The organism is Streptomyces sp. NPDC028722, from assembly GCF_040637655.1.
GTDB lineage: Bacteria > Actinomycetota > Actinomycetes > Streptomycetales > Streptomycetaceae > Streptomyces.
This window is the reverse complement of the sequence record NZ_JBEZWU010000007.1, coordinates 1-55,162: the sequence shown is the minus strand read 5'-3', so window position 1 is coordinate 55,162 and position 55,162 is coordinate 1. Positions and strand designations below refer to the sequence as shown.

The following is a 55,162-nucleotide window of genomic DNA, read 5'->3' as shown; positions in this document are numbered from 1 at the left end:
GGTGCCGGAGTCGATCACGGGCAGGCACAGTAACGGTGGGCCGCTGTCAGAGCGCCCCGGTACCGTCGGATCATGTCCAACCAGGCGGGGAACCCCACGGGTGAGCGGCGTCTCGCCGTGCTCGAAGGCGTGCTGGAGCGTGTCACGTACGCCAACGAGGAGAACGGCTACACGGTCGCCCGGGTCGACACCGGCAGAGGCGCCGGGGACCTGCTCACCGTGGTCGGCGCGCTGCTCGGGGCACAGGTGGGGGAGTCCCTGCGCATGGAGGGGCGCTGGGGGTCGCATCCGCAGTACGGCAAGCAGTTCCATGTGGAGAACTACACGACCGTGCTGCCCGCCACCGTCCAGGGCATCCGGCGGTATCTGGGCTCGGGGCTGGTGAAGGGGATCGGGCCGGTGTTCGCCGACCGGATCACCCAGCACTTCGGGGTGGACACGCTGCGGGTCATCGAGGAGGAGCCGAAGCGGCTGATCGAGGTGCCGGGGCTCGGGCCCAAGCGGACCGGGAAGATCGCCGACGCCTGGGAGGAGCAGAAGGCGATCAAGGAGGTCATGCTCTTCCTCCAGACCGTGGAGGTGTCGACCTCGATCGCCGTGCGGATCTACAAGAAGTACGGCGACGGGTCGATCTCCGTGGTGAAGGAGCACCCCTACCGGCTCGCCTCCGACGTGTGGGGCATCGGCTTCCTCACCGCAGACAAGATCGCTCAGTCCGTCGGTATCCCGCACGACAGCCCGGAGCGGGTCAAGGCCGGTTTGCAGTACGCGCTGTCGCAGTCCGCCGACCAGGGGCACTGCTTCCTGCCGGAGGAGCGGCTGATCGCCGACGCGGTGAAGCTCCTCCAGGTCGACACGGGGCTGGTCATCGAGTGCCTCGCGGAGCTGGGCCGCGCGCCGGAGGACGGCGCCGACCCGGGGGTCGTACGGGAGCGGGTGCCCGGGCCCGACGGCGACCCGGAGCCCGTCAGCGCGGTCTATCTGGTGCCCTTCCACCGGGCGGAGCTGTCCCTGTCCTCGCAGCTGCTGCGGCTGCTGCGGACGGACGAGGACCGGATGCCCGCCTTCCGGGACGTCGAGTGGGACAAGGCCCTGGGCTGGCTGGCGTCGCGCACCGGCGCCGATCTGGCGCCCGAGCAGCAGGCCGCCGTCCGGCTCGCGCTGACCGAGAAGGTGGCCGTGCTGACCGGCGGGCCCGGCTGCGGCAAGTCGTTCACCGTCCGCTCGATCGTGGAGCTGGCCCGGGCCAAGCGCGCCAAGGTGCTGCTGGCCGCCCCGACCGGCCGGGCGGCCAAGCGGCTGGCCGAGCTGACCGGCGCGGAGGCCTCGACCGTGCACCGGCTGCTGGAGCTGAGGCCGGGGGGCGACGCGGCCTATGACCGGGACCGGCCGCTGGACGCCGACCTGGTCGTCGTGGACGAGGCGTCGATGCTGGACCTGCTGCTCGCGAACAAGCTGGTGAAGGCCGTACCGCCGGGCGCGCATCTGCTGTTCGTCGGGGACGTGGACCAGTTGCCGAGCGTGGGTGCCGGGGAGGTCCTGCGTGATCTCCTCGCCGACGGCAGCCCGGTTCCGTCCGTCCGGGTCACCCGGGTCTTCCGGCAGGCCCAGCAGTCCGGCGTGGTCACCAACGCGCACCGGATCAACGCGGGGCAGCAGCCGCTCACCGACGGGCTGAAGGACTTCTTCCTCTTCGTCGAGGACGACACCGAGGCCGCCGGCCGGCTCACCGTGGACGTGGCGGCGCGCCAGATTCCGGCCAAGTTCGGGCTGGACCCGCGCCGGGACGTGCAGGTGCTCGCGCCGATGCACCGGGGGCCGGCGGGCGCGGGGGCGCTGAACGGGCTGCTGCAGCAGGCCATCACGCCGGGACGCCCCGACCTGGCGGAGAAGCGGTTCGGCGGCCGGGTCTTCCGCGTCGGCGACAAGGTCACCCAGGTCCGCAACAATTACGAGAAGGGGAAGAACGGCGTCTTCAACGGCACCGTGGGCGTCGTCACCTCCCTCGACCCGGTCGACCAGCGTCTGACGGTGCTGACGGACGAGGACGAGGAGGTGCCGTACGAGTTCGACGAACTGGACGAACTGGCCCACGCGTACGCGGTGACCATCCACCGTTCGCAGGGGAGCGAATATCCCGCCGTGGTGATTCCCGTCACCACCGGGGCATGGATGATGCTCCAGCGCAATCTCCTCTACACCGCGGTCACCCGGGCGAAACGGCTGGTCGTTCTCGTCGGTTCGCGCCGGGCGATCGGCCAGGCGGTGCGCACGGTGTCGGCCGGACGGCGCTGGACGGCCCTGGACCACCGACTCCTCGGAAAAAATGATCGATCAAATGAGTCATGAAGGTCACAGAGCACTACCGGATGCCCCGTGGAGGGGGCAGGATGAGCAGGTTGACGGCACTGAGTGCCGCCAATAGGCCCAATGGTCGACCCCGAGTGCACTCTCCTGAGCCAAATGGGGGATGGTAGAGACAGTCAGGGCACCTCGAAGATGAGGCACTACGTCGGTGAGGGAAGACGTGAGCGACAACTCTGTAGTACTGCGGTACGGCGACGGCGAATACACCTACCCGGTGGTCGGCAGCACCGTCGGCGACAAGGGCTTCGACATCGGGAAGCTCCGCGCCCAGACCGGTCTGGTGACTCTGGACAGCGGTTACGGCAACACGGCCGCCTATAAATCCGCCATCACCTACCTCGACGGCGAGGCGGGCATCCTCCGCTACCGCGGCTACCCCATCGAGCAGCTGGCCGAGCGCTCCACCTTCCTCGAGGTGGCGTACCTGCTGATCAACGGCGAGCTGCCCACCGTCGACGAGCTGACGACGTTCAAGAACGACATCACGCGGCACACCCTGCTGCACGAGGACGTCAAGAACTTCTACAAGGGCTTCCCGCGGGACGCCCACCCGATGGCGATGCTGTCCTCGGTCGTCTCGGCGCTGTCCACCTTCTACCAGGACAGCCACAACCCGTTCGACGAGAAGCAGCGCGACCTCTCCACGATCCGGCTGCTCGCGAAGCTCCCGACGATCGCGGCGTACGCGTACAAGAAGTCGATCGGCCACCCGTTCGTCTACCCGCGCAACGACCTCGGCTACGTCGAGAACTTCCTGCGCATGACCTTCTCGGTGCCGGCGGACGACTACGAGCTGGACCCGGTCGTGGTCTCCGCGCTGGACAAGCTGCTCATCCTGCACGCCGACCACGAGCAGAACTGTTCGACCTCCACGGTCCGCCTCGTCGGTTCGTCGCAGGCCAACATGTTCGCCTCGATCTCGGCGGGCATCAGCGCCCTGTGGGGTCCGCTGCACGGCGGCGCCAACCAGTCCGTGCTGGAGATGCTGGAGGGCATCCGCGACTCCGGCTCCGACGTCGACACCTTCATCCGCAAGGTGAAGAACAAGGAGGACGGCGTCCGCCTGATGGGCTTCGGCCACCGGGTGTACAAGAAATTCGACCCGCGCGCCCGCATCATCAAGGCCGCCGCCCACGACGTGCTCTCCGCGCTGGGCAAGGACGACGAGCTGCTCGACATCGCCCTGAAGCTGGAGGAGCACGCGCTGTCCGACGACTACTTCGTCGAGCGCAAGCTGTACCCGAACGTCGACTTCTACACCGGTCTGATCTACCGGGCCATGGGCTTCCCGACCGAGATGTTCACGGTCCTGTTCGCCCTCGGCCGCCTGCCGGGCTGGATCGCCCAGTGGACCGAGATGATCAAGGAGCCGGGTTCCCGCATCGGCCGCCCGCGCCAGATCTACACGGGTGTCGTCGAGCGCGACTTCGTGCCGGTCGAGGAGCGCTGAACCGACCGGACGGGCGGGGCCTGCCGTGACCGGCGGGCCCCGCGTCACCGGCGTGCGAGAACAGCCGTGAGACAGACGGAAGGCGCCCCAGGACGCCGGTCCCCCCACGGGCCGACGACCAGGGCGCCTTCCCATGTCCCGGTGCGGATTCCCCCCACGGGATCCGGCCGGGCGCTCGGAGAGGACAGCGCCTGAATCGCTGTCTGTGAGCAGGACGGGCACAGCCCGTCCTGCTCCGGTGATGCGGTGCGGTCTGCCGGGACAACGCACGCTGGGAGGGCCGCTCAAAGCTCCCCGGTGTACGTGCCCCGGCAACGCAACTCTGAGGACGTCCCCCAAGACATCCCCAGATGCCGGTCAGCGCCCCCCAAGACGCTGGTCCGACATCGCCAACTTAGACCTTCGAAGCCCTTCGAGGGTTACGTTCGCATCACTGTGATGTGCGTCTCTTGCATATGTCCTTTAGGTGCGCAAGAGGCCCGATACGTCGATCGGGTCCCAAGCGTAAGGAAGATGCGCGAGCCTTGTGAAGAGCTTATGTGAGGTGCGCGCCGGACTCCAGGGGCATGTCCGTTTCGGTCACAGGCAAATCGGTGCCGGTTTCTCCGCCCCGGTTCACCGGAAGGTCCGCAGCCGCAGGCTGTTGGTCACCACGAACACCGAGGAGAAGGCCATCGCGGCACCCGCGATCATCGGGTTGAGCAGTCCCGCGGCGGCCAGCGGCAGCGCGGCGACGTTGTAGCCGAAGGCCCATACCAGGTTGCCCTTGATGGTGGCCAGTGTCCTGCGCGAGAGCCGGATCGCGTCGGCGGCCACGCGCAGGTCCCCGCGCACCAGGGTCAGGTCGCCGGCCTCGATCGCCGCGTCGGTGCCGGTGCCCATGGCGAGGCCCAGGTCGGCGGTGGCGAGCGCCGCCGCGTCGTTCACGCCGTCACCGACCATCGCCACGGACCGGCCCTCGCGCTGGAGCCGCCGTACGACGTCCACCTTGTCCTCGGGCAGCACCTCGGCGTAGACGTCCGCGGAGTCGATGCCGACGCTCCGGGCGACGGCCTCGGCGACCGTCCGGTTGTCGCCGGTGAGCAGCACCGGCGTGAGCCCCAGTCCGCGCAGCGCGCGCACCGCCTCGGCGCTGGTCTCCTTGACCGTGTCGGCCACCGCGAGGACTCCGCGGGCCCGCCCGTCCCAGCCGGCCACGACGGCCGTACGGCCTTCCCGCTCGGCTTCGCGGGCCGCGCGGGCCAGCTCCTCGGGAAGGTCGTCGTAGAGGCGGCCCACGGCCACCTCGCGGCCGTCCACGCGCCCGCGTACGCCCCGGCCGGGCACGTTCTCGAAATGCTCGGCCGCCGGGAGCTCGCCGGCGCGTTCCTCGGCGCCCGCGGCGATCGCGCGCGCGACCGGGTGCTCGGAGGCGTGCTCCAGGGCGCCCGCGAGCCGCAGCAGCTCCTTCTCGTCCTCGCCGTCGGCGACGTACACCGCCTGGAGGCTCATCCGGCCGGTGGTGACCGTACCGGTCTTGTCGAGGACGACCGTGTCGACGCGGCGCGTGGACTCCAGCACCTCGGGGCCCTTGATCAGGATGCCGAGCTGGGCGCCGCGGCCGGTGCCGACCATCAGCGCGGTCGGGGTGGCCAGGCCCAGCGCGCACGGGCAGGCGATGATCAGGACGGCGACGGCGGCCGTGAACGCGGCGACCGTGTCCCCGGTGACGCCGAGCCACACGCCGAACGTGCCGAGCGCGAGGAGGATGACCACGGGCACGAAGACCGCGGAGATCCGGTCGGCGAGCCGCTGCACCTCGGCCTTGCCGTTCTGCGCGTCCTCCACCAGCTTCGCCATCCGGGCGAGCTGGGTGTCCGCGCCGACCCGGGTGGCCTCGACGACGAGCCGCCCACCCGCGTTGACCGTGGCGCCGGTGACCCGGTCGCCGGGGCCGACGTCCACCGGCACCGACTCACCGGTCAGCATGGAGGCGTCCACCGCGGAGACGCCCTCCGCCACCGTGCCGTCGGTGGCGATCTTCTCGCCGGGCCGGACGACGAACCGGTCGCCGACGGCCAGGGAGGACACCGGGACGCGCACTTCGCGGCCGTCCCGCAGGACCGCCACCTCCTTGGCGCCCAGCTCCATCAGGGCCCGCAGGGCGGCACCGGCGCGCCGCTTGGAGCGGGCCTCCAGGTAGCGGCCGAGCAGGATCAGCGCGACGACCCCGGCGGCGACCTCCAGATAGATGGTGGAGGCGCCGTCCGTGCGGGAGACGGTGAGGCGGAACGCGTCGTGCATCCCGGGCATGCCCGCGTCGCCGAGGAACAGGGCCCACAGCGACCAGCCGAACGCGGCCAGCGTGCCGACCGAGACGAGGGTGTCCATGGTGGCGGCGCCGTGCCGGGCGTTGGTCCACGCGGCCCGGTGGAAGGGGGCGGCGCCCCAGACGACCACGGGCGCGGCGAGCGTCAGCGACAGCCACTGCCAGTTGTCGAACTGGAGTGCCGGGATCATCGCGAGCAGGACGACGGGGGCCGCGAGCAGCGCGGAGACGAGCAGGCGGTGCCGCAGGGCGCCGAGTTCGGGGTCCGGGCCGGGCGTCCCGGGCCCGTCCGCGGCCTCGGGTGCGGGGTCCGGCGGCGGGGGCTCCTCGGCGGTGTAGCCGGTCTTCTCCACGGTGGCGATCAGGTCGGCGACCTCGACGCCGTCGGCGTAGGCGACCCTGGCCTTCTCGGTGGCGAAGTTGACGGTGGCGCTGACGCCGTCCATCCGGTTGAGCTTCTTCTCCACCCGGGCGGCACAGGAAGCGCAGGTCATGCCGCCGATGAGCAGCTCGACCCGGTGGGCCGCGTCCACGGTTATGGCTGTCTCTGCGGTGGTGCTGGTCATGTCCGGACTCCAGACATCGGACCGGACCGTACGGATCCAGTATCAGCTGGTCGGCGCGGCCCGGTCGGGGAAAGGGGGAGTCTTTCTCAGGCCTTGCCGGCCAGCTCGAAGCCGGCCTCGTCCACGGCGGCGCGGACGGCCTCCTCGTCCAGCGGGGCGTCGGAGACGACGGTCACCTCGCCCTTCGACGCGACGGCCTGCACCGAGGTGACGCCGGGGATCTGGGAGATCTCACCGGAGACGGAACCCTCGCAGTGGCCGCAGCTCATGCCGGTCACCTGGTAGACGGCGGTGACGGAGCCCGGGGTGTCGGTGTGGGCGGTCATGTCGTTACTCCTCGTCGGGGCGTGGTGCGGTCGGTGAGGTACCCGAGTACCCCACGCCGTCCAGTGTACCCCTGGGGGGTATGCAATGAGGGGAGGGGTGTGCCGACCGCTCTTCACCGGGGTCCGTCGGGCGGTGGCGAGGCGCGCACCTGTAGGTGACACAGAGTAATTGGTGGGGCGCACAGCATAACCATGACGGGTCCATCCGCGTTTGCTGTGGTGCGGGTGAGTGCCCGTGATGATGTCAGGAAGGCAGGAAACTCATGAGACGGACTACCCGATACGGCGTGATCGCCGTGGCCGCGTCCGGCGCGATGGCCGTAGCCCTGCCGGTGTCCGCCGCGTTCGCGGCCGAGGGGGCCGGCGCCAACGCCACGGCGACCGGCTCTCCCGGTGTGCTCTCCGGCAACTCCGTCCAGGTCCCTGTGCACGCGCCGGTGAACGTGTGTGGGAACACCGTGGACGTCGTGGGGCTGCTCAACCCGGCCGCGGGCAACACCTGCGTGAACGGCGGCTCGGCGACGACCGACGGTGCGGGCGGGAGTGGCTCGTCGCGGGCTGCGGCTGCGAGGAAGGGCACCGCGGCGCACACCGTCGCCGACATGGAGCGTGGCGGATCGGCCGCGTCCGGCGGGGCGTCGGCTCACGGCACCACCGCGGGCTCGCCCGGGCTGCTGTCCGGCAACGACGTCCAGATCCCGGTCCACCTGCCGGTGAACGTGTCCGGGAACAGTGTCAACGTGGTCGGTGTGGGCAACCCGGTCTTCGACAACGAGTCGGTCAACGGCTCCGGCGACCACTCGAGCGGGCGCTCGCACTCCACGGTCCCGAGGCCCCGGGCCCCCAAGCCCCCGGCTGCCGTCCGTGCCCACACCCCTCCGCACACCCCGCGCCAGGCGGCGCCCTCGCTGGCCCACACGGGAGCGGACCTCACGGCCCCCGCTCTTGCCGGCAGCGCCGCGCTCATTGTCGCGGGTGCGATCCTGTACCGCCGCTACACCCCTGGTCAGATCCGCTGACCCGGCACCGGGGCGTGCCCCGGTACGGACAAGCGCTGCGGGCCCCGGGAGAAGCAGTTTCTCCCGGGGCCCGTGACGCGTCCGGACCGAACAGGCCACGAAGCAGCCGAACCCCGGCTACGGGGGCCGTCCTCGAAGCCCGAGGGGCACGCACAGCCGACGAGGCCACACACCACCCTCTTCCGCGGTGTGTGGCCTCGTCGGCTGCGCGTGCCCGGAACGAAGGGCGGCGAGGTCAGAACGCCTGGTTGTTGCAGCCCATGTTCGAACCGAGATGGCTCTGCTGCGCACCCGGATTGCCTTCACCGTTCAGCAGGTTGCCCGCCAGGCCGGTGAGGGCACTGATGCCGCCGATCACCTCGATGTTCATGTCGTGTGAGCGGCACTCGATGCCCTGGTCGATGTCGAGGTCGTGACCCGGCTCACCGTGAGCGAAGGCGACGGTGCTGCCGGCGAGGGAGCCGACGGTGCCGAGGATGGCGCCCACGAGGACTGCCTTGTGCATCTTGCGCATGGGTTCTCCGTTGGTTGAGCGGACGGGATCCGCAAGAGATCGAGTGGGGAGTGCGGACGATCGCGAGAGACGTCAGCCGAGTCGGGGAAGTCCCAGCTGCCCGACAGGAGGCGCCGCGACCTGTCCGAGGCCGACCGGAGCCAGCTGCGGCACGCTCTCAGGCGTGACCTGCGGGTTGACGAGCGGGTTCACCTGTGGGTTCACCTGCGGGTTCACCTGCGGGGCGACCCACGCCGGGGGCTGCGCCTGGGGCACGGTGACCTGAGGGGCGACCTGAGGGGCGACCTGCGGCATGACCTGGGGCACGACCTGCGCGGGCTGCTGCGGGGGCGCGGCCTGCTGGGAGTACACCGGCGCGGCCTGCTGCTGCGGGTACCCGGGCGCGGTCTGCTGCTGCGGGTACCCGGGCGCGGTCTGCTGCTGGGGGTAGGCCTGCGCGGGCTGCTGCTGGGGGTAGGCCTGCGCGGGCTGCTGCTGGGGGTAGACCGGCGCGGTCTGCTGCTGCGGGTACCCGGGCGCGGGCTGCTGCTGGGGGTAGGTCTGCGCGGGCTGCTGCTGCGGGTACACCGGCGCGGTCTGCTGCTGCGGGTACGCCTGCGCAGGCTGCTGCTGGGGGTAGACCGGTGCGGCCTGCTGCTGGGGGTAGGCCTGCGGGGGCTGCTGCGGGTACCCCGGAGCGGCGGCCTGCTGCTGCGGGTACATCGGAGCGGCCTGCTGCGGGTACGGCGTGGTGGTGGTCTGTGCCGTTCCCTGCGACGAGGCGGAGGCGGCGGCGTAACCGGTCTGCTGCTGCGGCGCGGCTCGCGGAGCCATCACCGCGGGCGCAGTCTGCGGAGCCATTGCCGCAGGCGCGGCCTGCGGAGCCGGCGCGGCCTGCGGAGCCGGGTGATCGGGTGCCGGCACGGGAGCGGGACTGCCATGTCCGACCGGAGTGTCGGCATAGCCGGCGCCGGCGCCGATGCCGGAGAGACTGCTGGCCGCTGCTACGACGAGCGCGGCCTTGTGAAGCTTGCGCATGAAACCCTCGGCCCTTCGATACCTGAAAACATTGCATGCGGTGCGGTCACGCGTGCAGACGGTGGGGTACTGCCGCTGCACGGCAGCAGCGGTGATGCGTGAGCAGCGCGCGGACTTTGTGTCGGAACCGGCAGCACATTCCCTCACCCACAGGTCAACGGTCGCTGCCTTCTCCCCGTTGGAACGAGGACGCGCGCGCTGTGGTCACGGCACCCGAATACCCGTCACCCGTTTGCCTCGGCCCGCGCGCGTGGCGACCCCTATGCCCTTGCGTCAAATGGGTGACCTGCGAGCGGGCGCCCGTATCCGGGTCCGCGTTCACCTCGTTCCCCACGGGCCGGGAGCGATGGCATCGCAGTCGCAGGGCAGCAAGAACAGTGACAAGCGCGTCGCCGCTCGGCATTTCACCAGGTTTCCTGCACAGGTCAATGAAGGGCCGAGAATCCCATGCGCAAGCTTCAGAAGGTCGCGCTCCTCGTCGCGGCAGCCGGCGGTCTGTCCGCCGTCGGTGCCGGCCCCAGCTCCGCCGCCACCCCTGCCTACAACGGGGCGGCGCCGGTTCCCGTTTCACAGCCGGACGCCCAGGCCAACTCGGCCGCCTCCACTCAGGCGACCACGCAGACCTACGGCTCGCCGGCGGCCCAGCCGCAGGCGGCGCCCCAGCGGGGCACCGAGGTGGCCCCGCAGCTCAACCCCCAGCTGAACCCGCAGCTCTCTCCGCAACTCTCTTCGCAGGCACCGCAGTCGGCGCAGGGCGGACCGGTGTACCAGTCCAACCTGTTCCGTCCGTACCAGGAGTGCAGCCCGCAGACCCTGCTCGATGCCAACGTCCCGATCGCCCTGCTCGCCGCGTCCGAGACCAAGGGCGTCGACTGCACCCAGGCCAACAGCCAGGCGAACTCCCTCGCCAGCGCGCAGCAGCAGCGCTAGCGGACGGCCGCCCCGATCCCCGGCACGGACCGCTGGCGGATCGCGGCCGATGAGCAGTCCGCTCGCATGCGACACATGCGATACGGAATTCGGGTGCTTCTGATTTGCGATCACCGACTCGGCGCGTCACTGTCCGGTTTCGTCGGATTCGCACTAGTCTCGGTGACTGTAGGAAGTCGATCTGTTACAGATCGCACCCGCTAACTCATCGGAGATGACATGCGCAAGCTTCGCACCGTTGCCGTCCTCGTCGCCGCTCTCGGCACCATCGGCCTCGCGGGCGGCACCGCCCAGGCGGGCGGCGACCACGGCGACCACGGCGACAAGTTCCGCGTCACCCAGACCAGCAACTGCCGCTCGCACGACCTGAACGTCGACGTCCTCGGCGAGGTCGGCGTCCTCAACGGCCTGCTGGGCAACGCGCTGAACGGCGAGGGCAACCCGGGCGCCCAGGCGACCGACATCGGCTCCACCCAGGGCTGCAACAACAGCGCCTTCTGAGGCTCTGAACGACGCTGAGGCGTCGGACAACACATGGCTCCCGGCGCCGGGCGGAGGCGCGGCGCCGGGAACCGTTGATGTCCGCTCGTGACGCCGAGAGAACTCTCTTTCGGCGCGCCGCTGGATTCCTCCGGCCGTTTCGGATCGCACCCTTCGTGATCGCACCGGCCTCGCTCGCTCGCAGATCACACCCCCCTCGATTCACTGGAGATGACATGCGCAAGCTTCGTACGGCTGCCGTCCTCGTCGTCGCGCTCGGGAGCGTCGGGCTCCTCGGTGCCGGCTCCGCCTACGCCGGCGGTGACGGTGGCCGTGGCAGCTTCGACATCAAGCAGAGCAGCTCCTGCACCTCGCACGACCTGAACCTGGACGTCCTCGGTGAGGTCGGCATCCTCAACGGCCTGGGCGGAAACCTGCTGAACGGCGAGGGCAACCCGGGCGCCCAGGCGACGCACCTCGGCTCGACCCAGGGCTGCAACAACAGCGCCTTCTGAGACTCTGTCCGGCGCCGAGGCGTCGGACAGTGAACGGTCCCGGCGCCAGGCCCGCGGCAGGGCGCCGGAGGCTGTTGCTGTGCACCGGCGGTGTGGCGAAACGTCTGTTTCGGCGCACCGCTGGTTTCTTCCGGCCGTCGCGGATCGCACCCTTCGTGATCGCACGGCCTCGCTCGTTCACGGATCACATCCCTCGATTCACCGGAGATGACATGCGCAAGCTTCGTACGGCCGCCGTCCTCGTCGTCGCGCTCGGGAGCGTCGGGCTCCTCGGTGCCGGCTCCGCCTACGCCGGCGGTGACGGTGGCCGTGGCGGCTTCGACATCAAGCAGAGCAGCACCTGTCGGTCGCACGACCTGAACCTCGACGTCCTCGGCGAGGTCGGCATCCTCAACGGCGTGCTCGGCAACGCGCTCAACGGTGAGGGCAACCCGGGTGCGCAGCAGACCAGCATCGGCTCCGACCAGGGCTGCAACAACACCGTCGGCCACTGACAGCACGGAACCATGTCCCGGTGCCCCGGCCGTCGGCCGGGGCACCGGGCGTTCTCGTCCCATCGGCGGGCCCGCCTGCGCGGAGACGGAAATGCCGGGCCGGGAACAACCCGGTCCGGCATTTCCGGCGCTGATCAGAACGCGGTGTGCGGCTTCTTGAAGCCCTTGGGCAGCTTCGCCTTGTTGGAGCAGTCCACGACCGGGCCGACGGTGGTGGTCCCGCTGCCCACCAGCCCGTTCCCCGGATCCACCACGCTCGGCCGGTCGGTCGTCGAGCAGTCCTGCGTCTGTTTGATGACGTGCGTGCCGTCTTTGTCGGTGTAGGTCTCGCTCTTGTGGATGCAGACGACGCCCTGTTCGCCGGACTTGCAGTCGTCCGACTTCCCCTCGGCGTACGCGTGCGCGCCGCCGAGGCAGATGAGGGCGAGGCTTCCGACGAGTCCCGAGACGGTGGCGATCTTCTGTGGACTGAACATGTGCTGTGTTCCTTTACGACGGTGGCCCGGGCGCCTGTGCCGTTGACCGGCGTGCGCCCGGGCCCGGGAAGAGGTCGAAACAGAGCATCCTGACCGGATGCCCTGTCAGGTGAGCGCGACGGCAGGATGGCCGCGGCCCGGACGCGCGTCCTGTGGGACCGCGCGTCCGGGCAGCTTGTGCCGCGGTTGTCGTTCGACGCACCGTTGAACCGGACCGAGCCGATGGGGAGGGCGCTCAGAGGGTGAGTTCCCGGTGGGGTTACTCGCCCTCTCCGTGCTGCTCGCCGTAACCGTGCTCGGGCCCGTGGTTCTTCTGCTCCTCCGGCTGGCCCTCCGGCTGGTGCCGCTCCTCCGAGGGGGCGTAGTAACCGCCGCCGACGGCCAGGGCGTTGGCCGACGAGGTGGCCACGGCGGTGACCGCCGGCGGCGCGCCTTCGCCGGCGAAGCCGACTCCGGCACCCAAGGCGGACAGACCGGCGACCGCGGCCGCTACGACCGCGGCGCGCTGGAACTTACGCATGGCTGACCCTTTCCTACGCGGGCGCGGCGCCCAACGTATGACTACATGCCGTGAGAATAGGCGCACGATACGTAGTTTTTAGGGATCTAGACCATATATGTCGCGTAAGTTATTTCTGTCCGTTTCCGTGCCGTGTGTCTCTCAGAGCGGCGGCAGGGCGGTCGTCGAGGGGGAACAGGTCACCCTGGGCCCGAACTGCGTCGTCCCGCCCCCCGTGGCGGCGGGCAGCGTCGTGGGCTGCACCGGCATGCAGGTCTCCTGGTGGGGGATGACGCCGTCCGCGGGCACCTGGCCCTTGATCTGCTGGGTGCAGATGATGGCACCCGACTCGTCACGGGTGCAGGCTCCCGGGTCGCTGCCGACATGCGCCTGGGCCAGGCCGGCGCAGGTGACGGCGAGGCCGCCGACGAGTCCCGCGACGGCCATGAGCTTCTTCCTGCTGAACATGTGATGCGCCTTCCTTCGTAGGAGTACCCGGCGCCCGGGTGCGGGCCGCGCCGGGCGCTGTCTTCGATGCCCGGGCAACCGGCCGGGGAGGCGGGACCCTTCGCGGCGGACTGCGAAGGGTCCCACGGGCGTCATGTACGAGGACGCTGCCGAGCTCAGCCGTTGAAGGCGTTGTTGAACTGGCCGCAGGTGGTGTCCAGGGTGCCGGCGAGGCCGAGCACGCCGATCGGGACGTCGTTCTCGATCGCCGTCTGCGGACTGCACTCCTGGTAGGGCCGGAAGAGGTTGGCTGCCTGCGACCCCCCGTCGGAGGTGCCTGCGACGGCGGTGCCGGCGCCGATGGCGGACAGGCCGCCGGCCGCCGCGACCGCTGCGATCACGACCTTCTGAAGCTTGCGCATGGAACCCTCGGTTCTTCGCTTGTGCAACAAAACAGTTGCTCAACGTGACGTGACCGACACTAGCAGTAGCGGTGCATTGTTCCTTGCCGGACATCTGTGTCACGAGGAAGTCGGAAGACCGTAGAAGTGCTCTGCCGCCGCCAACCTGCCGCTCAGGGAGTCGAGTTGCGACGCGCCACCGGCCGCAGCACCGTGGAACCGCGTCAGATGCGGTACGACGGCTGCACCAACACGGGTGAATCCACGAAAAGTTGCGTCAGGAGAATGCCGGCTCCGCGACCCGGAGGTGTCCTCGCTCCGGCGTGGAGACGATCAGTTCCCGCAGCCCCTCGACGTACCGCCGCACGTTCTTGTGGGCGACCTCGGTGTCCGGATAGCGGCAGGCGAACCACAGCCCCTCGTGCAGCCGGTTGACCCAGACGCACACCTGGTCGCCGCGCGACACCCGGATGAGTCCGTACGCCTTCTTCTCGGCCCAGCGGGCCGAACCGGGAACGACACGGGCATCCATGTACGAGACGATCGAGTACATGTCGGGCGAGGTCGGACGGAAGTCCGCGCCCAGCAGGCGCAGTACGCGGGCCAGCGGGATGCGTGCCAGTGACCGGTTGGCCCGCAGTTCGGAGCGGACGGCGGTGAGCGCGCTGTCGAAGTCCCGCGCCGCGGGCACCTCGATCGGCGCGCCGCCGACGTACCAGCCCACGGAGTCCGACCACGCGGACTTCACCCGGGTGTGGAACGGCACGACCGTGCGGTAGTACGGCTGTCCACCGAGCTCGTGGACGATCAGGCTGGTCGCGGCCAGGACACCGACCAGGCTGCCGCCGTAGGGCCGGCAGTGCGTCTCGAACGCGGCCGCCGCGTCCGCGTCGAGGAGCGGCCCGCACATCAGCTTCTGCGTGGGGAGTTCGTCGCCGGGCCGCAGGCCGAGGTCGACGGGGAACTCCGGAAGCCTTCCGTCGCAGCGGCCGATGAACTCCCGCCAGCGCGAGACGATCGCGTGGGTGTCGTCGATCCCGTCCGCGTCCGCCCGTTCCTGTTGGCAGAAGTCCACGTAACTCCCCGCGGACGGGCCGGCGGCGGCGTTCCCTGAGACGGCCGCCGTGTACAGCTCGTGGATCTCGTCCGGGACGCGCTGAAGGGAGTAGGCGTCGACGTTGGTGTGGTCGGAGGCCATGTACACGCTGGTGGAGTCGTCGCGGACGACCGCCGCGAAGATGAGGTTCGGCCAGCCGAGCGCGTCCGCCGCGACGTCGAACCGGTCCTGTAGGTACCGGATCAGCGCACCCGCGTCGGCGAAGTCGCCGACCACCTCCCGGCGCAGCGAGACGTCCCTTCCGTCGAGCGTGAACCGGTGCATGTCGTCTCCGGACCACCGGAAGCCGCTGCGCAGCGTCTCGTGACGCAGCGTCCAGTCGCGCAACACCCGTTCCAGCACGTCGAGGTCGGCCCGGCCCGGCAGATCGAACGCGGCGCCGAGCCAGGTCGGTACGAACAGTCCGTCCTCGCGCACCGACCGCGCCGTCCTGATGTGCGACTCCTGAATGTACGCCGGCGGCCGCGGGTCCGGTGGCAGTGCTGCCGCTGCCGCGATGGTCGCCGGGCTGAACGTCCACTCGACGAGCCGTCCGGGCCGGACCTCGCAGCGCTGAATGTCAGAAATTCGCACAGTGGCGTCTCCTTCGCAGAAGACACCAGCTTGTTCAAGGGGGAGCCGTGCGCGAGCGGTGGCCGCTGTGTCGCGGGCATTTCAGCGGGATGTGTGACGTCTCGAACGCCCGAGCGGTCTCTTTTCCCGCCGGGGAGAACCGTGTCGCGGGATCCCGTCCGCCGGACTGCGTCGCCGGAACCCGCGTACCACCTCGCCGAGTCGTGCCGGGGGACGTTGCCGCCGCCTCGTCCCGCGCCCGCCGAACTCGTCGTACTCCTTGACGTGGCCGGCGGGTCCGCGGACGGGGTCAGCCGCGGCCGCGGTTGCCGGGCCGGGAGGCGACCCAGGCGCGGACGGTGTCGGCGTACCAGTAGGGCTTGCCGCCCTCGACATGGTCGGGTGGGGGCAGCAGCCCGTGCTTGCGGTAGGACCGCACGGTGTCCGGCTGGACCCGGATGTGCGCCGCGATCTCCTTGTAGGACCAGAGCCTTCGGTCGGTCATGAGCCGTACCTCCCCGCGCGCGCCGCGGCGGCGGCCGGGTACGGCCGCCGGGGGGACCGGGCGCTGCGCTGGCGATCACCAAGCCTGTGCCCGTTGAACGACGCAGAGTTACCGGCCGGACACCCTTGTCGTCCGGGTGTGACCGAGAGCCCGCGTATACGTGACATGTGTGACAGGACGAGGGTGTTTGTGACGCGGCCGCCACACAAGGCCGGTGCTCCCAGGGGGTCCCGTCCCACCCTCGGGAGGGAACTCGTCCGAATGTCCGGACAAAGCATTGACAGGGCTCGGCGCGCGGGACTAGAAAGCCGGGGAGAGCCACGACGAAGGGATGCCGATGGCGTACGACCTGATCACCATGGGGCGGATCGGAGTGGACCTCTACCCGCTCCAGACCGGTGTCCCGCTCGCCCGGGTGTCGTCCTTCGGCAAGTTCCTCGGCGGGTCTGCGGCGAACGTCGCGGTCGCCGCGGCCCGGCTCGGCCGGCACACCGCCGTGATCACCCGCACCGGGGACGACCCCTTCGGCGCCTACCTCCACGAGGCGCTGCGCGGCTTCGGCGTCGACGACCGCTGGGTCACCCCCGTCCCCGGCCTGCCCACCCCGGTCACCTTCTGCGAGGTCTTCCCGCCGGACGACTTCCCGCTCTATTTCTACCGGCAGCCCAAGGCCCCCGACCTGGAGATCGACGCCCACCAGCTGGACCTGGACGCCGTCCGGGAGACCCGGATCTTCTGGGTCACCGGCACCGGCCTGAGCGAGGAGCCCAGCCGTACGGCGACCCTCGCCGCCCTCGCCCACCGGGCCCGGTCGGGGACCACCGTCCTCGACCTCGACTGGCGCCCCATGTTCTGGGCCGATCCCGCGTCCGCCCGACCGTTCTACGCCGAGGCCCTGCGCCACGCCACGGTCGCCGTCGGCAACCTGGACGAGGTCGAGGTCGCCACCGGCGAACGCGAGCCGTACGCCGCCGCCCGCGCCCTGCTGGCCGCCGGCGTCGAGCTGGCCGTCGTCAAGAAGGGACCCGAAGGGGTCCTCGCCGTCCGCGGTGACGGCGAGAGCGCCGAGGTCCCGCCCCTGCCCGTCACGGTCCTGAACGGACTCGGCGCCGGGGACGCCTTCGGCGGCTCCCTCTGCCACGGCCTGCTCGCCGGCTGGGACCTGGAGACGGTCATGCGGCACGCCAACGCGGCCGGCGCCATCGTCGCCTCCCGCCTGGAGTGCTCCTCCGCCATGCCCGCCCCCGACGAGGTGGCCGCCGCGCTCGAAGCCGGAGCGGTCCGGTGAGGGCGGGCCGCGTCACGGGCACGCACTCCCACGGCGGCGACGGGGTCCGCCCTTCCCGCGTGGACGTCTCCGAACTGGTCCGCGTCCGCACCCGGCACCCCGAGGCGATCGCCGAGGCCGCCGCCCGCCGGGCCCGCAGGCCCCTGCTGAACGACAGCGGCCGGCTGATGATCGTCGCCGCCGACCACCCCGCCCGCGGCGCCCTCGGCGTCGGCGACCGCGGGCTCGCCATGGCCAACCGCGCCGACCTCCTCGAACGCCTCTGCCTCGCGCTGTCCCGGCCCGGCGTCGACGGTGTCCTCGCCACCGCCGACATCCTGGACGACCTGCTGCTGCTCGGTGCCCTGGAGCACAAGGTCGTCATGGGCTCGATGAACCGCGGCGGCCTCCAGGGGGCCAGCTTCGAGCTGGACGACCGGTTCACCGGCCACCGCCCCGAGGACATCGAGCGACTCGGCTTCGACGCGGGCAAACTGCTGCTGCGCGTCGACTACGCCGACCCGGGCTCCCTGACCACCCTGGAGTCCACCGCCCGCGCCATCGACGCCATGGCCGCCCGCCGGCTCCCGGTGTTCGTCGAGCCGTTCATCAGCCGCCGCACCCCCGAGGGCAGGCTGGGCAACGACCTGTCGGCCGAGGCGGTCACCCGGTCCATCGCCATCGCCTCGGGTCTCGGCGGCTCCTCCGCCTACACCTGGCTGAAGGTGCCGGTCACCGACGACCCCGGCGACATGGCCCGGGTGATGGAGACGTCCACGCTGCCCGCCGTGCTGCTCGGCGGGGAGGTCGGGGACGACCAGGAGGGGGCGTACGCCAAGTGGCGGGACGCCCTGCGACTGCCCACCGTGCGCGGTCTGGTCGCCGGCCGCTCGCTGCTGTACCCGGCGGACGACGACGTGGCCGCCGCCGTGGACACCGCCGTAGGACTGCTGTGAGGGCCGCATGACGAGCACCGACCTGCATCTGCCCAGGGGCACCACCGCGAACGGCCGGTACGCCGTCGACATCGGCCCCGAACGGGCCGGGTGGACGCACAGCAGCCTGCGTGTCGTGGAGCTGACACCCGGCGGTACACAGACATTCACCACCGGGGACAGCGAATGGATCGTGCTTCCGCTGGAAGGCGGATGTACCGTGCGGATCGAGCAGAGCGAGTTCCAACTCCGGGGACGCGAAAGTGTGTTCGCGGGCGTCTCCGACTTCGTGTACGCCCCCCGGGACACCCGGGTCCAGATCGCCTCCGGCGCGGGAGGCCGCTTCGCCCTGGCAGGAGCGAAGTGCGAGCGACGACTCCCCGCCCGCTACGGCCCCGCGCCGGAGGTACCCGTCGAGGAACGCGGCAGCGGCAGGTGCGCCCGCCGGGTGCGCAACTTCGCCTCGGCCGACTCCTTCGACTGCGGCAAACTGATCGCCGTCGAGGTGATCACCCCGGGCGGCAACTGGTCCTCGTACCCGCCGCACAAGCACGACGAGCACCGGCCGGGCGAGGAGTCCGAGCTGGAGGAGATCTACTACTTCGAGATCGACGGCCCGAACGGTCTCGCCTACCAGCGCGTGTTCCCCTCCCGGCCGGGCGGCTGCGACCTGCTCGCCGAGGTCCGCTCCGGCGACGCGGTCCTCGTCCCCGACGGCTGGCACGGCCCGTCCATCGCCCAGCCCGGGCACGACCTGTACTACCTGAACGTCATGGCCGGTCCGGGCGCGACCCGTGAGTGGCGGATCCGCTTCCACCCGGACCACACCGAGACCACAGGGGGATACCGATGACGCGGCTGACCGTCGCCCAGGCACTCGTCCGCTTCCTGGCCGCCCAGTACACCGAGCGGGACGGCGAGCGGCGGCGGCTGATCGGCGCCACCTGGGGCATCTTCGGGCACGGCAACGTCGCCGGGATCGGCCAGGCGCTGATCGAGTACGCCGATGTCATGCCGTTCCACCAGGGCCGCAACGAGCAGTCCATGGTGCACGCGGCGGTCGGCTACGCCCGGCAGTCCAACCGCCTGTCCACGCACGCGGTGACGACGTCCATCGGCCCCGGCGCGACCAACCTCGTCACCGGCGCCGCCCTGGCCACCGTCAACCACCTGCCGGTGCTGCTCCTGCCCGGCGACGTCTTCGCCGCCCGACCGGCCGACCCGGTGCTCCAGCAGCTGGAGGTGCCGTACGCGGGCGACGTGTCGGTCAACGACACCCTGCGCCCGGTGTCCCGGTACTTCGACCGCGTCACCCGCCCCGAGGCCCTGATCCCGGCGGCCCTCCAGGCCGTGCGGGTCCTCACCGACCCGGTCCAGACCGGCGCGGTCACCCTCGCCCTGCCGCAGGACGTCCAGGCGGAGGGGTACGACTGGCCGGAGGAGTTCTTCGCCGAGCGCGTGTGGACCGTACGCCGGCCGGGCGCGGACCCGGCCGAGCTGGCGGAGGCGGTCCGGGCGGTCCGGCAGGCGCGCCGGCCGCTGGTCGTCGCGGGCGGCGGAGTGCACCACAGCCGCGCGGAGGAGGCCCTCGCGGAGTTCGCGTCGGCCACCGGCATCCCCGTCGCCTCCACCCAGGCCGGCAAGGGATCCCTCCGCCACGACCACCCGCAGGACGTCGGCGGGATCGGGCACACCGGCACCGCGACCGCCGACGAGCTGGCCCGCACGGCCGACCTGGTGATCGGCGTCGGCACCCGGTACACCGACTTCACCACCGCCTCCGGCACTCTCTTCGCCCACCCGGACGTCCGCTTCCTCAACCTCAACATCGCCCCCTACGACGGCCACAAGCTCGCCGGTCGCCCGCTGATCGCCGACGCCCGCAGCGGGCTGGGCGAGCTGACCGAGGCACTGGTCGTGCACGGGTACACGGTCCCCGACTCCTACGTCGCCGCGTACACCGCGGACAAGGAGCGCTGGGAGCGGCGCGTCGACGCCTGCCTCACGGCCGGCGACGACGGTGCACGGCCGACCCAGCCGCAGGTCATCGGCGCCCTCGACGCGCTCGTGGACGAGTCGGACATCATCGTCAACGCGGCCGGCTCGCTCCCCGGCGACCTGCACAAGCTGTGGCGGACGCGCTCGCGCGACCAGTACCACCTGGAGTACGGCTACTCCTGCATGGGCTACGAGATCCCGGCCGCGCTCGGCGTGAAGCTCGCCGCGCCGGAGCGGAACGTGTGGGCGCTGGTCGGCGACGGCACCTACCTGATGATGCCGACGGAGATCGTCACCGCCGTGCAGGAGGGCGTCGCGATCAAGGTCGTGCTGGTGCAGAACCACGGGTACGCCTCGATCGGCGGTCTGTCGGAGTCGGTGGGTGCCGAGCGGTTCGGCACCGCCTACCGGTTCCCGGCCGCACAGGGCGGGTACACGGGCGCCCCGCTGCCCGTCGACCTCGCCGCCAACGCGGCCAGCCTGGGCATGCGGGTGCTGCGGGCCGGGACCGTACGGGAGCTGCGGGAGGCGCTCGCCGAGGCCCGGGCCGCCGGCACTCCCACATGTGTCTACGTGGAGACCGAAACGTCCGACACTGTGTCGGGCGCGCCCGAGGCGCAGGCCTGGTGGGATGTTCCTGTGGCCGAGACCGCGACCCGACCGTCGGCGGTCAGGGCACGTGAGCTGTACGAACGGCACGTCTCGACCCGACGCCGCCATCTGTAGAAGGAGTTTCTGGGCATGACGAAGATCGTCAACCACTGGATCGGCGGAAAGACCGTCGAAGGCGCGTCGGGCACGTACGGGCCGGTCACCGACCCGGCGACCGGCGCGGTCACCACCAAGGTCGCCTTCGCCTCGGCCGAGGAGGTGGACGCGGCGGTCGCGGCCGCCAAGGACGCCTTCCTGACCTGGGGCCAGTCCTCGCTGGCCCAGCGGACCACCATCCTCTTCCGGTTCCGCGCGCTGCTGGACGCCCACCGCGACGAGATCGCCGAGCTGATCACCGCCGAGCACGGCAAGGTGCACTCCGACGCGCTCGGCGAGGTCGCGCGCGGCCTGGAGATCGTGGACCTGGCCTGCGGGATCAACGTCCAGCTGAAGGGCGAGCTGTCCACGCAGGTCGCCAGCCGGGTCGACGTGGCCTCGATCCGCCAGCCGCTCGGTGTCGTCGCGGGCATCACGCCGTTCAACTTCCCCGCGATGGTCCCGATGTGGATGTTCCCGCTGGCCATCGCCACCGGGAACACCTTCGTGCTGAAGCCGTCCGAGAAGGACCCCTCGGCCTCCGTCCGGATCGCCGAGCTGCTGGCCGAGGCGGGCCTGCCCGACGGTGTGTTCAACGTCGTCCACGGCGACAAGGTGGCCGTCGACCGGCTCCTGGAGCACCCGGACGTCAAGGCCGTCTCCTTCGTGGGCTCGACCCCGATCGCCCGCCACATCCACACCACCGCCTCCGCGCACGGCAAGCGCGTGCAGGCGCTCGGCGGCGCCAAGAACCACATGCTGGTCCTGCCGGACGCCGACCTGGACGCGGCGGCCGACGCGGCGGTCTCGGCGGCGTACGGCTCGGCGGGCGAGCGTTGCATGGCCATCTCGGCCGTGGTGGCCGTGGGCGCGATCGGCGACACGCTGGTGGAGAAGATCCGCGAGCGCGCCGAGCAGATCAAGATCGGTCCGGGCAACGACCCGGCGTCCGAGATGGGCCCGCTGATCACCAGGGCGCACCGCGACAAGGTCGCCTCGTACGTCTCCGGTGCCGCCGCCGAGGGCGCGGAGGTCGTGCTCGACGGCACCGGGTACACCGTCGAGGGCTACGAGGACGGCCACTGGCTCGGCATCTCGCTGCTCGACAAGGTGCCGACCGGCGCGAAGGCGTACCAGGACGAGATCTTCGGCCCGGTGCTGTGCGTGCTGCGCGCCGAGACCTACGAGGAGGGGCTCGCGCTCATCAACGCCTCGCCGTTCGGCAACGGCACCGCGATCTTCACCCGGGACGGCGGGGCCGCCCGCCGCTTCCAGCTGGAGGTCGAGGCCGGCATGGTCGGCGTGAACGTGCCGATCCCGGTCCCCGTCGGCTACCACTCCTTCGGCGGCTGGAAGGACTCGCTCTTCGGCGACCACCACATCTACGGCAACGACGGCACGCACTTCTACACCCGCGGCAAGGTCGTCACCACCCGCTGGCCCGACCCGGCCGACGCCCCGACGGGCGTGGACCTGGGTTTCCCGCGCAACCACTGAGCCGGGCGGCACGGCGCCCCGTCTCCTCCGCGCCGGAGGGGCGGGGCGCCGTCGTGTCCGGCCCCGGACCAGCGGGTGATGTTGGCATGAGCGCGACCAGATCGGCCGTCCGGATAGCGGACGACTGACATTTTTTTGAAACACGCGCTGCGGTTCCCGTTCCAGCCGGACGAAACGGATGGTGAAGGGGTTTCGCGCGCATTACCTTTAAAAGCAAGGTCACACTTGGTTCAAGCTTGATGGATGCACCTATAGGGCGTCACAGCCTGGGAAAGTGATGCGCCGCCGGATCTTCCGCGGGTGCGGATTCCGCAGGTAAACGGCCATTGACGTGGCGGTTTTCGTCGGGGTTCTCTAGGCAACGCCGGGAGCGGACGAGATGAACGTACGACGATCCGCCGGAGGCGATATCGCTCCCGACCCCCACCCTCAGCCGCTCACGTCGATCGGAACCGCCGCATGACCGACACGCTCCCGAAGTCCGTGGCCGCCACCGACACCGCGACAGCACCCGCACCCGAGCTGAAGCGCTCCATCGGTGTCGTCGGCGGCACGCTGCTGACGCTGTCCTGCGTCACGCCCGCCTCCACGCTCTTCGTCGTCGTCCCCGACCTGTTCGGTTCACTCGGCACCGCCACCGCCCTCACGATCGGCATCGGCTCCCTCCTCTGCATCGCCGTCGCCTTCTGCTACTCCGAGCTGGGCACCCTCATCCCCAGCGCGGGCGGCGAGTACGCCATGGTCTCCACGATGGCCGGACGGCTCGCGGGCTGGCTCGTCTTCGTCCTCTCCCTGCTGGTCGTGATGATCGTGCCGCCCGTCATCGCGATGGGCACCGCCGATTACCTCGCCCCGCTCGTCCACCTCGACCCGGCGATGACCGGTGCCGGCGTCATGCTGCTCGCCACCCTCGCCGGCCTGCTCGACCTGCGCGCCAACGCCTGGATCACCGGCATCTTCCTGGTTCTGGAGGTCATCGCCGCCGGAGTCGTCGCCCTGCTCGGCTTCTCCCACAGCCACCGCGGGCTGAGCAGCCTCACCTCCATGCAGGTCGCCGGGTCCGGCGGCCACGCGGACACCGTGACCGCCATGCTGGTCGTCTCCGGGCTCGCCATCGCGCTCTTCGTCACCCAGGGCTTCTCCACCGCCGTCTACCTCTCGGAGGAACTGGAGAACCCGCGCCGCAACGTCGCCCGGACCGTCATGGCCACCCTCGCCATCTCCACCGTGGTCATCCTGGTCCCGGTCGCCGCCATCACCATGGGCGCCGGCGACCTCGAGGAGCTGACCGGCGGCGACATCAGCGCCATGGTCACCGCCTGGTCCAACTCCGCGGTCGGCACCTTCGTCAGCCTCTGCGTCGCCCTGGCGATCATCAACGCGGGCATCGTCATGGTCATCCAGAACTCCCGCGTGCTGTTCGCCTCCGCCCGGGACAAGGCCTGGCCCGGCCCCGTCAACACCGTCTTCGCCAAGCTCGGCCGCTTCGGCTCCCCGTGGGTCGCCACGCTCGCGGTCGGCGTCCCCGGCGCGCTGCTCTGCTTCGTCAACCTCGACACCCTGTACGGCGTCACCGGCGTCTCGGTGACCGGCATGTACCTGCTCGTCGCGGTCGCCGCCCTGCTCGCCCGCCGCGGCTCCCACAAGCACACGACCGCCTGGCGGATGCCGCTGTGGCCCGCGGTCCCGCTCCTGCTGATCGCCGTCCTCGCCTACATCCTGACCCAGCAGGAGGCGTCCTACCTGCTGTGGACCGGCGGCATCACCGCCGTCGCCACCCTCTACTGGGCGCTCTACCTGCGCCCGCGCCGCGAGACCCGCTGGCTGGTGTCCATCCCCCAGGACGGCCAGGCGGCGAAGAACACCCAGGCGGCCGAGAACGCGCCGGTCGCCGGGGGAACGCAGCTCGCCGCGGGCACGCCGCTCCCCGGGGCGGCACAGGCCTAGTCTTTCGTTCGGATCAGGCCGGATCAGGGCGCGGTGCCAGGGCCCGCGAGCCCGGCATGATCCGAACGAGAGGCCCCAGGGGTCGAGGGTGGCGGCCGCGCCGGCTCCGCACGGGGGTCGTCGTACCACGTGTGAAGTACGCCGGGACGGGGCCGTACGCCCCAGGGAGGGCGTACGGCTCCGACCGGCGGCAGCAGCGGTTGTCGGTGGCGGCCCTTACCGTTGGAGCATGGATCTTCGACCTCCTCGGCTGCGGGCGCTGCTGCGCGGGCCGCGCCGGCTCCTCGCCGGCGCGGCCGCCGTCGTGGTGCTCGCCGGTGCCGGGACGTGGACGGCGGCCGTCGCCTCCGACGACACCCGGGCCGTGCGCCGCGACGACCGGGTCATGGCGGTCGACGGGGTGCGCCTGGACACCTCGTTCTTCACCCCGGCCACCGCCGGCCGGCACCCCGCCGTCCTGCTCGCGCACGGCTTCGGCGGCAGCAAGGACGACATGCGCCGGCAGGCCGAGGACCTCGCCGGCGACGGATACGCGGTGCTGACCTGGTCCGCGCGCGGCTTCGGCCGGTCCACCGGGAAGATCGGGCTGAACGACCCCGAGGGCGAGGTCGCCGACGTCTCCCGGCTCGTCGACTGGCTGGCCCGGCAGCCCCAGGTCCGGCTCGACGGGCCCGGCGACCCGCGCGTGGGCGTCGCCGGCGGCTCCTACGGCGGCGCCGTCTCGCTGCTCGCCGCCGGCCACGACCGCCGGGTGGACGCCATCGCCCCGGCCATCACCTACTGGAACCTCGCGGACGCCCTCTTCCCGGACGGGGTGTTCAAGAAGCTGTGGACCGGCATCTTCATGAACGCCGGCGGCGGCTGCGCGAAGTTCCAGCCCGCGCTGTGCCGGATGTACGACCGGGTCGCCGAGTCCGGCACCCCGGACCCGGCCGCCCGTGCCCTGCTGGAGGCGCGCTCGCCGTCCGCCGTCGGCACCCGCATCAAGGTGCCCACCCTGCTCGTGCAGGGGCAGACGGACTCCCTGTTCACCCTCGGCCAGGCCGACGCGGCCCAACGGGCGATCCGGGCGAACGGCGCCCCTGTCGACGTCGACTGGATCGCCGGCGGACACGACGGCGGCGACATGGAGACCGGCCGCGTCGAAGCACGCGTGCGTGCGTGGTTCGACCGGTACCTCAAGGGCGACAAGGCCGCCGACACCGGCCCGGCCTTCCGGATCACCCGCACCGGAGGCGTCGACTCCACCGACGGCACCGCCCAGCTGCGCGGCGCCAGTGCCGGCGCCTACCCCGGCCTGCACGACCACCCGCACACCCTCGCCCTCACCGGCCGCACCCAGCACGTCGCCAACCCGGCCGGTGCCAGCCCGCCCGGCGTCTCCGCCCTGCCCGGCCTCGGCGGCTCCGGCGGCCTCGCCCAGCTGTCCGCGCTCGGCGTCGGCGTCTCCCTGGACTTCCCCGGCCAGTACGCGCGCTTCGACTCGGCACCCCTCACCCGCGACCTGCAAATCACCGGCGCCCCGACCGCCACCGTGCACGTCACCTCCACCCGCGACGACGCCGTCCTGTTCGGCAAGGTCTACGACGTCGCCCCCGACGGCATCGGGCAGGTGCTGCCCGCCCAGCTGGTCGCCCCCTTCCGGGTGACCGGCGCCAAGGCCGGCAAGGACGTCACGGTCACCCTCCCCGCGATCGACCACGAGGTACGCAGGGGCCACCGGGTCCGCCTGGTCCTGGCCTCCACCGACCTCGGCTACGCCTCACCGGCCGCCCCGGCCACCTACACCGTCGCCCTGAAGGGCGGCCTGAGCGTGCCGACGGCCCCCGCCGTCACCACCGCCGCGGCCCCGCTGCCCGCCTGGGTGTGGTGGCTGCCCGCGGCCGGTGTGCTCACCGCGCTCGCCCTGCTGCTCACCGCCCGCCGCCGCACCGCGGCCCCCGCACCCGACCCGGAGCTGGCCGACGTCCCGCTCGTGATCAGGGACCTGCACAAGCGGTACGCCGGCTCCGCCGACCGGTACGCGGTGCGCGAGCTGTCCTTCCGCGTCGAACGCGGCCAGGTGCTCGGCCTGCTCGGACCCAACGGCGCGGGCAAGACCACCACCCTGCGCATGCTGATGGGACTGATCGTGCCGGACGACGGCGAGATCCGGGTGTTCGGTCACACCATCCGGCCGGGCGCCACCGTGCTCTCCCGGGTCGGCGCGTTCGTCGAGGGCGCCGGCTTCCTGCCGCACCTGTCCGGCCGGGACAACCTGGAGCTGTACTGGCGGGCCACCGGCCGCCCGCCCGAGGACGCCCACCTGGACGAGGCCCTGGAGATCGCCGGCCTCGGCGACGCGCTCGCCCGCGCCGTGCGGACCTACTCCCAGGGCATGCGCCAGCGGCTGGCCATCGCCCAGGCCATGCTCGGCCTGCCCGACCTGCTCATCCTGGACGAGCCCACCAACGGCCTCGACCCGCCCCAGATCCGCGAGATGCGCGAGGTGATGATCCGCTACGCCGCCGCCGGCCGCACCGTGATCGTCTCCAGCCATCTCCTCGCCGAGGTCGAACAGTCCTGCACCCACCTGGTGGTCATGGACCGCGGCCGGCTCGTGCAGGCCGGCCCGGTCCGCGAGATCACCGGCGCCGGTGACACGCTGCTGGTCGGCACCGCCGCGCCCGTGGAGGAGCCGGTGGTGGAGAAGGTGGCCGCGCTGCCCGGTGTCGCCTCCGCCGTACGTGCCGACGACGGGCTGCTGATCCGGCTCGGACCGGACGGCACCGCCGAGCGGCTGGTCGTGGAGCTGGTCCGGCTGGCGGTGCCGGTCGTCTCGGTCGGCCCCCACCGCCGCCTGGAAGACGCCTTCCTCACCCTGATCGGAGGTGCCGCATGAGCACGCTCACCGAGGTCGCCCCCGGCTACCGGGCGGGCCGCACCCTGCCGCTGCGCGTGGAGCTGGTCCGCCAGCTCACCCGGCGGCGCACGCTGGTCATGGGCGCGATCCTGGCCGTCCTGCCCTTCGTCCTGCTGATCGCCTTCGCCGTCGGCGGCGACCCGGGCGCCCGGAACAACCAGGTCACCCTGATGGACACGGCCACCGCGTCCGGCGCCAACTTCGCGGCCGTGAACCTCTTCGTCTCGGCGGGCTTCCTGCTGGTCATCCCGGTCGCCCTGTTCTGCGGGGACACGGTCGCCTCGGAGGCGAGCTGGTCCTCGCTGCGCTATCTGCTCGCCGCGCCCGTGCCCCGCGCCCGGCTGCTGTGGTCCAAGCTCGTCGTGGCGCTCGGCCTGAGTCTCGCCGCCATGCTGCTGCTGCCGCTCGTCGCCCTGGCCGCCGGCACGGCCGCCTACGGCTGGGGTCCGCTGGAGATCCCCACGGGCGGCGCGCTGGACACGGGCACGGCGGCCCAGCGGCTCGTGGCGGCCGTGGCGTACATCTTCGTCTCGCAGCTCGTCACCGCCGGGCTGGCGTTCTGGCTGTCCACGAAGACGGACGCCCCGCTCGGCGCGGTCGGCGGCGCGGTGGGTCTGACCATCGTCGGCAACGTCCTGGACGCCGTCACCGCCCTCGGCCACTGGCGGGACTTCCTGCCCGCGCACTGGCAGTTCGCCTGGGCCGACGCCGTCCAGCCGCACCCCGAGTGGTCCGGGATGATCCAGGGCAGCGCGCTGTCCGTGACGTACGCGCTCGTGCTGTTCGCCCTGGCCTTCCGTGGCTTCTCCCGCAAGGACGTCGTCTCCTAGGGACGGGTGCGCACACCCTGCCGGCCTCCACCGACTCTTCCGTCGACGGGACGCGTGTGAGAAGCGGTGCGATCGAGTGAATACCGGACGGTCCGCGTTCTGCGACCTCCCGTCGTGTCTATCCCTCGTTCCGTGCCGCGACCGTCCACGCCTTGCTCACACGGTCTGGCCGGTCATCGTGGCATGACCCGAAGAAGGGAACATCCATGAAGAGAACCGCTGCCGTTGTCACGGGCGCCGTCCTGGCCCTGGGCCTGGCCGGACCCGCCTTCGCCGACTCGACTGCGAACGGCGTCGCCGTCAACTCGCCGGGCGTGCTGTCGGGCAACGTCGTCCAAGCCCCCATCCACGTCCCGATCAACATCTGCGGCAACACCGTCAACGTCGTCGGCGCGCTGAACCCGACGGCGGGCAACGTCTGCGTCAACGACTGACCCCCGTCAGCGCGAACCATCAGCCCACCGGCTGCGTCATGGCCGGCCCCGGAGCGTGGATCCGTCGATCCTTCGTTCCGGGGCCGGCTTTCCCGCTTTTTCGATGTCCGGACCATGATCGTGGCCTCGGTCGCCGCCGTCACGCTGATCGTGACCGGCACGGTCCTGTACCGGCGGGGGAGGGCCGCCTCCCGTCGGTAGCGCGCAGGGTGCCGGGCCCGGGCCCGGCACCCTGCCGTGCGGCAGCGGTCAGCGTCCCACCGTCTCCGGCACCGTGTGACGCCGGCCGGCCCGGGCGTCCCAGTCGGCCGGCCCCGTGCGCAGCCGCCGCCGTACCCCGCGCACCAGCGTGCCCGCCGTGAACGTCGCGCCGTGCACGAACCGCATCGCCGGGCCGAAGCCCGCGGCCGTGACCAGACCGGCCAGGAACAGACCGGGGTACGACGACTCGAACTCCAGCCCTACCTCCGGTGCCCCGTCGGTGCCCGTCACCAGCAGCGCGCGCAGGTCGGGGGAGAGCAGCCGCAGCCGGTCGAGGCCGGCCCGGAACCCGGTCGCGGCGATCACGTGTTCCGTCTCCAGCACGGCCGGACCGCCCCGCCGGGCCGCGGTCTCCAGCCGCAGCCCGCCCGGTACCTCACGGGCCCGCACCACCTCCTGGCCCGGCAGCACCTCCACCTGCCGTTCCACCCGCTCGCGCACCCACCAGGCACCGGCCGGGCCCAGCGCGTCGGCCGCGATCCGGGTCCGGGTGCGCTCCGGCAGCCGCCGGTACAGGCCGGGCCGCTCGGCGTAGAACCAGTTCCGCCAGCCGGGGCCCAGTCCGCTGTGCGGGGAGCGGGCCGAACGCCACCAGGGGCGCTCCCAGGGCGGGGGCACGTCGTTCCAGTACAGCCGGTCCGCGCGGGCCAGCACCCGGACCCGGGTGCCCTGCTCGGCGAGGAGCGCGGCCGTCTCCAGGGCCGCCTGGCCACCGCCGATCACGGTGACGTCCCGGTCGCGGAAACGGTCGAGCGAGGCGTGATGGCTGCTGTGCGAGACCAGGGTCGGCGGCAGGCCGCGCAGGGCGGCCGGGATCTCGGTGAACGGCAGCACGCCCACGGCCACGACGACGGTCCGCGCGGGGAGCGTCTCCCCGTCCTCGGTGACGGCCTCGAAGCCGCCTGCGCGGGGCGCCACCCGGGTCACGATCCGTTCGTCGACCCGGGGGACGGCGTTGCGGGCGAACCACACGCCGTATTCGGCGAAGATCTCCAGCGGGACCGGCTCGGCGTGCCGGGCCGTGATGCCGCGGAAGGCGCAGAACACGTCCAGCCGCCAACGGCCTTCGGGGTCGGACAGGTTGGACGCCCACGGCTCCGACTTCAGGAACATGCCGCGCGGCATGTGATCACGCCAGGACTCCATGGGCCGCCCGAGGACGCGGACGTTCAGCCCGGCCGCCGCGGCGTGCGATGCGATGGACAGGCCGTACGGGCCGGCGCCCACCACCAACAGGTCGTACATCAGCAGCTGCTCGCTTTCTCGTCGTCGGTCAGGGCGTGCGGGAGGTCCCGGGCGTTCACCCGGGGGACGGTGCCGGGCCGGGGCCGCGGCGCGGGCGATGGCGCCTGTCTCGCGCGAAGGGGCAGGCGTCCGGCGAGCCGGCCCGTCACGTGCCGGGCCCACAGCGCCCACATCACCCGGCCGGGCGCCGGGTCGTCCGGGGCGTGCCAGGCCAGTTCGCGGCCCCGGGGCGCGGGACGCAGCGCGTTCAGCGGCGCGTAGTTCTCCACCACGAACTCCCGCCCGGGCAGGGGCACCCCGGCCGGCAGCGGACGGTCTGTCAGGTCCAGGTGGAGGGCCCGTACGACGTCCAGGCCGGCGCTGTCGCTGAACAGCCGGAACTGGGCGCCGGGGCGGGGGTTGAAGTCCAGCAGGTGGTAGCGGCCGGTGTGGCCGCAGCGGCGGAAGTCCAGGTCGAAGATGCCCCGGTAGCCCAGTTCGCCGGTGAGCCGTTCGGCCAGTGCCCGCACCTCGGGGTCCGGCGTCCACCGGCCGGCCGCGGTCAGGCCGGCCCCGCGCGGCCACGCCAACTGTTTGTTCCCGGACCCGCCGGCACGCAGGACACCGGCGTGGTCGGCGTACCCGTGGAAGAACCAGTCGAGGCCCGGGCCGGGCGGCAGGTAGGCCTGCAACAGCAGCGGGCTGCCCGCCTCGCCGGTGCGAAGGTACAGCTCCCGGGCCTCCCGTGCCGAGTGCACCAGCACGGTCGAGCGGAGTCCGATGCCGGCCGGCACCAGCCAGGGCCGGCTCCATTTGGCCACCACCGGCAGTCCCAGCCGCCGGGTGGCCGCCGCCGCGTCCTCGGCGCTGTCCGGGACCAGGGTCACCGGGTGCGGGACGCCGGTGGCGGCACACATGCCGGCCAGTTGCGCCTTGTCCGCCACCCGCCCGGGCAGGGTGCCCGGCTGCCGCGGCAGCAGGTAGGCGGGCGCGAGGTCCTCCCGCAGCAGGCCGGCCGCGATGGCGCCGGCGTCGTCCATCGGGATCAGCACGGCCGGGCGGCCGACCACGGCCGCGACCCGGTGCAGCACGGTGGCGATCTCACGGGTGGACGCGCCGGGCGCGGGCGGCAGATGCATCTGCCGTACAAAGCGCGACGCGTGCACCGGACTCGCCATGGAGTCGGCGACGACGTGCACCTCCACCCCGGCCCTGCCGAGCGAGCGCACGGCACCCAGGGTGCCGTGGTGAAAGGGATTCCGGTCGATCCGCAGCAGCACTGCGGGGACCCGGCTGTCCAGTAGCGACACGGGCGATTCCTTTTTTCTCGGTCTTTTTCTCGGTCTTTTCTGGTCCGTTCGCCCGTGCGGGGGTTCGGGCCACCTGAAAGCCGCAACCGCACTGGCGAAATTTGTACGAATATGACTATGTGTCAATAACGGGGAAATAGACGGCGGCGACGCGGTCGAGCGGAGAGAGGGGCAGGCATGGCTTCACAGCAGCGACGGGACCGGTCCCGGCGGCTGGCCGTGGTCGCGGCGGCGGTCGCCGCGGCGGTCGTCCTGGCGACCGGACCCCGGTCCGCGGTGGGGGCGGTGTGGGTCACCGGCCCTCCCGCGCCCGCCCCGACGACCCCGGGCACCACCACACCGACGGCACCGGCACGGGCGACTCCACCGGTCGTCCCGCTCGCACCGGCGGCCCCACAGGCCACCGCGCAGCCCACTCCGACGTGGCAGGGCGTCCCGCAGGCCGCACCGGCCACGCCGGTACCGATGAGGGCGGCCCCGCCGTTCGGGGCCTTCCTGGACTCCGGGGCCCGCGGCGTCGCCCGGATGGCCGAGCTGAGCCACTGGCTCGGCGGGACCGAGCTGAAGGTCGCCCACACCTATCTGCCCGGCGGCCGCTGGCAGGACATCGAGGGCCCACCCGGCTTCCTGGACGTCTGGGCGCACTGGCGGCGCGAGCAGGCCGACCGCACCCTCGTCCTCAACGTGCCGATGCAGGAACGCAACGAGGAGAACCTCCCCGACTCCGAGGTGCGGCGGCTGCTGGGGCAGGCCGCGGCCGGTGCGTTCGACCGTCACTTCAGGGCCTTGGCCGAGCAGTTGGTACGGCTGAAGGTGCCGGACACGGTCATCGTGCTCGGCTGGGAGATGAACGGCACCACCTACACCCATCGCTGCGGACCGGACCCCCAGGCCTGGAAGACGTACTGGAACAGGATCGTCACCACCATGCGCGCGGTGCCGGGCCAGGCTTTCCGGTTCGACTTCACGCCGAGCCGCGGTCGGGACGCCGTGCCCTGGACCGAGTGCTACCCGGGGGACGGCACGGTCGACATCATCGGCATGGATTCCTACGACCAGCCGAGTGGAATGTCGTTCGACCAACAGGTGAAGGAGCCCTTCGGCCTCCAGCGGCACGTGGAATTCGCGAAATTGCACGGCAAGCCCATCTCCTATCCGGAATGGGGCCTGTTCCGAAACGGTGACAACGCCGAGTACATGCGGCGTATGCTCGCCTGGATCGACGAACACCGGCCGCTGTACAACGCGCTGACCGACTACTGCCCGCACGGTGTGTGGCAGTGCTCGCAGAACCCCCGCTCGTCGCGGATCTACCGGACCACCCTGTACGGCCGCACCGACCAGCCGGCCCCGGCGCCCGCACCGACCCCCGTCCCCAGGCCCACGCCCACCACCGAGCCCACGGCCGGCTGCTCGCCGCTGGAGCTCGGCGACTGGGTCGAGCACTGGCTCGGCGGAAAGCTCTGCGTCCGCTCCGACTGGTGGTCGCGGAGCCGCTAGCCCTGCCCGCGTGATCGCCACCGGTGCAGCACCTCCCTGCTCCGCTGCCGGGCGGTCGCGTCGCACAACGCGGCTGTCAGCAGCGGGGCGGTGCGCCGCCGGGCCATGAGGAACCGCTGGTTGACGACCCGTTCGGGCCGCCAGTGGCGCTTGTACGGCTCGTCGCCGCGCAGCAGGCTCAGCGTGCCGGCCAGGCCGCCGCCGCAGTGTTCGGCGGACGCGTCCAGCAGCATCACCGCCACGTCCGCCTTCCGCTGCCTGAGGCTCGGATGGGCGCCGTAGAGGTAGCCCCCGGTCACGCTGCGCGAGAGCAGGGTCAGGTCGACGGCCACCACCTCCTCGCCGATCCGGAACTCGGTGACCACCGCGTTGCCCGAGCGCACCATCGGGCCCACCGAGCGCACCAGATGCTCCTGGAACCGGGGCCGAAGATGCTCACCGGTCACCTTCCGCCCCTGCCACTGGAGGCGGTGCAGCTCCAGCAGGAGGCCGAGCGCCGCCTCCACCTCCTCCGGGCCCACGGCCCGCCGCCACACCCCCAGCGCGGCCAGCTTGCGCAGCTGGGCCCGCGCCCGCTGGCCGGACTTGGCCGACGGCAGCCGGGCGATCAGCTCGCCCATGGGCACGGCGGGCAGCTCCAGGCACAGCGAGTCGCGGACCACGCGGCGCGGCCCGCTCCAGCGGTCGTACACCCGCTCGACCGCCCCGCCCGGGCGCACCTCCCGGAAATCCACCAGCGCCGTGCGGGCCGCGTCCGCGAGCGCCTCGGTGAGCGCACCGGCGGCCCGGCCGTCGTCGGTGTCGTCCAGCAGGACGTCCGTGTAGTCGGAGATCCCCCCGCCGAGCGGCACCAGCGCGGGCAGCGGCCGGTTCACCAGCATCAGCGGCGCGGCGGCCACCAGGTCGCGGCCGGCCCGCACCACCAGCAGCCGGAGCCGGCCGGGCCGGCCGTACGACAGCCACCACGAGTGCAGCCAGGCATGGGTCTGGAACGGGGTCGCGGCGGCGCACCGCTCGTACAACCGCCCCCAGGCCGGGGTCATGGCCGCGAAGGCGGCCTCGTCGGTGACCACCTCCACGGTGAGGACGGCGGGTGCGGTGCGCGTCCTGTACGTCGCGGTCACAGCTGGCCGTGCGCGTCGGCGGCGACGGCCGGGCCGGGCACCGAGGCCGGGCGCACCGTCTCGTCCTCCGGCCGGCGCCTCGGCCGGACCAGCAGCGCCAGGGCGCCGAGCAGCCCGCCCGCGCTCGCTCCCACCAGCCCGGTCACCTCGGCGGAGGCCGAACCCGGCTCGCCCGGCGTCACCGCCCGGGAGAACTGGAGCAGCCCGACGTGCGTGCCGGCCTTGGCGGCGTCGGCGTGCCGGATGAGGGCGTGGGCGACCGCGTTGGCCATGTCGGCGGCCTGGGACGGGCGGGCGGAGACGGCGGAGATGGCCACCATCGGGGCGTCCGGCGACGTCGCGGTGCGCACGCCGGCGCGCAGGGTACGCACCGGCACCCCGGCCTCCACCTGCGCGTCGCCGATGACCGCGAGCTGGGTGGCGACCCGGCCGTAGGCCTGGGCGAAACCGAGCGCGGTGACGGTGTCGGACCGCTCCGTGGGGACGGCGATGACATAGCTGGTCGCCGTGTACTCCGGGGTCTTCAGCACGCCGTACCCGCCGCCCAGCAGTCCGCCCACGAGGACGCCGGCCGCCACCAGCGCCCAGGACGGCAGCGCGCGGACGCGGGACAGACGGGAGGAGCGGTCGTGCCGGGTGTGGTTGTCGGTCATGAGGAGCTGACCTCCTGAGGGGAGCGGGACTTCGGGACCGTGCGGGCGAGCGTCGCCGTGTAGACGTCCATGAGCCGGGCGGCACTGCGGGTGATGCAGTAGTGGCGGGCCGCCTCCGGCGCGGTGCGCGGGCCCGGTCCGGCGGCACGGACCCCGGCGAGCGCACGGGCGTAGGCATCGGCGTCACAGGGGACGCGCAGCGCGTCCGGAGCGGCGCCGGGCGGCAGGTCGTCCAGGGCCGGGCAGGAGGTGTAGCGGACCGGCAGCCCGGCCGCGAGCGCCTCCACGACCGCGAGGCCGAACGCCTCCTCGGGCGAAGGAGCGGCGAGCACGTCCATCGCCGAGGCCAGCGCGGGCAGACCGGGCCCGGACGAGCCGTCGGGCAGATACGGCCGCTCGCCGGCGAACAGCACCCGGTCCGCGACCCCCGCCGCCCGCGCGCGCTCCCTCAGCGCGCGTTCCTCCGCTCCGCCGCCGACCAGCAGCAGCCGGCAGTCGTCCGGCAGTGCGGCCAGGGCGCGGACGACGACGTCGAAACGCTTGCCGGCGACGAGCCGGCCGATGCCGCCGATGACGAAGGCGTCCTCGGGCAGGCCGAGCTGCCGGCGGGTGCGCCGGCGGGCCACCGGGTCGAAGGCGAAACGTTCCAGGTCGATGCCGTTGGGCACGACCGCGATGCGTGGCCCCGGCACACCCCAGCGGGTCAGCCGGGCGGCGACCGTGGGCGACACGGCGACGGTGGACCGGCCCAGCCGCTCGCCCAGCAGATACAGCGCCTGCACGCCCGCGGTGAGCGGCCGGCCCTCCATCTGCGAGTCCCCGAGGGAGTGCTCGGTGGCGACGACCGCCCGCACCCCGGCCAGCCGGGCGGCGATCCGCCCGTACAGGCAGGCCCGGTAGAGGTGGGTGTGCACGAGGTCGTACCGGCCGCGCCGGACGATCCGGGTCAGCCGGGGCAGCGCGCCCAGGTCGCGGTTGCCGGTCATGCCCAGGTGCAGCACCCGGACCCCGTCGGCCGCCAGCCCGTCGGCCACCGCACCGGGGCTGGTCAGCGTCACCACGTCGCACTCGACGGGCAGATGGCGGAGCAGCAGCCGCAGTTGCTGCTCCGCGCCGCCCACCCCGAGCCCGGTGATGACGTGCAGCGCCCTCACCGCAGCCCCTCGACCGGCCGCCGCCGCAACTGGTGCAGCCGGTACTTCAGGAACAGGTGTACGGCGGTGTCGTTCTGTCCGACGTACACACGCGGCAGGACGTGCGGGCCGGTCAGCCCGCCGGGGTCGATGGCGCAGGCGTAGCCGTAACCGGCCCGCCGTACGGCGTCCACGGCACGCCGGTCGACCGTGCCGTACGGGTAGCAGAAGCCGCTCACCGGCACACCGGTCAGCTCCTCCAGCGCGGCCCGGCTGCCGGCGGTCTCCGCCGCCAGCAGCGCGTCGTCGGCCCGGGTCAGATCGACGTGGGTGAGGCCGTGCGAGCCGATCTCGACGCCCGCCGCGGCGGCCCGCCGGATGCCGTCGGCGGTCAGCAGCGGCTTGCGTGGTCCCCGTGGATCCCAGGCGTTGTCGCCGCCGAGCCGGCCGGGCAGCACGAACAGGGTGGCCGTGCACTCCCGGCGCGCCAGCACGGGCAGGGCGTGGGCGACGAAGTCGGCGTACCCGTCGTCGAAGGTGAGACCCACCAGGTCCCGCCCCTCACCCCGGGCCCGGGCGGCGAGCAGCTCGCCCACGGACACTCCGCGCAGCCCCTGCCCGCGCAGCCAGCGCAGCTGCCGGTCCAGCCGGCCGGGGGTGACGGTGATGCGGTACGGGTCGTCGGAACAGTCGCCGACCGAGTGGTACATGGCGATCCACGGGACCGGGCCGGTGCCGGCGGTGGCCCGGGTCGCCGCGCGGGCGAACTCAACGGAAGACGGCATGAGCGAGCCTCCGGGTGTGCGTGCGTACGGAACGGAGAGCGGATGCCGGACCGCGGGCGTCCAGACCCAGGCCGAGCACGACGAACACGACGGTCACCGTGGTGGTGCCGGCCACGAGCCCGGCGAACGGGGCCGGGAACAGGCCCGACGCGAAGGCGCCGGCCACGGCCGCCGCCCCCGCCGCCCACACCGGCCGCCCCAGCCCGCGCAGCACGGACCCGGTGCGGATGGGCACGCTCCGGCGGCGCATGCCGGCGAGCAGCAGGACGGCGGTCAGCGTGATGCCGGCGGCGTTGGCGGCGGCGATACCGGTGACCCCCCAGGACCGGACCGTGCAGGCGCCGACGCCGCAGGTCATGACGATCCCGGCGATCATCGCAGTCATCGGGTACCAGGTGACGCGGCCCGCCGAGAAGTAGGAGCGGACCAGGACACCGGTCAGGGTCTGGCCGAGCAACCCGAGTGCGTAGACCCGCATCACCCCGGCGGTCGCCGCGGTGTCCTGGGCCGTGAAGGCACCCCGTTGGAACAGCAGCCCGATCAGCTGCGGCGCGCACGCCACGACCACCGCGGCGCCGAGCAGCACCAGGCGGGCGGCCAGCGCCACATCCCGCTCCACCCGGTCCCGGGCCCGCTCGGTGTCCCCGTCGGCCAGGGCCCGCGCCACCACCGGGAACGTGACCGTGCACAGCATCATCGACAGGGTCATCGGGATCTGCGCGACCTTCTGCGCGTAGTTCAAGTGGCTGATGGCACCGGCGGGCAGGCCCGAGGCGAGGAACCGCTCGATCAGTACCTGCGACTGCCGGCACAGCGCGAACAGCAGCACGGTGGCCAGCAACCGCACGCCCATCGGCTGTGCGGTGCTCACGGCCCCGACGTCCGCCCTCCCCGGGCGGTGGCGCAACTCCCGCACCAGCGACGGCAGCTGCACCAGCACCATGAGGCAGCCGCCCGCCGCGACCCCGAACGCGGCCGAACGCACGCCCCAGCGGGTACCGAACGCGTACATCGCCGTCACGATGCCGACGTTGTACGCGATGTAGATCGCGGCCGGTGCCAGGAAGCGGCGGTGCGCCCGGAGCACCGCGCTGGAGTATCCGGCGAGGCCGAAGCTGAGCACGCAGGTCGCGGTGAGCCGGGTGCAGTCCACGGCGAGCCCCGGATCGGACAGGCCCGGGGCGAGCACCTCGACGAACTGCGGCGCCGCCAGCGCGAGCAGCGCCCCGACCGTCGCGAACGACAGCGCCAGCCGGGGCAGGGTGGCGGCGACCAGCGACCGCACGGGGTCCCCCGTGGCGCCCTGGGCGCGGCACGCCAGGGCCCGGCTGAACGCCGGGATCAGGACGAACGCCAGCCCGTCCTCGATGAGCAGCGTGGCCGCGAACTCCGGCACGGTCCACGCGACCAGGAAGGCGTCCGTGTCCTGCCCGGCCCCGAACAACCGCGCCAGCGACTGGTCCCGCACCAGCCCGAGCACCGACGCCGCGATGGACAGCGACGCGGTGACGAGCGTCGCCCTGGCGAGGAACCTGCGGGTGGGGTGGGGGAGGCCGGAGGGCGGGGGGGTGGTTCCCTCGGGCGGCACGGGTGCGGGCGCGTGCGTCGGTCCGGGGGCCGGCGACGGCGGGGGCAGTGGGTCCGGCGGGGCCGGCGGGGCCGGCACGGGGTCCGCCGGGGCCGTGGGCGGGCCCACTGCCGCGGTGGGACGCGCCGGGTGGGGCACGGCCGACCGCGCCATCGGCAGGGCGGTCCTGCCACCACCGGCCTCCGACATGACCGCGGGTCTGGACACGCCCCCGGTCCCGGAACCGGTCCCCACGTCGGGCGTCACCGTGGGCCTCTGCGCCGTACCGGCTCTCGGCCAGGCCGCGGCCCTGGTACGCCCTGCCGGCGCCGTCCCGGCCTCCGTACCCGGTCCCGAACGCGCTGTCGATGTCGGTGCCGGACCGGCCCCCGGCCCGGAGCACGCACCGACCGCCGGGGCGGGAGCCGCACCGGCCTCCGCACCCGGACTCACCACCCTCCCCGGTGCCGGGCCGCTCACCGGGTCGGGACCCGGGCCCCGGCCCGTGCGTGTCGTCGGCTGTTGGGCGGTGGCCGTCTCCGGGTCCGGGGGGCCGCCGGCTGTGGGGGTCGTCATGGTGTCGGCCTCCGCCACTGCGACGGAGTGCGGGGCCGACGGAGCGGTGTCGTCGTCATCGCAGGGCCGCCTCACCCGTCACCGTTCCCCGTCCCGCCGGTACGGCGGTGCGCTCGTCGCAGCCGACCCGGTCGGCGCCGCCCAGAGCCCACCAGGCGACCAGGCCGAAGCACACCGCCGTCAGCACGGTCGACGGGCCGCCGATGTCGGCGTACGCGAAGTCCACGAGCTGCCACACCAGCAGCCCGCAGGCGACCAGGGCGCAGTCCAGGCCCCGGCCGCCGGCCGCGCGGGCTCGCCACAGGCCGTGCAGGGCGCACACCAGCAGGGCGAGCCAGCAGCCCGCCAGGCAGAGCAGCCCGATCAGGCCCTGTTCGCCGAGGACCAGCAGGTACATGTTGTGCGGGGACAACAGCGGCTGCCGGCGGAAGGCGGCGCCCGCGCCCTCCGTGTCGCTGCCCGAGGACAGCCCGAGCGAGGCGTACGCGTCCCGGTACTCGGGGAACCCCTTCAGCCCGACGCCGGTCAGCGGGCGCTCGCGCCACATGTCGCCGACCGCAGCCCACATCGTGTACCGGTCGGTGACCGACTGGTCGGGCGCGTCGGTGACCTGGCCGATGCTGTCGATCCGCTCCTGGAGCATGGCCGTACCCGTCCCGAACCCGCCCACCAGCACCACGCCCACGGCCACCACGGCCGCCCCCACCCGCAGCGCCCGCCGCAGCCCGGACAGCACCAGCTGGACGGTGAGCGTGACCACGGTGGCGATCCAGGCGCCCCGGCTGAAGGACAGGGCGAGGGGGACGGCCAGGGCGAGCGCGCAGCAGACGGCGACCACACGCTCGCGCGCCGCGGTCCGGCCGAGCGCCAGCCCCACCGCGCACACCAGCCCGAAGGCCACCACCGTCGCCATGCCCATCACGTCCGTCACCCCGAAGGTGCCGACCGCCCGGACGTCCTCACCCTGGTAGGAGGCCCCGGTCCCGGTGACGTACTGGTGCACGCCCACCGCCCCCTGCCATCCCGCGAGGGCCACGAACGACCAGGCCAGCAGCCGGAAGTCGTGGCGGTCGCGGACGAGCAGCACGACGGCTGCCGGGACCAGCACGAAGACCTGGAGGTAGCGGCCCAGGCCGGTGATCCCGGCACCGGGTGACACCGCGTGCAGCGCGGCGAGCGCGAACCCGGCCACCGGCAGGCCGAGGACCACCGCGGCGGTCGGGGTGAGCGGGCGGCGGCGCGCCCGCAGCAGGCGGACCGCGCAGGCCACGACGACCAGCGCGGAGAGCGCGTCGGCGGGCCCGGCGCCGCCGTCGCCGCCGGGCGTGACCGGCAGCGCGAGCAGGGCGACCACGGCCACCACCGGCAGCACCGGGGAGAGCCGCACGGGGCGGTCGAGCGGCAGGGCGAGGGCCATCGGTCAGCTCCCCGTCGGACGCACGAGCGCGGCGGCGGTGCGCAGCAGGATGCAGACGTCCTGCCACAGCGACCAGTTGTCGATGTAGGCGTTGTCGAAGCGGGCCCGGTCCTCGATGGAGGTGTCGCCGCGCAGCCCGTTGATCTGGGCGAGCCCGGTGACGCCGGTCTGCATGCGGTGCCGGGCCGCGTAACCCGGGTAGGCCTGGCTGAACTGCGTCACGAAGTAAGGCCGTTCGGGACGCGGGCCGACCAGGCTCATGTCACCCCAGAAGACGTTCCACAGCTGGAGCAGCTCGTCCAGCGAGGTCTGCCGCAGGAACCGGCAGAAAGGGCTCATCCTCCGTTCGCCGGCCACGCTCCACCGGGTGGCCGCCTCGTGCTCGTCGACCGGGCGGTGGGTGCGGAACTTCAGCAGCGTGAAGGGGCGGCCGTCCTTGCCGATGCGCTCCTGCCGGAAGACCACCCCGGGCCCGTCGGTGAGCCGCAGCACCACCGCGCACACCAGCAGCAGGGGACTGACGAGCGCCAGCAGCGTCCCGGACACCAGCACGTCCAGCAGCCGCTTCCCGATGAGCGTCCGCCGCCCCGTGCCCAGGTCCAGGCGGCGCACGGCGAACCCGGCGAGCTGGTCGCGCACCTCGTACGCCGGGGATTCCGCGTCCGCCTCCCAGACCGTGCAGCCCGACTCGGCGAGCGCCCGCAGCAGCGGTTCCTTGTCGGTGCGCGCGGCCGGGTCGACGGTGAGGACGGCCTGTACCCCGTTCTGGACCAGGGCCCGCTCGACCTCGTCGCCAGTGGTGAGCACCGGCAGGCCGCCGGTGCCGTCCGGGTGTTCCGCGACCACGCCCACCGGCCGCACCCCGCAGCGCGGGTGCCTGAGCAGCGCGGCGGCCACCCGTTGCGCGGTCACGGCCGGCCCGATCACCAGGGCGCTGACCGGCCGGCGCAGCAGCGCGGACCGCCGTCTCCAGTGCACCGCGCCCCGGCCCGCGCATGCCGCCGCCGCGTGCGCCGCCCAGCCGAGGAGCAGGGTGTGCAGGGCGAGGGCGCGTTCCGGATCGCGGGCGGCGACCACGGCGGCGAGCGCGAGCCAGATCACCGCGATCCGTCCGCACACCGTGGGCAGTTCATCGAGGATGCCGGGGACCGGCCGGGCGGAGGGCGGGCGCAGCAGCAGCGCGCCGGCCACCAGGACGCCGACGAGCGCGGGCCGGCCGGCGACCTCGTCCAGCGAGACCGCGCCCGCCACCGCGGCGGACAGGTCGGCGGTGAGCAGCGGCAGCGGCGAGGCGGGCCGTGCGGGCGGGCGCCGCAGCGGGAACCGGAAGCTGCCGGCGGCACGGGCCGGGAGGACCGAGACCGGTGAGAATCCGTGGTCCCATGGCTGCGCGCCGGGGGAGGGGACGGTGCTTTCCGCAGTCACGAGTGGGTGGACTCCCTGCGCTCGGAGGACACGGGCCGGGCTGTTCCGCTGTCCGCCACCGGGGCGGGGACGAGGAGTTCGCGGTAGAGGGCCGCGACCCGTCCGGCGGTGTGCCGTACGTCGTGTGTGGACAGGATGTGCCGGCGCCCCTGGGCGCCGAGCGCCGCGCGCAGCGGCGGATCGGACAGGAGACCGGTGACCGCGCCGGCCAGCGCCACCGGATCCTCCGGTGGCACCAGGCAGCGCGCGGCGAGGGCGGGCGGCAGGCTCTCGCGGGCGCCGTCGACGTCGGTGAGTACGACGGGCCGGCCACAGCCCAGCGCCTCCAGCGGGGCGAGCGCCATGCCCTCCCAGCGCGAGGGCAGGACCACCAGGTCCGCGGCCCGGTACCAGGGCACGACGTCGGTGACGGCGCCGGCGAAGTGCACGCCGGGGTGTGCCTGCCGGCGCAGGGCCTCACGGTCCGGGCCGTCGCCGACCAGCACCAGCCGGGCCCGCGGCAGCGCGCGGAGGACGTCCTCCCAGGCGCGCAGCAGCACGTCCTGGCCCTTCTGGCGGCAGAGGCGTCCCACACAGACGACGAGGGGCGCCGCCTCGGTGCCGTCCGCGTCACCGGCCGGGCCTGTGCGGCGCACGTGGCCGGGTACGGGCGGCCCGGGTGCCTTGCTGCCGTCGGGGAGCTGCGGTGGGAGGGAGGGGGCCGCCCCGCCCTCGGGAGGAGCCGGGGAGAAGCGGGTGGTGTCGATGCCGTTCGGGATGACGGTGTACGCGGCGCGCACCCCGGCGCGTACGCCTGTCGTACGCTCCGCCTCGCTCACGCACACCACCCGGTGGGCCCAGCGCGCCCCCCACCGTTCCCAGCGCAGGGCGAGCACCGCGGTGAGTCCGCCGACCGCCGCGAACGACCAGGCGTGCGGCTGGAACACGGTGGGAGTGCGCCCGCGGACGGCGAGCCGCGCGGCGAGCCCGGCCTTGGCGCTGTGCGCGTGCACCAGCGAGGGCCGCACGTCGTCGACCAGACGTGCGAGCCGCCGGACCTCGCCCGGCAGACCGGGGCCCGGGGACCGCCCCGCTCGCCACTGCCGTACGTCGGCGCCCAGGTCCCGTAGATCCGCGGCCAGTTGACCACCGGGGCAGGCCACCGTGACCCGCAGACCTGTCGAGAGCTGGGCCCGCGTCAGGTCGAGCACGACCCGGGCGACCCCGCCGTCGACGGGTTGCGCGAGGTGCAGGACCCGGGGGCGTGGGTCGGATGCTGGCTGGTGCATTCGCGGGTTTCCTCGCTCACCGGGGGGCGCTCGGGACTGCGGTCTGAACGCGTCTCACCACCGGGCGTCCACGGCGACGAGGTGTGCGCCGGCCCACGCCGCGTCCGCGTGGGGAACGAGCCCGAGGGCCGGCCGGTCACCGCGGTGCCGCGGAGCCGGGCCGAGATCGGTCAAGTCGGCTTGGTGTCCGGGCGCGTTGGCGTAGGCCGGAACCTGCCGGGCCCGTACGGCACCCGGTTCGTTGATCGTGGGGTTCGGTACGCCGTCCGTGGGACTCGCGGGGTGGCGGAGTGCGACAGGCGTACGCCGGTGCCCCGCGGAGAACGTGAGCGCGTCACCCGCGCGTCCCCGGTCACCGTCGTACGCCACCGGGCCGACGCGTCCGCCCGTTCCGACTGCCGGCCTGCCCCGCGCGACGGCGAGCCGCGCAACGGTGTACAGCCCTGAACTGCTGTCCGGCATCAGCCGCGTCACGTCGGTGGAGGCATGGAGGGTGTCCGCGCCGGCCCGGGCGGTGGCCGGGACGGACAGGACGGCGAGAGCGAGGGCGCCCGCCGTCGTACACGGCAGCGGACCCAGGAACTTGCGCATGGCCGGCGGTGCCCTTTCGCACGTACTGGAGAGATTCGCAACTCTAGCGACATCTGTACCAATATGGAGAAAACGGGCAACTGTGTCGGAATCGTGTGGGCATCTCTCCTCATGCATCACTCCATTGGCGGCACAACCCCGGGGAGTGCGGCGCGTTGACACAGCGCTGGGCATTCCGCCCGGATGTTGTGCCGATCTCAAGGAGTACCTTCCATGTCGCGTATCGCGAAGGGCCTGGTCCTGACCTCCGCCGCCGTCGCGGCCGTTGCCGGCGGTGCCGGTGTGGCCTCCGCCGACTCCGCCGCGCACGGCGTCGCCGCCAACTCGCCGGGCGTGCTGTCGGGCAACGTCATCCAGGTTCCGGTCCACGTCCCTGTGAATGTCTGCGGCAACACCGTCGACGTCATCGGTCTCCTGAACCCGGCGTTCGCCAACACCTGCGTCAACGACTGACACCGGGACGCAACCCTTCGACCGGCCGGCCGCCCGCGCATCCGTCGCGGCGCGGCCGGCCGGTTCTGTGTTACTCCGGACAGATCACGTTCCGTGTGTGAGCGGTTGCGGCCGGCTCTCGGCGAACTGACGGTGGGCTGAGTCCCACTGTTCACCGAAAGGAACACTCATGCGTGATCTGCCTGCCCGGCGTCTCGCGTCCACCGCTCTCTGCGCGGCCGTCCTGGTCGGCATCATCGGCCCCGTCGCTGTCGCCGCCGACACGGCACATGGACACGGCCACCCCGTGTCCCGGGTGCCCGGCCCGGAGGCGGAAAGGGAGAGGCTGCTCGCCCAGGTGAGGGCCCTCGGCGCCGCCGGTTCCGTCCTCGACCCGGTCGTCGACCTGCTCAACCGGTCGCTGGAGAAGGGCCGACTGCCCGCCGGCGAGGCCAGAAGGCTGGGGGAAGCGGCGAAGAAGGCCATCGCCAAGGCCGCCGAGGACCCCACCCCGGCGACATCAGCGTCCCCCGCGTCCCCCGCTTCGCCCGCGACCCCGGCGAAGTCCGCCACGCCCACGGCTCCCGCATCACCCGCCGAGGTGGTCAAGCCCGCGTCCCCCGCCTCCCCCTCGGCCGCCGCCTCCCCCTCCTCACCGTCGGCCGCTGCCTCGGCCTCGGCCGCCGCCTCTCCGGTGACCGCCGAACCCGCGTCCCCGCAGGCCGGGGAGCCTGCCACCCACGTCAGGGCCGACGACGGCAAGCAGTCCTCGTCCCGCGACCTCACGGACGACGCGCTCTCCGCTCTCCGGACCGCGATCGACAATCTGGTGCAGGCGGTCATCGGCGACCTCGACCAGCTCCTGTCGTCCGCCGACGACGTGGTGTCCGGACTGGAGGACCTGCTCGGGACAACCCTTCTCAGCAGCGACATCCCCGCCCCCGGCATCGACTCCCTACCTTCGCTGCCCGCCCTGCCGTCCCTCCCGGCGACGCCGAGCCTGGCCGCCACCGGCTGACCGGCCTGCCTGCCGGCCGACCGGACGGTCGCCCGCCGACGGGGGCCGGACACTCCCCGCCGGCTCCAAGGGGATCTCATATGTCTTCTCGGCGCGGGGTTTCCGCCCCGGCCGGACCTCGTTAGGCAGGGCGTCACAATCCCCGGGGCGACGTGAGTTGCCGAGGAAAGGAACACCATGAAGTCCCTGAAGGCCGCCGCCGTTGTCGCCGGTTCCGTCGCCCTTGCCGGCGTCGCCGCGCCCGCGTTCGCCTACGACGCCCAGCACCTGCCGCCCATGAGCGTCAACGAAGGGCTCGCCCACGTCGCCGGGCACCCGCCCACCGTCAACGATCTGCTGCCGCTCAAGCACCAGTCGGACGCGCTCGACACCGAGAACAAGGACTCCGTGCTGAGCGGCGTCAAGGGCGCCACCACGAGCCTCAACCGGAAGGGGCTGCTGGGCGGTCTGCCGGTGCGGCACTGACGGCCGCCGCACCGAACGGGCCGGTACCGCACCCGCGGGACCGGCCCTCGGAGTATCTGCCCGGGCCCGGGACCCCGATCGTGTGGAGGGGGCCCCGGGCACTGCTCCGGACGGGTGAGAGCGGCCGGGCAGCCCCGCGACCCCTCGGTACGGTCGCGCCATGACCTCGGTATCGAGCGGAACCCGCCCCTTCCGCACCCCCCGCATCCGCCCCTCGACCGGCCCCCGCCGGCCGGCCAGCGGGAAGACACCGGCCGGGTTCGCGGGTGCCCCGAAGGCCACGAACCGCCTGCCCGCGCGCAGCCTGCGCGCTTGACGGGCCGGCACGCGGGCGCGAGCCGCGGGCTCGCCCTGCTGATCGTGCTCACGGGGGCGGCGGGGGTGTCGGCCTCCTGGGTGATCACCCTGGACAAGTTCAAGCTGTTCCAGGACCCGCACTTCGTCCCCGGGTGCAGCCTGAACCCGGTGCTCTCCTGCGGCAGCGTGATGAAGAGCGACCAGGCCGCCGTCTTCGGGTTCCCCAACCCGATGCTGGGCCTGGTCGCCTACGGCATCGTGCTCTGCGCCGGCGTGAGCCTGCTCGCCGGGGCCCGCTTCCCCGGCTGGTACTGGCTGCTGTTCGAAGCGGGCTGCCTGTTCGGAGTCGGCTTCGTGTCCTGGCTCCAGTTCGAGTCGCTGTACCGGATCAACGCGCTGTGCCTGTGGTGCTGCCTGGCCTGGATCGCGACGATCATCCTGTTCTGGTACGTGACATCCGTCTGCGTGCGCCATGGATTCCTGCCCGCCCCCCACTGGCTCACGGCGTTCTTCGCCGAGTTCACCTGGGTGCTTCCCGTCCTGCACATCGGGGTGGTCGGCATGCTCGTACTGACCCGCTGGTGGGACTTCTGGACGAGCTGACTCTCACGGCACCGGGTCCTTTCCGCCGGTGCCGAGCTGCCCGCTGCCGACGCCGGGTGCCCCCGACGGGCACCGCCGCGGCCGACTCGAACGGACCGTACGCCCCCTGCTCCCGTACTCCCGTACTCCCCGTATGGCTCCTCCGCGGTGACCCCGCGCCCTCCTCGCCGGTTGATCGGGTAGGACATCCGGACCCGGAGGAGGAGCGAGCGATGGTCGTCGGTGTCGGTGGCGTGGTGGCCGGTGCGGAGCAGCAGGCCGGAGCTGGGGCGGGCAGACCCTCGCGGAGGGAGCTGGCGCGGGGGCTGCTCGCCTCCGCCGCCACTCTGGCGCTCGCCCCGGTCGTAGCCGCGTCCCGGCCCACCTCCCCGGCCGGCGGCATCGGGGGCGGTGGCTTCGACGAGACCTACCGGGGCCGCCGCATCCAGGGCGTCCTGATGCCGGCCGCCGGGCCCGGAGCGGTCGGTGGCGACTGGCGGATCACCATCGACAGCCGTCCGCTGCACCTGATGCGCCGGGCCGACGGCACCTGGCTCAGCATGGTCGACCACTACACGTCGTACCGCACGCCCCTGGAGGCCGCCCGGGCGGCCGTCGACGGGCTCGGCCCCGGCCGGCGGCTGCGCGACCTGGCACCGGGACCGGTCGGGGACAGCCGGCCGGGCGACCACACGCACAGGGGAGACCGGCATGGCGTACGTGCGTAAGGACGTCAGCACACTCACCGGCACCGAGCGCCGGCGGTTCGTCGACGCGCTGCTGGAGCTGAAACGGCGCGGGGAGTACGACGAGTTCGTGCGCATGCACATCGACTTCTACACCACCGACGGCGACACCGGCCTGCGCAGCGCTCACATGGCGCCGTCGTTCCTGCCCTGGCACCGCCGGTTCCTGCTGGAGCTGGAGCGGGCGCTGCGCCGCGTCGACTCCTCGGTGACGGTGCCGTACTGGGACTGGACCCGGAACCGCACGTCGGCCTCCGTGCCCTGGACGAGGGACCTCCTCGGCGGCAACGGGAGGCGCTCCGACCAGCAGGTGACCAGCGGTCCGTTCGCCTACTCGGCGGGCCACTGGACTGTCCGCGAGGGCGTCACCGACGGCCGGTTCCTCACCCGGGACCTGGGCCGGGCCGCCGCCCCCATCGAGTTGCCCACCCGCGGTGAACTCCAGGAGGCGCTCGACGACCCCGTGTACGACGCGTGGCCCTGGGACTCCACCGTCCGCAGGGGCTTCCGCAACAAACTGGAGGGCTGGGGGACCGGCTCCGGCAGCGCCTCCTGGCGCAACCACAACCGGGTGCACCGCTGGGTCGGCGGCGTGATGCTCGGCGGCGCGTCCGTGAACGACCCGGTGTTCTGGCTGCACCACGCCTTCGTCGACCTCCAGTGGTACCGCTGGCAACGGACCCACCGCGACCACCGCTACCTGCCGGCCGAGCCGCCACGGGCCACCGACACCCAGCACGGCCGGGTCGTCGCCCGGCACGAGAAGCTTCCGCCGTGGGACGAGACACCGGACCAGCTGGAGGACATGAGCCGGATCTACCGGTACGCGTGAGGTGCCCGCCCGGTGAGGCGGGCACGGGAAGAGCCCCGGCGCTCGGAGTGCCGGGGCTCTTGCCGGGGGTGCCGGTCGGCTCAGCCGCCGTAGCCACCGTCGAGGCCGGTCTTGACGGTCTTGACGGTCTTGGCGGTCTTGGCGGTCTTGGCGGTCTTGCTCTCGTGACCGTTGACGCAGACGTTGCCGAACGCCGGGTTCAGCAGCGCGATGATGTCGACGGTGTTGCCGCAGAGGTTGATCGGCACGTGGACCGGAACCTGGATGACGTTGCCCGACAGGACGCCGGGGGAGCCGACGGCCGCGCCCTCGGCATTGGCGTCGGCCAGGGCCAGCCCGGCCCCGCTGATCACCACGGCACTGGTGCCGAGAGCGACAGCGGCCGCCTTCGCGATGCGAGACATCACGTTCTCCTTTTGGTAGCTCGGATAGCGCGGCGGCAGACCAGCCGCCGCACTGTCCGTTCAACGGCGTCACGCGGGGCTGGTCACGGTGATCAGCCGGGGATCACCCTTTCAACGGCAACAGATCTGCGGCGGACGGGCCGGCGCGGCGTGCACGCGGCTCCGGCGCTGACCGCGAGCACCGGCCCGGGCGGCTCACCTACCCTCCGGCCATGGACAACGACAACCTCCCCGACGCGCGCGAGCGGTCCCGGCAGCTGATCGGACTGCTCGCCGACACCGGCCGGCTGCGCGCCTTCGCCGCGGTGGCGCTCGGCGCCCGGAGCCCCGAAGAGGTCGCCGGGGCTGCCGGTCTCCCGGCGAAGGCCACGGCCCTCGCACTGCTCGGGCTGCGAACAGGGTGCCGTGATCCGGTCGGCACGTGACGGAACCGCCCCGGCCGGAGCCCGGTCGACCCGTCCCCCACGGGACGACCGACGCCACGGCGGTCCACGGTGCTGCCGTCGGTCTCAGCCGGGCAGCCGGCGTACCGGCGAGCCGTCCAGCCAGGCCCGGATGTCCTCCACCGCCTGGCCGTAGTACGTCGTGTAGTTGGCGTGGGAGACATAGCCGAGGTGCGGTGTGGCGAGGAGACGGGGCGCGGTCCGCATCGGGTGGCCGGCGGGCAGCGGCTCAACCTCGAAGACGTCGATGCCGGCGCCCGCGATCCGGCCCTCGTGCAGCGCCGCCAGCAGCGCGTCCTGGTCGACGATCGCCGCGCGCGAGGTGTTGACGAGGTAGGCGGTCGGCTTCATCAGGGCGAGTTCGGCGGTGCCGAGAAGACCGCGGGTACGGTCGCCGAGGGCCAGATGGACGGAAACGAAGTCGCTAGCAGTAAGCAACTCCTCTTTGGAATCCGCGAGTTCCACCCCCACCGCGGCGGCGCGCTCCTCGGTGAGGTGCTGGCTCCACGCGCTCACCCGCATCCCGAACGCGAGCCCGACCTGCGCCACCCGGCCGCCGATCTTCCCGAGCCCGAGCAGACCCAGCCGGCGTCCGTGCAGATCGGCGCCGACGGTCGACTGCCAGGGCCCGTCGCCCCGCAGGGCCGTGCTCTCCTGGACGATGCCCCGGGCGAGACCGAGCAGCAGCGCCCAGGTCAGCTCGACCGGCGGGGTACTGGAACTCGCCGTACCGCACACGGCGACCCCGTGCGCCTCGGCGGCGGCGTAGTCGATGACGCTGTTGCGCATCCCGGAGGCGACCAGCAGCTTCAGCCGGGGGAGACGGGCGATCAGTGAACCGGGGAACGGGACGCGTTCGCGCAGGGTGACGACGATGTCGTAGTCGGCGAGGGCCGCGGCGAGGGTGTCCTCGTCGCCGAGGTGCTCGCGCAGCGAGACGACCTCCACCCGCTCCCCGACCACCGACCAGTCGGCCAACTCGGTGGCCACCCCCTGGAAGTCGTCCAGCACCACACAGCGAAGTCGCACGTCGTCTCCCTCCCGAGCAACGACTCTAACGACTGTCCACGACGGGCCTCACCACAGGTGTGCCGAACGGGCAGTGCCTCCGGGAGCTGCGGCCGGAAGGGGTCGCCTTCCGGTCCGAGATGGCGGATGGCGCCGCTGCGCGAGGCCTTCGTGGACAGACGCGCACCCGCCGTCGTCCGGGGCCGTTCCATGCCGCTCCGCAATCGATGTCCTTGGCTGGCAAGGGTGCCATGGCGTCGGCCGAGCGGATCTGCGACGCGATCGAGGGGTTCACGATCCCCTTCCCATGGCCGGCAGCCGACGAATCCGGACGAACTCCGGCAGGTACACGGCGCGCTGTACGAGGCACATGAGAGCTTCGTACAGCGCGGCTCGCCACTCCCTCGATCCCTCACAGGATCACCTCGTACGCGCACCGGGCGGACCGTCGGCGTGGCACGGGGTCGATTCCGGGGTCGCGGGGCATACGCGGTCGGACCAGGAGGCCCTTCCCCGCGACTGAACGGCACGACCACCGTCTCGGCCCGGCCGCTCCCATGCTGACCTGGGCGAACGGCTGTGGTGAGACGTTCTTCCGTCGATGACGTGAAGGCATATGGAGAATCCGTGTGACCGGGGAACCGTGTGGCCGCCATGGGCCGTCCCCTTCGGCATGTCCACGGCATCCCGCCAGTATGCTCTTCGGGTCTTCCAGCCCTGACCAGCCGACCAGGAGTGCACGATGTTCAAAGCCCGCACGACCACAGGCCTGTCGATCCTCGCGGCCGTCGCGGCCAGCACGCTGCTCCTGGGCTGCTCGTCCTCCGTCGAGGTCAAGAAGTCCACGCCGCCGAAGCTGTCCGCGGACAAGCTTTCCGGCACGCTCTCCGAAAAGCTCGCCGCCGCCACGGGGCAGCCGAAGCCGCACGTCTCCTGCCCCGAGGACCTCGTCGGCAAGGTCGGCACCACCTCGCGCTGCACGCTCACGGCGGACGACGGCAGCACCCTGGGTGTGACGGTCAAGGTCACCTCCGTCAGCGACGGCCGGATCCACTACGACTTCAAGGCCGACGACAAGGCATCCCCGGTGCCTAACTAGCCTTTCCTCAGCACTAGTTGGGTTGGATCCGCCTATTCGGCCCAGGGCGCTACGGTACGAGCGGATCGTTGCGACGGGGGCGTCCGCCACGCCGGCGCCGGACAGCGGCAGACACGGGAGGCAAGGCTGGTGGCAGGCACGGAACCGGGAAGCTCAGCGACGGCACAGCCCGTCGGGATGCGACTGAACCAGATACCGGGCGATCCCGGAGGCTCCCCTGCTCCACCCGGCCTGATCGGCGGTCAGCAGAAGCTCGTCTCCACACCGGCCCAGAAACAGGCCGCCGCCAACGCCATCGAGCAGCACATCCAGCCCGACACCCGTAAAGCCGGAGACCACGCGGACACGGAGACCGACGCGGCGGTCAAGGCCCTCCACGACGGCTGGCACACCTCGGGGGCGCTGAAGAAGGCGCACACGGCCTGGGGACAGCAGGTGACGAACCTGATGAACATGCTCGCCGCGGACAAGGCGGCCCTGCGCAGCACCAACACCACCTTGCAGGGCACGGATGTGCAGGTCGGTTCCCAGACGAACTCGGTGTCGGCGCTCAACGGGTACTGACCGGGCGGTGCCACGCGGCCCGGTCCCGCACCACGGCCGCAACTCGCAGACAGCCGGGCGATGACAACGGGGAACCCATGCCGACTTATCACGAGATCATGACGACCGACCTGTCCGCGCTCACGACCGCCGCGGCGCGCTGGGACGGGATGGCGGAAGAGTTCAACAAGCAGGAGACCGCCTACCGGCGCGACGTCTACGGCATCACCCTGTCTCCGGGCTGGTCGGGGCTGAGCGCGGACGCCGCGAACGGACGCTTCAACGTCACGCTCAAGCAGTTCCAGGCCGCGCAGGTCGAGGCGAAGGCGGTGGCCTCGCTGCTGCGTGAGGCGCACACGGACTTCACGAGCCTCCGCAAGAAACTGGAGTCCGCCCGGGCGGACGCCGTCAAGGCGGGCATGGCGGTCTCCGAGGGAGGCGTGGTCTCGTACGACACCACGAAGCTGTCCGACGGTGAACGCAACGCATTGCACCACGACCCCGACTACCAGCACTCCGTCGGCAAGGCCGTCACCTCCTGGCAGGCGGAGATCGATCGGCTGGTGAAGGAGACGGGCGACACCGACGCCGAGGTCGAGAACGCCCTCACCCGGGTGGTGCTCGACTCCGACCTCAGTGACGGCACGCTCACCGGCTTCAACGGTCACGCCCACGGCGACATCAAGACGTACGAGGACGAGGCCCGGCGAGAGGCCGCCCGGACCCAGCCCGACGGGTGGAAGTCCGAAGGCAAGACCGAGACGTCCGGCCCCGGTGTCGGGGCGAGTGCGACGGGGCCGGACTTCGGATCCGGCAAACTCGGCGAGGCGGAGGCCCACGCCGACCTGGGCAGCGCGAGCGCCGAGGGATCGCTCACCAGGGGGCCGTGGAAACTCGACGGAAAGGCCGAGGCCTACGCCGGCGCCAAGGGCTCCGCCAGCGGCGGCGTCTCGCAGAACGGCGTGGAAGGGAACGCGAGCGCCTTCGCGGGGCTTGAGGGCTCCGCCGAAGGCGGCGTCGGTGCCGGCCCGGTCGGCGTCTCCGCGAAGGCCGAGGGCATGGCGGGGGCCGAGGCGGACGTCGACGCGGGGGTCGGCGGAGAGGGCGTACACCTGGGGGGCGAGGCCTTCGCGGGCGCCAAGGGCGGCGGCGAGATCGGCGCGGACGTCGGAGGGGTCTCGGCGGGCTTCTCCGCCGAGGGCTGGACCGGCCCTGGCGCCGAAGCCAGTCTGGACCTCGGCAAGAACAACGAAGGCGTGTGGAAATTCAGTACCAAGGTGGGTCTCTCTCCCGCCCTCGGTGGTGAGCTGGGCTTCGACTTCAGTGTCGACCCGGGCAAGGTCGCCGACACCGCTGGTGACCTGGCCGGCGCCGTCAGCCATGGTGCGAGTTCGTTCGGGCATGCGGTCACCAGCGTGTTCTGATCCCCCTTTCTACGTGCTCCGAACCGGCGCTCGCGTGGCCCGCCGCCACGGGTGCGCCGTCGGAGGAAGGAAACCCCGGAATGTCGACGACCCTGCCGATCCCGATCCGATTCGACGTGCCGCAAGGCTGGCGAGCCGCGCCCCCGGACGAGGTCGGCGCTCCCGGTGCGGCGTTCGTCGCGGTCCATCTGCCGTCGGACGCCGGCTTCACCGCGAACATCACCGTCGACGGCGAGTACCGCCCCGACCCGGCGACGCTCCCCGAGATCGCCGACGAGTCGGTGGAGGTCATGGGCAGGTCCGTCGCGACGGTCATGGTCACCGACCGCCGGGAGACCGGCTCCGCGGACGCGCCGGGCCTCACACAGACCCTGGCCTTCTCGGTCGTGACCGACCGGCGGTGCCACGACCTCGTCCAGTCGCAGGCGTACTTCTCCATGCTCGACGTCGACGACCCGCACCGGCGGGTCGTGGTCCGTCTGATGTTCACCTCCACCGCGTCCCAGCATCCCGTCCTGCTGGACGACTTCCAGGACCTGGTGCGCAGCGTTCGCCCGGGTGAGGGCGCGACACCGTAGCGGTTCACAGGCAGCGGGCGAGGCTTGTGCCGCCGGCACCGCCCTTCGTAGGTTGACCCCATGGGACTCTTCGACAAGCTGACCGGCACCCAGCACCCGCCAGAGGGGGTGCCGCCGGTCCCGGGGCAGGAACTGCGGTCGGCGCTGCTCGGCCTCAACCAGCCCGAGGTGCCTTACGTCATCCGGTACGGCGGCGGTGAGCAGTGCCACCTGCTGGCGGAGTGGCGGCTGACGGAGCCCGCCTGGCAGCAGATCTTCCTGCAGTCCCAGATCAGTCACGCGGTGCGGATCCGGATGCGGCTGGACCACAAGGAGCGCGAGGTGCGCGCTCTCGAGGAACAGTGGGAGCTCAGCCGGGTCGGAACCCCGACGAGGCTCCAGGTGACATCGGAGTACACGCGCGGACCGAGCCGGACCGTCAGCCGCCAGTGGACCATCGGGCGCGGGGCCGACGGTCACGTCGAAGCGACGGAGACCTTCCGTTTCGACAGCGCCCGGATGCGCGAGCCACTGCGCGACACCGTCCTCAAGTCCGGCTGGACATGGCGGGGAGTGGTCTTCGGCAAGCTGTGAGGCCACCGGCCACGGCGCCCCCTGCCGTGTCGTCACAGCGAGCGGGGTGTCCGGCCGCGCGGTCCAAGGACGACCCCGCGACCGGCGCCGCCGAGGCACTGTACGTACCGGTGAGGTCACTCGATCCCGAGGGGCCCGAAACCCAGATCCTCACGCATGCGACGACGCATCCGAGCCATGGCCGTACGACGCGCTCCTACCAGGGACGCTTCCTCGGCGGAGCCGACCGCCACCCCCCGGGCGTAAGCGTCGCGTATCGCGCGCAGGCCATGGAACGCCTCGTTGCCCGCCGCTACGACCTGCGGCGGACCCACGAGCCAGAGGCGTTCACTGGCTGTGTAGAGGCCGGCGCCACGGACGGCCTCCCTCACGGCCGCGTCACGCGCCGCCTCGGACATGTGATCACCCAAGGCGACGGCCCGCATCTCCTCTCCCGCCGCCTTGAGGGCGGACACGTACTCCGTGTACACCTCGCGCCTCACTTCCCACGCATGCCTGGCCTCCTCCCGCCGCCACCGGTTGCGATCGGCGAGCGAAGTGGCTGTGATGCCGATGACGGCACCGGTCAGTGTGGAGAGAAGCGGCATCCAGTCCATGTGCCGCAGCTTGGCTCGACGAACGCGCCGGCACCAGTGGTTGGCACCGCGGAAAGCGGGCACCGTGGTCCGACCCGGCTCCGCACCATCCCGGCGCAGCATTGCACCCACGACCTCTTCGTTGAGTAGTGGATGAACATTGCCGCGAGAGTCGAGTAGTGGATGAACACTGCCGCGAGAAAGGAGTCGGTGGCGGCGCCTTCGACACGCATTCGGCAGAGGGGCGGACGACGCGTGTCGGCTGAAGCCGCACGCCTGGGGTATCCGCTTGAACATGCTCGCTCTGACTGGCTATCGCTCGTACCACGGGGCAACGACCTTATGGGCCTTCGTCGTTGGCATCCTCATCGTGCTGGTGGCGGGTTGGTACGTCCGACGCCGAAAGTAGGCGCGACGACACCCGCCGGCCTGATTTCTCGGGTCCCCCAGGTCGGCCGCTACGGACGGTTGACCGGGACCTCGTAGACGATCTCGCGGTGAGCGGCGGGAACCACGATGTCAGCCGTCTCCACGGGCCGCCCCTCGTCGCTGTAGTACGTACGCCGGATGTGCGTGACGAGAGCGGCCTTCTGGATGCCCAGGAGCGACGCCTCCCACGCAACTGGCACGCGAGCCCTCGTTCGGTTGTGGCCCCGTACTCGTTGGCCAAGTGCTTACTGATCGTTTCAGAATGAAGTTCGTTGTGGGGCTTGGCGGTTGTGTGTTGGGTCGGCAGGATCTGGTGGGTGTCTGCTGATCTTGTCCCTGA

Annotated in this window: 55 protein-coding genes and 1 pseudogene (1 of these 56 cut by a window edge); 30 read left to right on the top strand and 26 right to left on the bottom strand. The window is 72.3% G+C overall.

The annotated features are described in order from the left end of the window. Positions 1–18, bottom strand: partial view of a hypothetical protein gene (locus AB0F03_RS13540; protein ID WP_361990172.1) — the 5' end (the start) only. The gene continues 486 nt to the left of window position 1, outside the view; 18 of the gene's 504 nt are visible here — the first part of the coding sequence; it begins with the start codon at positions 16–18; its stop codon lies beyond the left edge, outside the window. A 54-nt stretch (positions 19–72) separates the two neighbouring features. On the opposite strand from AB0F03_RS13540, the gene AB0F03_RS13535 reads away from it, so the two are divergent. Beyond that, a complete protein-coding gene (locus tag AB0F03_RS13535; protein ID WP_361990169.1) occupies positions 73–2,349 on the top strand; it encodes an ATP-dependent RecD-like DNA helicase in 2,277 nt (758 codons plus the stop codon). A 178-nt stretch (positions 2,350–2,527) separates the two neighbouring features. Beyond that, positions 2,528–3,817 (top strand): citrate synthase, encoded by a 1,290-nt coding sequence (locus AB0F03_RS13530; RefSeq protein ID WP_361990167.1) that lies wholly within the window; start codon positions 2,528–2,530, stop codon positions 3,815–3,817. Between the two features lie 615 nt (positions 3,818–4,432). On the opposite strand, the gene AB0F03_RS13525 is transcribed toward AB0F03_RS13530, so the two are convergent. Both AB0F03_RS13525 and AB0F03_RS13520 read right to left on the bottom strand, forming a co-directional pair. Continuing rightward, on the bottom strand, positions 4,433–6,691 hold the full coding sequence (locus AB0F03_RS13525) for a heavy metal translocating P-type ATPase (protein WP_361990164.1): 2,259 nt from the start codon (positions 6,689–6,691) through the stop codon (positions 4,433–4,435). An 86-nt stretch (positions 6,692–6,777) separates the two neighbouring features. After that, positions 6,778–7,017: a heavy-metal-associated domain-containing protein gene (locus tag AB0F03_RS13520; protein ID WP_361990161.1), complete on the bottom strand. Its 240-nt coding sequence runs from the start codon at positions 7,015–7,017 to the stop codon at positions 6,778–6,780. Positions 7,018–7,280: 263 nt separating this feature from the next. Between AB0F03_RS13520 and AB0F03_RS13515 the strand changes: the two genes are divergently transcribed. After that, a complete protein-coding gene (locus AB0F03_RS13515; protein ID WP_361990159.1) occupies positions 7,281–8,036 on the top strand; it encodes a chaplin in 756 nt (251 codons plus the stop codon). 235 nt (positions 8,037–8,271) lie between these two features. Here the strand turns inward: AB0F03_RS13515 and AB0F03_RS13510 are convergent, their stop codons facing one another. After that, entirely contained in the window at positions 8,272–8,550 is a 279-nt protein-coding gene (locus tag AB0F03_RS13510; protein ID WP_361990157.1) for a hypothetical protein, read from the bottom strand. A gap of 72 nt (positions 8,551–8,622) precedes the next feature. Further along, positions 8,623–9,390 (bottom strand): hypothetical protein, encoded by a 768-nt coding sequence (locus AB0F03_RS13505; RefSeq protein ID WP_361990155.1) that lies wholly within the window; start codon positions 9,388–9,390, stop codon positions 8,623–8,625. A gap of 624 nt (positions 9,391–10,014) precedes the next feature. Between AB0F03_RS13505 and AB0F03_RS13500 the strand changes: the two genes are divergently transcribed. The 4 genes from AB0F03_RS13500 to AB0F03_RS13485 all read left to right on the top strand — a co-directional run bounded on the left by AB0F03_RS13500 (position 10,015) and on the right by AB0F03_RS13485 (position 11,986). Continuing rightward, positions 10,015–10,497 (top strand): hypothetical protein, encoded by a 483-nt coding sequence (locus AB0F03_RS13500; RefSeq protein WP_361990153.1) that lies wholly within the window; start codon positions 10,015–10,017, stop codon positions 10,495–10,497. Between the two features lie 219 nt (positions 10,498–10,716). Beyond that, positions 10,717–10,998: a hypothetical protein gene (locus tag AB0F03_RS13495; protein ID WP_361990150.1), complete on the top strand. Its 282-nt coding sequence runs from the start codon at positions 10,717–10,719 to the stop codon at positions 10,996–10,998. A gap of 215 nt (positions 10,999–11,213) precedes the next feature. Next, positions 11,214–11,492, top strand: coding sequence for a hypothetical protein (locus tag AB0F03_RS13490; protein WP_361990147.1), 279 nt, complete (start codon positions 11,214–11,216; stop codon positions 11,490–11,492). Between the two features lie 212 nt (positions 11,493–11,704). After that, the gene (locus tag AB0F03_RS13485; RefSeq protein ID WP_361990144.1) at positions 11,705–11,986 is read left to right on the top strand and encodes a hypothetical protein; all 282 of its coding nucleotides are present in this window, start codon (positions 11,705–11,707) and stop codon (positions 11,984–11,986) included. Positions 11,987–12,120: 134 nt separating this feature from the next. Here the strand turns inward: AB0F03_RS13485 and AB0F03_RS13480 are convergent, their stop codons facing one another. The 6 genes from AB0F03_RS13480 to AB0F03_RS13455 all read right to left on the bottom strand — a co-directional run bounded on the left by AB0F03_RS13480 (position 12,121) and on the right by AB0F03_RS13455 (position 15,983). Further along, a complete protein-coding gene (locus tag AB0F03_RS13480) occupies positions 12,121–12,462 on the bottom strand; it encodes a hypothetical protein (protein ID WP_361990141.1) in 342 nt (113 codons plus the stop codon). 259 nt (positions 12,463–12,721) lie between these two features. Continuing rightward, the gene (locus AB0F03_RS13475) at positions 12,722–12,982 is read right to left on the bottom strand and encodes a hypothetical protein (protein ID WP_361990138.1); all 261 of its coding nucleotides are present in this window, start codon (positions 12,980–12,982) and stop codon (positions 12,722–12,724) included. 141 nt (positions 12,983–13,123) lie between these two features. Continuing rightward, the gene (locus AB0F03_RS13470; RefSeq protein ID WP_361990136.1) at positions 13,124–13,429 is read right to left on the bottom strand and encodes a hypothetical protein; all 306 of its coding nucleotides are present in this window, start codon (positions 13,427–13,429) and stop codon (positions 13,124–13,126) included. Between the two features lie 155 nt (positions 13,430–13,584). Beyond that, on the bottom strand, positions 13,585–13,830 hold the full coding sequence (locus AB0F03_RS13465; RefSeq protein ID WP_361990133.1) for a hypothetical protein: 246 nt from the start codon (positions 13,828–13,830) through the stop codon (positions 13,585–13,587). Positions 13,831–14,086: 256 nt separating this feature from the next. Beyond that, on the bottom strand, positions 14,087–15,499 hold the full coding sequence (locus tag AB0F03_RS13460; RefSeq protein WP_361990130.1) for a condensation domain-containing protein: 1,413 nt from the start codon (positions 15,497–15,499) through the stop codon (positions 14,087–14,089). A 289-nt stretch (positions 15,500–15,788) separates the two neighbouring features. After that, on the bottom strand, positions 15,789–15,983 hold the full coding sequence (locus AB0F03_RS13455) for a MerR family transcriptional regulator (protein ID WP_361990127.1): 195 nt from the start codon (positions 15,981–15,983) through the stop codon (positions 15,789–15,791). A 337-nt stretch (positions 15,984–16,320) separates the two neighbouring features. Here AB0F03_RS13455 and iolC point away from each other — a divergent pair, with 337 nt between their 5' ends. From iolC to AB0F03_RS13410, 9 genes are all read left to right on the top strand, one after another. Then, positions 16,321–17,271: a 5-dehydro-2-deoxygluconokinase gene (gene iolC, locus AB0F03_RS13450; protein WP_361990124.1), complete on the top strand. Its 951-nt coding sequence runs from the start codon at positions 16,321–16,323 to the stop codon at positions 17,269–17,271. Between the two features lie 59 nt (positions 17,272–17,330). Further along, positions 17,331–18,206 (top strand): deoxyribose-phosphate aldolase, encoded by an 876-nt coding sequence (locus AB0F03_RS13445; RefSeq protein ID WP_361990121.1) that lies wholly within the window; start codon positions 17,331–17,333, stop codon positions 18,204–18,206. Between the two features lie 7 nt (positions 18,207–18,213). After that, on the top strand, positions 18,214–19,038 hold the full coding sequence (gene iolB, locus AB0F03_RS13440) for a 5-deoxy-glucuronate isomerase (RefSeq protein WP_361990118.1): 825 nt from the start codon (positions 18,214–18,216) through the stop codon (positions 19,036–19,038). Further along, a complete protein-coding gene (gene iolD, locus AB0F03_RS13435) occupies positions 19,035–20,909 on the top strand; it encodes a 3D-(3,5/4)-trihydroxycyclohexane-1,2-dione acylhydrolase (decyclizing) (protein WP_361990115.1) in 1,875 nt (624 codons plus the stop codon). The genes iolB and iolD overlap by 4 nt, the downstream gene beginning before the upstream one ends. A gap of 15 nt (positions 20,910–20,924) precedes the next feature. Then, on the top strand, positions 20,925–22,427 hold the full coding sequence (gene mmsA / locus AB0F03_RS13430) for a CoA-acylating methylmalonate-semialdehyde dehydrogenase (protein WP_361990113.1): 1,503 nt from the start codon (positions 20,925–20,927) through the stop codon (positions 22,425–22,427). A gap of 459 nt (positions 22,428–22,886) precedes the next feature. Beyond that, positions 22,887–24,374, top strand: coding sequence for an APC family permease (locus tag AB0F03_RS13425; RefSeq protein ID WP_361990110.1), 1,488 nt, complete (start codon positions 22,887–22,889; stop codon positions 24,372–24,374). Between the two features lie 229 nt (positions 24,375–24,603). Further along, positions 24,604–27,255, top strand: a complete 2,652-nt coding sequence (locus tag AB0F03_RS13420) for a CocE/NonD family hydrolase (protein ID WP_361990108.1) — start codon at positions 24,604–24,606, stop codon at positions 27,253–27,255. Continuing rightward, entirely contained in the window at positions 27,252–28,106 is an 855-nt protein-coding gene (locus tag AB0F03_RS13415) for an ABC transporter permease (protein WP_361990105.1), read from the top strand. The genes AB0F03_RS13420 and AB0F03_RS13415 overlap by 4 nt, the downstream gene beginning before the upstream one ends. A gap of 206 nt (positions 28,107–28,312) precedes the next feature. Continuing rightward, entirely contained in the window at positions 28,313–28,540 is a 228-nt protein-coding gene (locus AB0F03_RS13410) for a chaplin (RefSeq protein ID WP_361990102.1), read from the top strand. Between the two features lie 249 nt (positions 28,541–28,789). On the opposite strand, the gene AB0F03_RS13405 is transcribed toward AB0F03_RS13410, so the two are convergent. Together AB0F03_RS13405 and AB0F03_RS13400 are read right to left on the bottom strand one after the other, a co-directional pair. After that, positions 28,790–30,046, bottom strand: a complete 1,257-nt coding sequence (locus AB0F03_RS13405; protein WP_361990100.1) for an NAD(P)-binding domain-containing protein — start codon at positions 30,044–30,046, stop codon at positions 28,790–28,792. Continuing rightward, on the bottom strand, positions 30,046–31,335 hold the full coding sequence (locus AB0F03_RS13400) for an ATP-grasp domain-containing protein (protein WP_361990097.1): 1,290 nt from the start codon (positions 31,333–31,335) through the stop codon (positions 30,046–30,048). The genes AB0F03_RS13405 and AB0F03_RS13400 overlap by 1 nt, the downstream gene beginning before the upstream one ends. 177 nt (positions 31,336–31,512) lie before the next feature. Here AB0F03_RS13400 and AB0F03_RS13395 point away from each other — a divergent pair, with 177 nt between their 5' ends. Further along, complete coding sequence (locus AB0F03_RS13395) at positions 31,513–32,835, top strand: glycosyl hydrolase (RefSeq protein ID WP_361990094.1); 1,323 nt, start codon at positions 31,513–31,515, stop codon at positions 32,833–32,835. Here the strand turns inward: AB0F03_RS13395 and AB0F03_RS13390 are convergent. The 9 genes from AB0F03_RS13390 to AB0F03_RS13350 all read right to left on the bottom strand — a co-directional run bounded on the left by AB0F03_RS13390 (position 32,832) and on the right by AB0F03_RS13350 (position 43,374). Continuing rightward, positions 32,832–33,878 (bottom strand): GNAT family N-acetyltransferase, encoded by a 1,047-nt coding sequence (locus AB0F03_RS13390; protein ID WP_361990821.1) that lies wholly within the window; start codon positions 33,876–33,878, stop codon positions 32,832–32,834. The two genes, AB0F03_RS13395 and AB0F03_RS13390, sit on opposite strands and share 4 nt — an antisense overlap. A gap of 77 nt (positions 33,879–33,955) precedes the next feature. Further along, complete coding sequence (locus AB0F03_RS13385; protein ID WP_361990092.1) at positions 33,956–34,612, bottom strand: lipopolysaccharide biosynthesis protein; 657 nt, start codon at positions 34,610–34,612, stop codon at positions 33,956–33,958. Then, positions 34,609–35,766: a glycosyltransferase gene (locus AB0F03_RS13380; RefSeq protein WP_361990089.1), complete on the bottom strand. Its 1,158-nt coding sequence runs from the start codon at positions 35,764–35,766 to the stop codon at positions 34,609–34,611. The genes AB0F03_RS13385 and AB0F03_RS13380 overlap by 4 nt, the downstream gene beginning before the upstream one ends. Then, the gene (locus AB0F03_RS13375) at positions 35,763–36,455 is read right to left on the bottom strand and encodes a polysaccharide deacetylase family protein (RefSeq protein WP_361990818.1); all 693 of its coding nucleotides are present in this window, start codon (positions 36,453–36,455) and stop codon (positions 35,763–35,765) included. The genes AB0F03_RS13380 and AB0F03_RS13375 overlap by 4 nt, the downstream gene beginning before the upstream one ends. A gap of 58 nt (positions 36,456–36,513) precedes the next feature. Next, the gene (locus tag AB0F03_RS13370) at positions 36,514–38,118 is read right to left on the bottom strand and encodes a lipid II flippase MurJ (protein ID WP_361990086.1); all 1,605 of its coding nucleotides are present in this window, start codon (positions 38,116–38,118) and stop codon (positions 36,514–36,516) included. 610 nt (positions 38,119–38,728) lie between these two features. Continuing rightward, positions 38,729–40,090, bottom strand: a complete 1,362-nt coding sequence (locus AB0F03_RS13365) for an O-antigen ligase family protein (RefSeq protein ID WP_361990083.1) — start codon at positions 40,088–40,090, stop codon at positions 38,729–38,731. A 3-nt stretch (positions 40,091–40,093) separates the two neighbouring features. Continuing rightward, positions 40,094–41,515 carry an exopolysaccharide biosynthesis polyprenyl glycosylphosphotransferase gene (locus tag AB0F03_RS13360; RefSeq protein WP_361990080.1) on the bottom strand — a complete coding sequence of 474 codons (1,422 nt, stop codon included), beginning with the start codon at positions 41,513–41,515 and terminating at the stop codon, positions 40,094–40,096. Next, positions 41,512–42,783 (bottom strand): glycosyltransferase family 4 protein, encoded by a 1,272-nt coding sequence (locus tag AB0F03_RS13355; protein WP_361990078.1) that lies wholly within the window; start codon positions 42,781–42,783, stop codon positions 41,512–41,514. The genes AB0F03_RS13360 and AB0F03_RS13355 overlap by 4 nt, the downstream gene beginning before the upstream one ends. Before the next feature lie 54 nt (positions 42,784–42,837). Beyond that, complete coding sequence (locus AB0F03_RS13350) at positions 42,838–43,374, bottom strand: hypothetical protein (protein ID WP_361990075.1); 537 nt, start codon at positions 43,372–43,374, stop codon at positions 42,838–42,840. A gap of 213 nt (positions 43,375–43,587) precedes the next feature. Here AB0F03_RS13350 and AB0F03_RS13345 point away from each other — a divergent pair, with 213 nt between their 5' ends. From AB0F03_RS13345 to AB0F03_RS13315, 7 genes are all read left to right on the top strand, one after another. After that, complete coding sequence (locus AB0F03_RS13345) at positions 43,588–43,827, top strand: chaplin (protein ID WP_361990072.1); 240 nt, start codon at positions 43,588–43,590, stop codon at positions 43,825–43,827. Positions 43,828–43,996: 169 nt separating this feature from the next. Beyond that, positions 43,997–44,824 (top strand): hypothetical protein, encoded by an 828-nt coding sequence (locus AB0F03_RS13340; RefSeq protein ID WP_361990069.1) that lies wholly within the window; start codon positions 43,997–43,999, stop codon positions 44,822–44,824. Between the two features lie 177 nt (positions 44,825–45,001). Then, positions 45,002–45,289 (top strand): hypothetical protein, encoded by a 288-nt coding sequence (locus AB0F03_RS13335; protein WP_361990067.1) that lies wholly within the window; start codon positions 45,002–45,004, stop codon positions 45,287–45,289. Between the two features lie 160 nt (positions 45,290–45,449). After that, a complete protein-coding gene (locus AB0F03_RS13330) occupies positions 45,450–45,605 on the top strand; it encodes a hypothetical protein (protein ID WP_361990064.1) in 156 nt (51 codons plus the stop codon). Then, complete coding sequence (locus tag AB0F03_RS13325) at positions 45,602–46,189, top strand: vitamin K epoxide reductase family protein (RefSeq protein ID WP_361990061.1); 588 nt, start codon at positions 45,602–45,604, stop codon at positions 46,187–46,189. Before AB0F03_RS13330 ends, AB0F03_RS13325 begins: the two co-directional genes overlap by 4 nt. 212 nt (positions 46,190–46,401) lie before the next feature. Continuing rightward, complete coding sequence (locus AB0F03_RS13320) at positions 46,402–46,896, top strand: tyrosinase family oxidase copper chaperone (RefSeq protein ID WP_361990058.1); 495 nt, start codon at positions 46,402–46,404, stop codon at positions 46,894–46,896. Continuing rightward, positions 46,880–47,746, top strand: coding sequence for a tyrosinase family protein (locus tag AB0F03_RS13315; RefSeq protein WP_361990056.1), 867 nt, complete (start codon positions 46,880–46,882; stop codon positions 47,744–47,746). Before AB0F03_RS13320 ends, AB0F03_RS13315 begins: the two co-directional genes overlap by 17 nt. An 80-nt stretch (positions 47,747–47,826) precedes the next feature. Here the strand turns inward: AB0F03_RS13315 and AB0F03_RS13310 are convergent, their stop codons facing one another. Then, positions 47,827–48,150 carry a chaplin gene (locus AB0F03_RS13310; protein ID WP_361990053.1) on the bottom strand — a complete coding sequence of 108 codons (324 nt, stop codon included), beginning with the start codon at positions 48,148–48,150 and terminating at the stop codon, positions 47,827–47,829. A gap of 212 nt (positions 48,151–48,362) precedes the next feature. On the opposite strand from AB0F03_RS13310, the gene AB0F03_RS13305 reads away from it, so the two are divergent. Beyond that, on the top strand, positions 48,363–48,575 hold the full coding sequence (locus AB0F03_RS13305) for a hypothetical protein (RefSeq protein ID WP_361990050.1): 213 nt from the start codon (positions 48,363–48,365) through the stop codon (positions 48,573–48,575). Positions 48,576–48,659: 84 nt separating this feature from the next. On the opposite strand, the gene AB0F03_RS13300 is transcribed toward AB0F03_RS13305, so the two are convergent. Then, the gene (locus AB0F03_RS13300; protein ID WP_361990047.1) at positions 48,660–49,622 is read right to left on the bottom strand and encodes a D-2-hydroxyacid dehydrogenase family protein; all 963 of its coding nucleotides are present in this window, start codon (positions 49,620–49,622) and stop codon (positions 48,660–48,662) included. Between the two features lie 721 nt (positions 49,623–50,343). Here AB0F03_RS13300 and AB0F03_RS13295 point away from each other — a divergent pair. The 5 genes from AB0F03_RS13295 to AB0F03_RS13275 all read left to right on the top strand — a co-directional run bounded on the left by AB0F03_RS13295 (position 50,344) and on the right by AB0F03_RS13275 (position 53,818). After that, the gene (locus tag AB0F03_RS13295) at positions 50,344–50,700 is read left to right on the top strand and encodes a DUF4333 domain-containing protein (RefSeq protein ID WP_361990045.1); all 357 of its coding nucleotides are present in this window, start codon (positions 50,344–50,346) and stop codon (positions 50,698–50,700) included. A 177-nt stretch (positions 50,701–50,877) separates the two neighbouring features. Beyond that, on the top strand, positions 50,878–51,264 hold the full coding sequence (locus tag AB0F03_RS13290) for a hypothetical protein (protein WP_361990042.1): 387 nt from the start codon (positions 50,878–50,880) through the stop codon (positions 51,262–51,264). A 98-nt stretch (positions 51,265–51,362) separates the two neighbouring features. Continuing rightward, positions 51,363–52,667, top strand: a complete 1,305-nt coding sequence (locus tag AB0F03_RS13285; RefSeq protein ID WP_361990039.1) for a hypothetical protein — start codon at positions 51,363–51,365, stop codon at positions 52,665–52,667. An 80-nt stretch (positions 52,668–52,747) separates the two neighbouring features. Continuing rightward, on the top strand, positions 52,748–53,245 hold the full coding sequence (locus AB0F03_RS13280; RefSeq protein ID WP_361990036.1) for a hypothetical protein: 498 nt from the start codon (positions 52,748–52,750) through the stop codon (positions 53,243–53,245). A 60-nt stretch (positions 53,246–53,305) separates the two neighbouring features. Continuing rightward, complete coding sequence (locus tag AB0F03_RS13275) at positions 53,306–53,818, top strand: hypothetical protein (protein ID WP_361990033.1); 513 nt, start codon at positions 53,306–53,308, stop codon at positions 53,816–53,818. Between the two features lie 116 nt (positions 53,819–53,934). Here the strand turns inward: AB0F03_RS13275 and AB0F03_RS13270 are convergent, their stop codons facing one another. Continuing rightward, on the bottom strand, positions 53,935–54,414 hold the full coding sequence (locus tag AB0F03_RS13270) for a hypothetical protein (protein WP_361990030.1): 480 nt from the start codon (positions 54,412–54,414) through the stop codon (positions 53,935–53,937). A gap of 437 nt (positions 54,415–54,851) precedes the next feature. Then, positions 54,852–55,037: pseudogene (locus AB0F03_RS13265) on the bottom strand (UTRA domain-containing protein); the annotation flags it as partial. Between the last annotated feature and the right edge of the window lie 125 nt (positions 55,038–55,162).

Coding starts and splice junctions, on each gene's coding strand:
- AB0F03_RS13535 (WP_361990169.1), top strand. CDS start 73: ATGTCCAACCAGGCGGGGAACCCCACGGGTGAGCGGCGTCTCGCCGTG.
- AB0F03_RS13525 (WP_361990164.1), bottom strand. CDS start 6,691: ATGACCAGCACCACCGCAGAGACAGCCATAACCGTGGACGCGGCCCAC.
- AB0F03_RS13520 (WP_361990161.1), bottom strand. CDS start 7,017: ATGACCGCCCACACCGACACCCCGGGCTCCGTCACCGCCGTCTACCAG.
- AB0F03_RS13515 (WP_361990159.1), top strand. CDS start 7,281: ATGAGACGGACTACCCGATACGGCGTGATCGCCGTGGCCGCGTCCGGC.
- AB0F03_RS13510 (WP_361990157.1), bottom strand. CDS start 8,550: ATGCGCAAGATGCACAAGGCAGTCCTCGTGGGCGCCATCCTCGGCACC.
- AB0F03_RS13505 (WP_361990155.1), bottom strand. CDS start 9,390: ATGGCTCCGCAGACTGCGCCCGCGGTGATGGCTCCGCGAGCCGCGCCG.
- AB0F03_RS13500 (WP_361990153.1), top strand. CDS start 10,015: ATGCGCAAGCTTCAGAAGGTCGCGCTCCTCGTCGCGGCAGCCGGCGGT.
- AB0F03_RS13495 (WP_361990150.1), top strand. CDS start 10,717: ATGCGCAAGCTTCGCACCGTTGCCGTCCTCGTCGCCGCTCTCGGCACC.
- AB0F03_RS13490 (WP_361990147.1), top strand. CDS start 11,214: ATGCGCAAGCTTCGTACGGCTGCCGTCCTCGTCGTCGCGCTCGGGAGC.
- AB0F03_RS13485 (WP_361990144.1), top strand. CDS start 11,705: ATGCGCAAGCTTCGTACGGCCGCCGTCCTCGTCGTCGCGCTCGGGAGC.
- AB0F03_RS13480 (WP_361990141.1), bottom strand. CDS start 12,462: ATGTTCAGTCCACAGAAGATCGCCACCGTCTCGGGACTCGTCGGAAGC.
- AB0F03_RS13475 (WP_361990138.1), bottom strand. CDS start 12,982: ATGCGTAAGTTCCAGCGCGCCGCGGTCGTAGCGGCCGCGGTCGCCGGT.
- AB0F03_RS13470 (WP_361990136.1), bottom strand. CDS start 13,429: ATGTTCAGCAGGAAGAAGCTCATGGCCGTCGCGGGACTCGTCGGCGGC.
- AB0F03_RS13465 (WP_361990133.1), bottom strand. CDS start 13,830: ATGCGCAAGCTTCAGAAGGTCGTGATCGCAGCGGTCGCGGCGGCCGGC.
- AB0F03_RS13455 (WP_361990127.1), bottom strand. CDS start 15,983: ATGACCGACCGAAGGCTCTGGTCCTACAAGGAGATCGCGGCGCACATC.
- iolC (WP_361990124.1), top strand. CDS start 16,321: ATGGCGTACGACCTGATCACCATGGGGCGGATCGGAGTGGACCTCTAC.
- iolB (WP_361990118.1), top strand. CDS start 18,214: ATGACGAGCACCGACCTGCATCTGCCCAGGGGCACCACCGCGAACGGC.
- iolD (WP_361990115.1), top strand. CDS start 19,035: ATGACGCGGCTGACCGTCGCCCAGGCACTCGTCCGCTTCCTGGCCGCC.
- mmsA (WP_361990113.1), top strand. CDS start 20,925: ATGACGAAGATCGTCAACCACTGGATCGGCGGAAAGACCGTCGAAGGC.
- AB0F03_RS13425 (WP_361990110.1), top strand. CDS start 22,887: ATGACCGACACGCTCCCGAAGTCCGTGGCCGCCACCGACACCGCGACA.
- AB0F03_RS13420 (WP_361990108.1), top strand. CDS start 24,604: ATGGATCTTCGACCTCCTCGGCTGCGGGCGCTGCTGCGCGGGCCGCGC.
- AB0F03_RS13415 (WP_361990105.1), top strand. CDS start 27,252: ATGAGCACGCTCACCGAGGTCGCCCCCGGCTACCGGGCGGGCCGCACC.
- AB0F03_RS13410 (WP_361990102.1), top strand. CDS start 28,313: ATGAAGAGAACCGCTGCCGTTGTCACGGGCGCCGTCCTGGCCCTGGGC.
- AB0F03_RS13405 (WP_361990100.1), bottom strand. CDS start 30,046: ATGTACGACCTGTTGGTGGTGGGCGCCGGCCCGTACGGCCTGTCCATC.
- AB0F03_RS13395 (WP_361990094.1), top strand. CDS start 31,513: ATGGCTTCACAGCAGCGACGGGACCGGTCCCGGCGGCTGGCCGTGGTC.
- AB0F03_RS13390 (WP_361990821.1), bottom strand. CDS start 33,878: ATGACCCCGGCCTGGGGGCGGTTGTACGAGCGGTGCGCCGCCGCGACC.
- AB0F03_RS13385 (WP_361990092.1), bottom strand. CDS start 34,612: ATGACCGACAACCACACCCGGCACGACCGCTCCTCCCGTCTGTCCCGC.
- AB0F03_RS13375 (WP_361990818.1), bottom strand. CDS start 36,455: ATGTACCACTCGGTCGGCGACTGTTCCGACGACCCGTACCGCATCACC.
- AB0F03_RS13365 (WP_361990083.1), bottom strand. CDS start 40,090: ATGGCCCTCGCCCTGCCGCTCGACCGCCCCGTGCGGCTCTCCCCGGTG.
- AB0F03_RS13355 (WP_361990078.1), bottom strand. CDS start 42,783: ATGCACCAGCCAGCATCCGACCCACGCCCCCGGGTCCTGCACCTCGCG.
- AB0F03_RS13350 (WP_361990075.1), bottom strand. CDS start 43,374: ATGCGCAAGTTCCTGGGTCCGCTGCCGTGTACGACGGCGGGCGCCCTC.
- AB0F03_RS13345 (WP_361990072.1), top strand. CDS start 43,588: ATGTCGCGTATCGCGAAGGGCCTGGTCCTGACCTCCGCCGCCGTCGCG.
- AB0F03_RS13340 (WP_361990069.1), top strand. CDS start 43,997: ATGCGTGATCTGCCTGCCCGGCGTCTCGCGTCCACCGCTCTCTGCGCG.
- AB0F03_RS13335 (WP_361990067.1), top strand. CDS start 45,002: ATGAAGTCCCTGAAGGCCGCCGCCGTTGTCGCCGGTTCCGTCGCCCTT.
- AB0F03_RS13330 (WP_361990064.1), top strand. CDS start 45,450: ATGACCTCGGTATCGAGCGGAACCCGCCCCTTCCGCACCCCCCGCATC.
- AB0F03_RS13320 (WP_361990058.1), top strand. CDS start 46,402: ATGGTCGTCGGTGTCGGTGGCGTGGTGGCCGGTGCGGAGCAGCAGGCC.
- AB0F03_RS13315 (WP_361990056.1), top strand. CDS start 46,880: ATGGCGTACGTGCGTAAGGACGTCAGCACACTCACCGGCACCGAGCGC.
- AB0F03_RS13310 (WP_361990053.1), bottom strand. CDS start 48,150: ATGTCTCGCATCGCGAAGGCGGCCGCTGTCGCTCTCGGCACCAGTGCC.
- AB0F03_RS13305 (WP_361990050.1), top strand. CDS start 48,363: ATGGACAACGACAACCTCCCCGACGCGCGCGAGCGGTCCCGGCAGCTG.
- AB0F03_RS13295 (WP_361990045.1), top strand. CDS start 50,344: ATGTTCAAAGCCCGCACGACCACAGGCCTGTCGATCCTCGCGGCCGTC.
- AB0F03_RS13290 (WP_361990042.1), top strand. CDS start 50,878: ATGCGACTGAACCAGATACCGGGCGATCCCGGAGGCTCCCCTGCTCCA.
- AB0F03_RS13285 (WP_361990039.1), top strand. CDS start 51,363: ATGACGACCGACCTGTCCGCGCTCACGACCGCCGCGGCGCGCTGGGAC.
- AB0F03_RS13280 (WP_361990036.1), top strand. CDS start 52,748: ATGTCGACGACCCTGCCGATCCCGATCCGATTCGACGTGCCGCAAGGC.
- AB0F03_RS13275 (WP_361990033.1), top strand. CDS start 53,306: ATGGGACTCTTCGACAAGCTGACCGGCACCCAGCACCCGCCAGAGGGG.
- AB0F03_RS13270 (WP_361990030.1), bottom strand. CDS start 54,414: ATGGACTGGATGCCGCTTCTCTCCACACTGACCGGTGCCGTCATCGGC.